The organism is Corynebacterium sp. UMB6689 (assembly GCF_030215295.1).
GTDB lineage: Bacteria > Actinomycetota > Actinomycetes > Mycobacteriales > Mycobacteriaceae > Corynebacterium > Corynebacterium aurimucosum.
In genome coordinates this window covers 1-55808 of the sequence record NZ_JASOLS010000015.1, presented here as the reverse complement: position 1 = coordinate 55808, position 55808 = coordinate 1, and the positions used below count along the sequence as shown (strand labels likewise).

Below are 55808 nucleotides of genomic sequence, written 5' to 3'. Positions count from 1 at the left end.
TAGACGATGTCGATGACACCCTCAAGGTCAAAGATATTCGCCAGCGAGGCCAGCGCGGTGTACTCGCCCAGGGAGTGGCCGGCGAAATAGGAGGTCGGGGCCAGGGCGTCCTCGGCGCGCAGGCGCTCGGTCTGGGCATAGGCCACCACAGCCAGGGCCACCTGGGTGAACTGGGTCAGGTGCAGCACGCCCTGCGGGTGGCGGAAGGTGGTGCCGCGAACGGTGAGCTCCGTCGGGTTCTCATCGATGACTTTCTGGATGCTAAAGCCGAGGTTTTCGCGGGTATGCGCATCGGCACGGCGCCAGGCCTCGCGCGCTGCCGGAGAGGCCTGGCGGTCGCCCTTGCCCATGCCTTCGGCCTGGATGCCTTGGCCGGGGTAGACGTACGCCGTGGTCGGCGCGGCAAGCAGGGCCTGTCCGCGGGAGACGACTTCGCCCTCGATGCGGCAGGTGACTTCGAGGGCCTGGTGGATGCCCTTGCGGCCGACGCGCTCGACGGTGACCTCGATGTCATCACCCAGCTGCACCATGCCGTACATGGAATAGGTCCAGCCCACCACGCGGCCGTGGCGGCCGGCCACCTGCTGTGCCGCGGCCGAGAGCCACATGCCGTGCACCAACGGTGCCTGCAGGTTAACCAGCTGGGCCGCATTATAGGACGTGTGAATCGGGTTGTAGTCACCGGAAACCAGCGCAAACGGCGTCATGTCCTGCGGGGCGGTGACGGTGGCGCGGTCGACGAAGGAGCGCGGCGTTGGTACCACCTTGGTGGCGGACTTGCCGCCGCCCCACTCCGGTGCCTGGCTCGGTGCGGCGGTGCCGGTGGCGCGGCCGCGGATGGCAAAGCGGTGCATCTGCGTGGCTACGATGTCACCGGAAGCGTGATCCTTGAGCTCGAGCTCCACCGTGACGATGCGTCCGGAGACGGATTCCTCGATGGCGGTGCAGGAGGAGGTGACGTCGATCTGGCGGCCGTCGGCAAGCTGCTCCAGCGGCACGCGCAGGTCGATGACGTGGTCCAAGTGCACCGCGTTAAGCAGGCCTTCGATGACCGGGTAGCCATCCTCTAGGCGGCCGGAGCCGAGCGCGGCATAGATGGCCGGCCAGCACGGGCCGACCAGGACATCCGGGGTGCCGGCTTTCTCTGTGGAGGACTCACCGCAGGTCACCGCGCTGTGTGCGGAGAGCAGCGAAGCAGGGAAGTGGAAGGAGTAGCCGGACTCGACGGTGGGCATCTTAGTGATCTCATCGCCCTGCTCTGCCGTGGAGCCGACACCAGCCAAGCCCTCCAGGAGGGTGAAGACGGAGTTAGGCAGGCGCTCCTCGGAGACCACCGGGGAGCCACCCGTGGCTACATCCTCCGGCAGGTCCACAGGGACGGTGACCTCGCGAACGTAGAAGGGGCGCTGCTCCTCCGGCAGGTCATCCCAATAGGAGTCCGCCGTGATAACAATCTCCCAGTTGCCTTCAGCATCCTGGCGCAGGTCGAAGGCGTTCTCATCCATCTCATAAGCCGGGTTGGCCATGAGGTGGCCGTGCCACAGCAGGGTAGGAGAAGTGCGCAGGAATGCGGCCTCATCGGCGGCGGAGTTCAGGCGGGAGAAAGCCTTCTGCGGGGTCGAGCCCTGCTCCAGCAGCGCATCCGTGGTGGCCTGCTCGAAGCGGGCAAGCAGGTCCGCCACGGGCTCGTTCTTCTTGGTAATGCCCGCCACGGCCACGGGGCCGGGGATGATGCGCACCTGGTCAGCGGTGTAGCGCTCATCCTGTGCCTGCCAGAGGGTGTCCTTGCCAAACCAGGACTTCAGGTCACCGTCCAGGGCCGGTACCCACGGCATGGGCTTGACGTGCTTGTAGTGCAGGGAAATCCACCAGGCGGCATCGCGCGCGGAGACCTCGGTGGTGCGTGCGGCAGGGTAAGCATCCAGCAGCTTGGCCACGGCCTGCGGGGCATCGTGCACAGCTTCCACAGCGGGGAAGAGAGTTTCAATCTGGCCATGGTCCGCCGGGTTCAGGCGGGCTTCGACGCGGTGCAGGAGATCGAAGAAGCGGTCATCCCAGCTGGGATCCACGGACGGATGGGCCAGCTCCACGAAGCGCTCGAGCCACTCCGCGTAGGTCATGGACTCCACATCGCCGAAGTAAGGCTTGCAGGTCTTGGCCAAGGCGTCGATGATCTCCTGGCGGTGGGCCGGGTATTCCTCGATGCTCAGGGAAGTAATCAGGCGCGAGGCCGCGGCGAAGGAATTATCCAGGTCGTGGATGTCCGCCAAAAGGTGCGACTGCGAGGATGCCACGCCGTTCGCACCGGTGCCGCGGCCGACCCATCCGCCGTTCTTGGAAGGCGAAATGCCTTCCGTGTTGACCAGCAGGTCCTTCACCGAATCGGTGGCCTTGGCTTCCTTGGTGGCCATGGCGACGGTGCCGAGGAAGACGGCGTCGACAGGCATGGCCGGCATAGCGTGCTTCTTCGCCCACTCACCGGTGAGGTAGGAGGTGGCGCGATCCGGGGAGGCGATGCCGCCGCCGACCGCCAGGTAGACGTTGGGGTGCTGGCGGATTTCGGCGTAGGTATCCAGCAGCATGTCATCCAGGTTGACCCAGGAGTGGTGGCCGCCGGCGTGGCCGTCCTCGACCTGCATGATGATGCGGTCCTCCGGGTAGGCCGTGGCGATGGCCAGCACATCCCGGATCTGCTTCGCGGTGCCGGGCTTGAAGGAGATGAAGGGGAAACCATCGGCGTGAAGGCGGTCCAGCAGCTCGCCAGCTTCCTCTACTTCCGGGATACCGGCGGAGATGCACACGCCGTTGAAAGCCGCACCGGCCGCGCGTGCCTTGGGCACGATGCGCGCCTGGCCGAAGTGCAGGTTCCACAGGAAGCGGTCAAAGAACATGGTGTTGAACTGCGCCGTGCGGCCAGGGCGCAGGTGCTGCTCCATTGTGGCCAGGTGGGCGCGGAAGACCTCATCGGAGTACATGCCGCCGCCGGCCATCTCCGTCCAGTGGCCAGCGTTGGCTGCCGCGGCCACGATCTCACCATCAGCGGAGGTCGGCGTCATGCCGCCCAGCATGATCGGGGACAGGCCCGTGAGATCGGAGAAGCGGGTCTGGGTATAGGTGCGACCGTTGGGAAGCTCGATGGTGCGCGGGGCGAAGTCAGCGTAGTTCAGGGCCTTGGGCAGTTCAGCGCCCGGCGTCGCCAGCGCATCAAGCTCCTGCGGGGTGGCGGCCGAGACCACCGTGATTCCCGTGCCTTCCACCACGCGGCGGGTGATGTTCGCCAAGGCGCGGTCGAGAACAATGAGGTGCTCGGAGTCGAGCGCGGCGAGCGTGGCCGGCCAGTCGTGTTCGGTGACCAGGATGGCTTCGGCCTGCGCGCGGGCCTCATCCGCGTCGAGGCCGCACTTCTGAGCCAGGTCTATGGTGCGCTCGGCGGCTGGGGCGAGCACCGGGTTGTGGAAAGGAAGGGCCACGGGCAGCTCATCAAAGCGGGGGCTGAGCTCATCGCCGCCGACGGTACGCTTCTCCAGCTCGGCGTTGAAGCTCTTCACGGCCTCGTCGATGGCGGTGCGGGTGGCAGCCAGGTCCTCCGGGCTGCCGGACAGCGCAAAGTGGCGGCGGCCGTTGACCACGGCGATGGCGGCGGTGCCGTGCAGGTACTCGGTGACGAAGCTGCGCTCTAGGCCGCGAATGGACAGCATCTGGGAGCGCGGATCGGAGCCGTTGACCGCGCTGGCGGCGGTGCCCATCAGGATGGCCAGGGCCAGGGCTTGCGCTGGCTTGTCGACGGCCAACGCGCCCAAGCTGCCCTGCGAATGCCCAGCGCGCTCGTCGATGTCGACGCCCAGGTCACGCAGCTGCTCGATAGCGGCAATCTGGCCGAGGACGATGCCGGGGATGGAGACCGCCGGCAGGGCATCGAGGGACGTGGACTCGGTGGAACCCGCAATGAGCTGCTCGAGGCGCTCGAGCGCGCCGGGGCACGTGGAGGCGATGGTGCGTGCGGCGGGGCCGGTGAGGCTGCGTGCCTGGGCGAGGGTCTCGCGCAGGGTGTCAGCAGTGGCGGCAGACTGCGCGGCGGTGGTGATGAAACCCTGCCAATCGGAGCCTTGTCCGGCGAAAAGTACGGCCGGGCGGGGCATGGAATGCAGCATAGTAACAGGCATCTTTCCTCTTTTGAGCTGATGGGGAACGGTTTTATGAAGAGCTGTGGGCAAGATTAGTTAGCCCTACAGAACAATCATGATGTGCCACCGTAGTCGAAGCCTTCGCGCAAAGCGGCCTCCCGCGCGGAAAATGTGAGGTTTTTCTCACGTTTGGGTTGTGGGGGTACTCGCCGCGTCGCCGCTGCGCGAAGTTGCGCAACCTTTTGTATTCTTGGCCTCACTGCAGCGGCTCGGGGAGGAGCAGGGGTGGCTCAGCATCGGTTCGCGCAGCATGAAAGAAAAGAAAAACAAGGGGGGACTATGTCTCAATCAGCAACCGAGAAAACAAACAAGACACCAGCTCGGCTCAGCAAAAGCCGAGTCATCAAAACCATGACCAAGCTGGCCGGAAAGCTGGAGGAAGATTTCTCCACCGGCTTGCCTACCATCAAAATTGCGGGCGGATTCTTAAGTGTCGACGTCAATGAAGAGATGGGCGGCCTCTGTGTCCTTGGGTATTGGGGCGGTGCAGTGCGCTTCAACCCGGACCGGCAGCCTTTGCGCATGGAGGTCAATGATCTCAACGGCGGTGGAATCTCTGGCAACCTCGTTGCCGAGCCCTGTGGAAGCTCTACTATGCATACCCACCTGCTGGTCCTTGCGCCGCCTTATCTGCCGTCGACGGCCACGAATGCTCAGCTCAAGAGCATTATCGCGGGCTATGCGGCCGAAATGTCGGCGGTCTTCGCGCGCCTAGATGAGCAGTTTCCGGAAGAGCCCTCCAAGCCACGGAAGGGGTCTGGGCTTAAGCCGGTATCGCCCCACTATTTCAGCGAGGCCTATGGGGTTTCAGCGGTGGGGATGTGGCGGGTGCACGAGCGCGCCACGCGCCTGGCGATGATCGGCACGTCCGTTCACGTGGTGGACCACCGGAACGGGGCCGTGAGCATCCTCATCAATGAACACGCGATCACTATTGAATCCGCTCGTGATGGCTCCGGGGATATTGAACTCCGCCTCGTCACGCCCTCCGGCCGCTGTGCGTGCGACCTTGACGCGCTCGTGCGCTGGGCCGAGTTTATGAACGATGATCAGTATGTCTACTCCGCGCGCATCGAGGTGGTGAACCTCGATGGCGGCGATGGGCAGGACCTGGTCTTGGTGGCCACGGCCCGCATTCCCACGAAGTGGGGCTACACCGATGAGCAGCTGGATTGGCAGCTCAGCACGTTGGTGAGCCAGCTTGTCGGTGCTGGTGAAGCGTTCTACCGAACCTTCAACCCCACGCGCGTGATGCGCTATATCGACCGCGCGGCTTAGGCGGAAGCTTCTTTGCCGAGCAGTTTGAGGAGGTCCTGCTGCACTTCGCGGCGGCGGACCTTGCCAAGCTGGTCGGAGGCCAGGTGCTCGAAGTGGTAGAAGGTGCGCGGTACCTTGTAGCGGGTCAGGCGCTCGCGGCAGTAGTCCTTGAGGCCCTCTGGATCGAGCACCGCGCCATCCTCCAGGATGATGCAGGCCACGACATCCTCGGAGCCGTCCGCGCGCGGACGGCCGACGATGGCCACGTTGGTAACGTCCGGGTGCTGGCGGATAACGTCTTCCACTTCGGCCGGGTACACATTGAAGCCGCCGGTAATGATCATTTCCTTGATGCGGGAGACGATCTTGATGAAGCCATCGGATTCCATGATTGCCATGTCACCCGTGCGGTACCACCCTTCGTGGAAGGACTGCTCGGTGGCCTCCGGCATGTTGAAGTAGCCTTTGAACACCTGCGGCCCGCGCACGAGGAGTTCGCCCGCGGTGCCATCCGGCTGGGTCTCGCTGAGGTTGTCTGGGTTGCCGATGCGCACCTCGGTATCCGGGAAGGGGATGCCGATATAGCCGGGGCGGCGGTTCTTGTTGAGCGGGTTTGCGGCCACGATCGGCGAGGTTTCCGTGAGCCCATAGCCCTCCACGAGCAGGCCGCCGGTCAGCATCTCCCATTCCTCAACGATCTCCTCTGGTAGCGCTGCTGCGCCCGAGAGGCTGTTCCCGATGCCGTGGAGATCGATGTTCTGTTCCTTGGCTGCCTCCATAACCTTGGAGTAGATCGTGGGCACGCCCGGCATCCAGGTGGGGAGGCGCTTCTTCATGATGTCGAGGAGCAGAGGAACCTTCGGTGCAGGGGTGAGGACCAGCTCGCCGCCAATGTGTACGCCAAGGGCGGCGATGAGGGTGAGTCCATAGACGTGGAAGAGGGGGAGGGCGGCGAGCATGCGCTCGGGCTTCTTGCCCAATTCGGGCACCCACGCTTCCGCCATCTTCATGTTGCAGTACAGGTTGGAGTGGGTCAGCTCCGCTCCCTTGGGTCTGCCGGTGGTTCCGGAGGTGTAAAGGATTAGTGCGGTATCGTCGCGGTTGACCTTGGCGTCTTCGAGCTTCTGGCCCTGCCCGCCGATGGCGCGGCCTGTGAGCGTGCTCCACGGAACGGTGTTGGGGGCGGGAACTGAAAGCTCGGCCCGCTTGTCCTTAATGAAAGGAAGGGGCAAGCGCAGTAGCAGCTGCTTGGGGCGCGGCATGGCCTCAATCATGTTGACCGTAACGATCGTCTCCAGCGGCGTGGAATCACGCAGCTCCTCAAAGACCGGGCTCGCCTTATCCCAGACCACGGCCACGCGGGCGGCGTGGTCCTGGAACAGGGGCTCGAGCTCAGCAGCGGTGTAGAGCGGGTTATGCTCCACGACGGTCGCCCCGAGCTTCAAGATGGCATAGAAGACCGCCACGTGCTGGGGGCAGTTGGGGAGCGCTACGGCGACGCGGTCGCCGGGGCGAATGCCGAAGGCCTTAAGCCCCGCTGCGGCGGCGCGCACGTGGGTGTCGAGTTCGCGGTAGGTCATCTGGTGACCAAAGAACCACGTGGCGGGCCTTTCGCCGAATTTCTCCACGGTTTCTCGGTAGGAGTCCAAGAGCGTTTCGGTGCCGTAATCCAGATTGGGTTTAGTCCACTCAGGGTAATACTGGAGCCAGGCTTTCGTCTCAAAGGCGGAGGGGGCCTGGGCAGGGGATTCGGTCATGTTCGCGAACTCCTTAGGTGGTCAAACTTATTATGTGTGGAACAGTATAACCAACTTGTGACAGAAGTCTCGCAAAAATTAGCAAAGTTGCTTAGAGGAGTGAAAATATTATAACCCCGGTGATATGCGTCTATCGCGCAGGGATCGCTCCGGGGTTATGCAGCGCTATTATTCAGCCTTGAGGCGCTCCAGTAGATCCGCCTGAACCTCGCGGCGGCGAATCTTGCCCAGCTGGTCCGTGGCCAGCTTCTCAAAATGGTAGAAGGTGCGCGGCACCTTGTAGCGGGTCAGGCGCTCGCGGCAGTAGTCCTTGAGGCCTTCGGGGTCGAGCGCGGCGCCGTCGTTCAGCACGATGCAGGCCACGACGTCCTCCGAGCCGTCCGAACGCGGGCGGCCCACCACGGCGGCCTCCGCCACGTCTGGGTGGTCCAGCAGCGTTTCCTCAACCTCGCCGGGGTAGACATTGAAGCCGCCGGTGATGATGATTTCCTTAATGCGGCTGACCAAGCGGATGAAGCCATCTTCCTCCATCACGCCCATATCACCGGTGCGGAACCAGCCATTGTGGAAGGCCTTCTCGGTGGCTTCCTCATCGCCGAAGTAGCCCTTGAAAATCTGCGGGCCGCGGGCCAGGACCTCACCTTCTTGGCCGTCCGGCATGGTCTCATCCAGGTTCTCCGGGTTGGCGATGCGAATTTCGGTATCCGGGAAGGGGATGCCCACGTAGCCGGGGCGGCGGTCGTTGCTCATGGGGTTGCCCACGATGATGGGCGAACACTCCGTCAAGCCATAGCCCTCCACGAGCAGGCCACCGGTGTACTTTTCCCACTTCTCCACGGTATTGACCGGCAGGGTCGAGGCACCGGAGAAGGCCGCGCGCACGCCATCGAGGGAGACGTCGTTTTCTTCCGCCTTCGCCACAATGCGCTCGTACAAGGTCGGCACACCCGGCACCCAGGTTGGGGTGTGCTTCTTCATGAGATCCATGATGAGCGGCATCTGCGGGCTCGGAAGCAGCACCAGCTCGCTGGCGATGAGCGGCGCCAAGGTGGCGTTCATGGTCAGGCCATAGGCATGGAAGAAGGGGAGGGCGGCGAGCATGCGCTCAGGGGAATCGCCCAGGCCCGGTACCCAGTGCTTGCCCATCAAGATATTGGAGAAGAGGTTGCCGTGGGTCAGCTCCGCACCCTTGGGGCTACCAGTGGTGCCGGAGGTGTAGAGGATCAGCGCGGTGGTGTCCTTGGTGACTTCCTCCGGGGTGATGACATCGGAACCATCGCCGCCGATCGCGTTGCCCACGAGGGATTCCCACGGCACCGTATTCGGGGCCGGGGCGGTGAGCTGATCGCGCTTGGACTTCAGCGGCGGAATAGGCAGGCGCAGGGCTAGGCGCTGCGGAGTCGGCATCGCGTTGATCATGTTGATGGAGACGACGGTCTCCAGGGAGGTCGTCGGACGCAGCTTCTCCAACGTGGAGGCCGTCTTATCCCATGCAATGGCGATGCGTGCGCCGTGGTTCTTAAACAGGCCCTCCAGCTCGTGGGCGGTGTAAAGCGGGTTGTGTAGCACCGCGATGGCGCCCAGCTTGAGTACGGCCCAAAAGGCGGAGATGAACTGCGGGCAGTTGGGGGCGACGATGGCAACGCGGTCTCCCGGGCGCACGCCGAAGGCGCGGAGGCCGGCGGCTGCGCGGCGGACCTGCTTGTCCAGCTCGGCATAGGTCTGCGTGCGGCCGAAGAAGTAGGTTGCCGGCTTGTCGGGGTGGAGCGCGAGGTTGTTGTCGTAAACGTCGAGAAGCGTGGTGTCCCCGTACTCCAAGCTGTGCGGGGTCCACTCCGGGTAGTACTGGAGCCACGCCTTGGACTCGTATGCCGACATCGATTCACCTTTCGGTCGCGTAGGTTGAGGTACGGGCCAGTATAACGCGGCTCGTTTCGGGATACACTGGAAAATTATGCGCATCGCGATGATTTCCATGCACACCTCGCCCCTTGAACAGCCCGGTTCCGGGGACGCGGGCGGCATGAATGTCTATGTTCTTAACACTGCCCGCCAGCTCGCGCGCCTCGGCGTAGAGGTCGATATTTTCACTCGCGCCACGCGCCCCAGTCAGGGGGAAGTGGTGGACGTCGAGGAGCGCCTGCGCGTCATCAATATTGTGGCGGGACCCTATGAAGGCCTCAGCAAGGAGGAACTGTCCACGCAGCTGGCCGCGTTCACGGGCGGCGTCTTCAACTTCGCGCGCTGTTTTGAGGTGGAGTATGACGTTATCCACTCCCACTACTGGCTCTCCGGCCAGGTGGGCTGGCTGCTGCGTGACCTTTGGGACGTCCCTCTTGTCCACACCGCACACACGCTGGCTGCGGTGAAGAACGTGCACCGTACGCTCGATGACACCCCGGAAACCGAAGCCCGCCGCATTTGCGAGCAGCAACTGGTGGATAACGCCGACATCCTGGTGGTCAACACCGCCCAGGAAACCCGCGATCTGATCGAGCATTACGACGCCTCGCCGGAGAATATCGTCGTGGTCTCCCCGGGTGCAGATACCGAGCTGTATACCCCGGGTACAGACCGCATGACGGAGCGCGCCCGCCGCCAGCTGGGCATCCCGCTGCACACCAAAGTCGTGGCCTTTGTGGGCCGCCTGCAAAAGTTTAAGGGCCCCGACGTGCTCATCCGCGCCGCCGCGGAGCTGATGGAGCGCGATCCGGATCGCCGCCTGCGCGTGATCATCTGTGGCGGTGCCTCCGGGGCGAATTCCTCGCCGGATGCCTACCATAACCTCGCTCGCGAGCTGGGGGTGGAGCGCGTCGTGCGCTTCCTGAGCCCGCGCCCGCCGCAGGAGCTCGTGGCCATCTATCAAGCTGCGGATATCGTCGCGGTGCCCAGCTATAACGAGTCTTTCGGGCTGGTAGCCATGGAAGCGCAGGCCTCCGGAACGCCCGTGGTGGCAGCGGCCGTCGGCGGCTTGCCTATTGCCGTCGCGGATGGTGACACGGGCTTGCTCGTCCACTCCCATTCAGCGCAGGATTGGGCTGACGCGCTAGAGCAGTTGCTTGACGACGACCCCCGCCGCATCGCCATGGGCGAAGCCGCCGTCGATCACGCCCAGCAGTTCAGTTGGGCAGCGGCCGCCACCCAGCTGGAGAATATTTATGCCGATGCGATGAGTATCGAGATTCCGGACTGTCATGCGCGCCGGGCAATCGGATACTAATCCCACATAAATGGGCATAAACCCACACTTAGGGGTGATGTGCTCGGGTTCACAGGCGAGCCGCCGAAAAACGTGGCATGCTGGTGTTTATGAGTAACGGAAAGCTGATTCTACTTCGACACGGACAGTCCGAATGGAACGAGTCTAACCAGTTCACCGGTTGGGTTGATGTCAACCTCACCGCTAAGGGTGAGGGCGAGGCCAAGCGTGGCGGCGAGCTGCTCAAGGAACAGGGTATCTTGCCGAATATCGTCTACACCTCCCTGCTGCGCCGTGCCATCCGCACCGCCAATATTGCGCTCAACGCTGCGGACCGCCACTGGATCCCGGTTGTGCGCGACTGGCGCCTCAACGAGCGTCACTACGGCGCCCTGCAGGGCCTTAACAAGGCAGAGACCAAGGATAAGTACGGCGAGGAGCAGTTCATGGCATGGCGCCGTTCTTACGGCACCCCGCCGCCGGAGCTGGAGGATGGTGCCGAGTACTCCCAGGCCGGTGACCCGCGCTACGCCAACCTGGATCAGGTTCCGCGCACCGAGTGCCTGAAGGATGTCGTCGAGCGCTTCGTTCCTTATTTCGAGGAGGAGATCCTCCCGCGCGCCAAGAAGGGTGAGACCGTTCTCATCGCCGCACACGGCAACTCCCTGCGCGCGCTGGTCAAGCACCTGGATCAGATCTCCGATGAGGAGATTGCCGGCCTTAATATTCCAACTGGTATCCCGCTGGTCTACGAGATCACCGAGGACGGCTCCGTGGTGAACCCGGGCGGCACCTACCTGGATCCGGAAGCTGCTGCTGCCGGCGCTGCCGCCGTGGCCGCGCAGGGTGGAAAGAACTAAACACCGAGCAAGCTGCGTGCTGCGCACAATCCCCAGGGAGCATATACTCCTTGGGGATTCTTTGTAGGGGCGTGAATGATTGTGGAACTGGTTTTAGCTTTTCTTGCCGGCGTGGTGGCCTGTGGCCTGGCCATTCCGGTAGTTACTCGGTTCCGTGAACGCATGGAGCGCCGCCGCGTCCGCGATGCGGATGCCAACCAGGTCACCAGCGTGAGCCAGGTCCTGCATCTCGCCGTGGCGGGCTCGCCGGCCGGTATGACGGTGCTCTCGCGCGACAAAGAGGTCATCTTTTCCAACCCTGCGTCCCATCAAATGTCGATGGTGCACGACCGTGCCGTGAACCCCGATATTTGGAAGGTCGCGGAGGAGGTCTTCGACGATAAGGAGACCCGAACGCTGGATCTTGCCATTCCCAAGCGGCGCACCGGTAACCGCGTAATCCAGGTACGCGCGGTGGTTCAGCCGCTGACGCTGAACGACGATCGCTTCGTCATCGTCTACGGCACCGACGAGTCCGAATCGGTGCGCATGGAATCTGCCCGCCGTGACTTCGTGGCTAACGTGTCGCACGAACTGAAGACCCCAGTCGGCGGCATCGCCCTGTTAGCCGAGGCCCTCCTCGAAGACACGGGGGATCCCGAGCACGTCGAGTACTTCGGCAGCAGGGTGCAAAAGGAAGCCGCTCGCATGGCTGAGATGGTCAGCGAGCTCATTTCCCTCTCCAAGCTGCAAGGTGCGGAGGCGCTGCCAGAAATGGAGCCGCTTGTCCTCGATGACGTCATCGATGAGGCCATTACCCGCAACCAGCTTGCCGCCGATTCCCACCACAACCAGCTCACCCGCGGCGAATCCGCAGGAGTCCACGTGATGGGAGATAAATCCCTCCTGGTTACGGCGATCTCAAACTTGATCTCCAACGCCATCCACTATTCGCCGGATGAGCTTCCGGTATCGGTGACGCAGAAGGTCGTCGGCGGGAAGGTCGTGCACATCCGAGTCACGGACCGCGGTATCGGCATTGCTCCGGAAGACCAGAAGCGGGTATTTGAGCGCTTCTTCCGCGTGGATAAGGCACGCTCCCGGCAGACCGGCGGGACTGGCCTTGGATTGGCCATTGTGAAGCACGTCGTGGCTAATCACGGCGGCAATATCAAGCTGTGGTCACGCCCCGGAACTGGCTCGACGTTTACTATCGAGCTCCCTATATACGCCGAAGAGAAGCCAGCGGATAATCTTATTAACCGGGATAATATAGAAGACGGAGCCGTCAGCTCTGCCGCCCCTGGTTTGCAGCGCGCTGTGGCGCGTGTAGCAGCTCGTCGAAAGGATAAAGCGCAATGACCACCATCCTCATCGTTGAAGATGAAGAGTCGCTGGCCGATCCCCTCGCCTTCCTCCTCCGAAAGGAGGGATTCGACGTTCTCCTCGCCCCCGACGGGCCCAGCGCGCTCGAACAGTTTGCGGCACATAACGTAGACATCGTCCTGCTGGACCTCATGCTGCCGGGAATGTCTGGAACGGACGTCTGCAAGCAATTGCGCACGACGTCTTCTGTGCCGGTGATTATGGTGACCGCGCGCGACTCGGAGATTGACAAGGTTGTGGGCCTGGAGCTCGGCGCGGATGACTATGTGACTAAGCCTTATTCCTCCCGCGAGCTCATCGCCCGCATCCGCGCTGTGCTGCGCCGTGGCCAAGATGTCTCTTCCGAGCACGCCGAGGAGGAGCCCGACGAGCAAATCCTGGAAGGCGGCCGCGTGCGCATGGATGTGGAGCGCCACACCGTTCTCGTGGCCGGCGAGCCGGTATCCATGCCGCTCAAGGAGTTTGACCTCCTCGAATACCTACTGCGCAACGCCGGACGTGTACTGACTCGCGGCCAACTCATTGACCGCATCTGGGGAGCGGATTATGTGGGCGATACCAAGACCCTCGACGTTCACGTCAAGCGCCTCCGCTCCAAGATTGAGGCCGAACCTTCCCGCCCACAGCAACTCGTGACGGTGCGCGGCCTGGGCTATAAGTTCGAGGCTTAAACGCGGGGGTCAGCCGGGTGCCGCGGGAACTCGACTCCGGACCGTGCCCGGGCCTCGCAGTGTGTGGCCAGGATGTCGTAGCACTCCTCTCCGAGTAGCGCGATCAGCTCGGTTTTCTGCGACTTCCACAGCGGTTCTTCCGCGATGTGGCAGGAGGGATCTGCCGAGCAATACCAATCAAAGTCCTCGCCGCCGTTACCCCACCCGCGGCGGTCATATTCGCCGATAGTGGTGCGCAGGATTTCCTCCCCGTCGGGGCGCTCCTCATAGTCCTCGTGCCGGCGAATCGGCAGCTGCCAGCACACCTCGGGCTTGACCACGGTGAGTTCCTCACCCGCCTCGAGCGCCCATTGGTGGATAGCGCAGCCCGCGCCCGTGGGCCAGCCGGCGCGGTTGGCGAAGATGCAGGCGCCGTCGACAAGCGGCGTCTTCAGGGCCGGTTCCGGCTCGCCATCATCGCCGTCGAGCTCATCCCACTCCAGCCAGGGCTCCAACTCCTCAGGTTCTCCGTGTTCCAGGAACTCATCTACCCCCGCAGGGCGGTGCTGCCAGAAGCGGGCGGGCATGCGCGCGACGGCGTCGCGAAGCTGCTCCCGATCCGTCTCATCAGCCATGTAGGCGCCGTGCACGCAGCAGCCGACATCGGGCTGCTGCTTATCGATGCCGTGGCACCTCTCCGTCCCAAACTGGCAGGCATAGTGCGATTCGAGCCAGGTCAGGTCGATGGAAAAGACGTGGAGTGGATCGTTTGGATCCGTAAATTCAAACCACTCTCTAGGAAAATCGGGGGCCTTTTCGCGGCCGGCCAAGATGGACGCCGCCGCCGGGGAGGAGGCGGGAAAACCCAGGTAAACTTCATTCGATTTCGGGCGATTCACACCTACCCACGGTAGACCTACTACTCTAGAGGCGTGCGATTAGGTGTATTAGACGTCGGAAGTAATACCGTCCACCTCGTTGCGGTCGACGCCGCAACCGGTGGGCGGCCTTCGCCGATGAGCGATTGGAAGACCCCGCTGCGTCTGGTGGAACAGCTAGACAAGGACGGCAACATCCACGAGAAGGGCATGAAGAAGCTCATCTCCGCCGTGGGTGAGGCCGCTGAGCTGGGCCAGAAGCTGGGTTGTGATGAATTCATCGCTTTTGCTACCTCCGCCGTGCGCTCGGCCACGAACTCGGCCAAGGTTCTCGATGAAGTTGAGAAGCAAACCGGCGTCCGCCTAGAAATCTTGTCGGGCGAGGAGGAAGCGCGTTTGACCTTCCTCGCCGCCCGCCGGTGGTATGGCTGGTCCGCTGGCCGCATCACCAACCTCGATATCGGTGGCGGTTCGCTGGAGCTGTCCACCGGTACCGATGAGCATCCGGAAATGGCTTTCTCCCTCGACTTGGGAGCTGGCCGCCTGACTCATAATTGGTTTGATACCGATCCTCCGCAGAAGTCCAAGGTAAATTTGCTGCGGGATTACATTGACGCGGAATTGGTCGGCGTGGCCGATAAGATGCGCGCCCTGGGCCCTGCGGGATTGGCCGTGGGAACCTCGAAAACATTCCGTACGCTGGCCCGTTTGACCGGTGCTGCGCCCTCGTCTGCGGGTCCCTACGTCAAACGCACCCTTACGGCGCCGGGTTTGCGTCAGCTGATTTCCTTCATCTCCCGTATGACTGCAGCTGACAGGGCGGACCTTGAGGGTGTAAGTTCTACCCGATCGCATCAGATCGTCGCCGGTGCTTTAGTGGCGGAGGCGAGCATGCGTGCCCTGGGAATCGAAAAGCTGGAGATCTGCCCCTGGGCTCTCCGAGAAGGTGTCATTTTGCGCCGTACCGATAAGGGACTGGAATAGGAAAGAAACGTGGCTGACAAGAAACAGTTGACAGTTGCGGAGCTGCTGGCCCGTAACGCGAAGGACCGACCCGGCGAGGAGAAGACCCCGCGCCGCCGTCGCCGGAGCCTCGATGAAGGCGGCATCTCAGTTGCGGAGCTGACCGGCAATCTCGAAAAGGTGAAGGCAACCCCGGCTGAGGCAAAGCACTCGAACGTCTCCATCGATGAGACGGCCCCGGTGATTCCTGCTCCGAAGAAGGAAGCCCCCAAGCAGGAAGCTCCACAGAAGGAGACTGCCAAGCAGAAAGCAGCCCAGAAGGTGGACAAGCCCCAGGCCGCTGCCGTTCCTGTGGAGAAGCCCGCGGAGTCCGAGTCCAAGCCTTCCCAGCCTTCTGATGATGACACCCGCGTCATCCAAAAGGTCAAGGACGAGCCAGAGAAGCCTGAGGTAAAGACCGCCGCACCGGTCGATGAGAAGCCGCAGGACGCCGCCGAGGACACCTTCACCACGGGTGAGCTCGAGGCAGTCGATGAGGACGTTGACGAGTATGACGAGGACTACGACGAGGAAGACGAAGACAAGCTCAACCCCTTCGCCGTCGTCCTGCTCGCCCTCGTGGGCATCGTGCTCGGCGCCATCGTGTTCAAGGGCTTCGAGATCCTCTGGGATCGCTTCGACCGCCTCGTTGTTCTGGTGCTTGGTGTGGTTGTCACCGGTGTCATCGTTGGCATCGTCCACGCACTGCGTACCAGCCGCGATGGGCTATCCATGTTCCTCGCAGCCGTGGCCGGCCTGGTGCTGACCTTCGGCCCGCTCCTCGTGGTGATGTAAGAGCCAGCTCCATAGGACACCTTCTCATAAGGCATCTGTCACAAGGCATCTGTTAAAAGGTATCTTTGCCCTGAAAACGCCTTCTGGCAGATGCCTTTTGCATGCGCGGTGTCAGCCTGTGTGCACAGCCTTGACCTGGTGGCCGCATCCTAGCCTTTCTGGCACCCTGGATAGCATGACAAAAATTGCAGTACTTGGTGGAGGACAAATCGGCGAAGCCCTAGTTTCCGGGCTGGTGAATGCGGGCTATGACGCCGCGGACATCGTGGTGACCAACCGTCGTTCCGAGCGCAGCGAGGAGCTAAAGAGCGCCTATGGCGTGTCGGTTACGAGCGATAATGCTGCGGCTATCGACGGCGCGGAATACATCTTCGCGTGCGTGAAGCCCTATGCCATCGAGGAGCTCCTTGAAGGCCTCGACATCCCCAAGACGGCCGTGGTTGTGTCCATGGCTGCCGGCCTTACCCTCGATACGTTGGAGAAGGCCGCCGGCGAGGGCGTGTCAGTCGTCCGCGTCATGCCGAACACCCCCATGTTGGTGGGCAAGGGCATGTGCACCTGCGCGGGTGGTTCCCACGTCACCGAAGAGCAACAGGCTGGCGTGGTCAAGCTTCTGGAAGCCGTCGGCGAGGTTGCTGTCATTGAGGAGAAGCACATCGACGCCGCCACCGCACTGGCAGGCTCTGCCCCCGCGTATTACTTCCTTGTCACCGAAGCGCTGATCGACGCCGGTGTGCAGCTCGGCCTCACCCGTGACGTCGCCGAAAAGTTAGCCACCCGCACCGCCCAAGGCGCGGGCACCATGCTGGCTGAATCCGGCAAGGATCCGGTGGCTTTGCGCGCAGGGGTAACCTCCCCGGGGGGAACCACTGCTGCCGCGCTTCGTGAACTTGAGGAGTCTGGCCTGCGGGGCGCGTTCTTCCGTGCCGCCGAAGCATGCACCCAGCGTGCGCAGGAACTTGCTTAAAATTTCCCGCCGTTCTGGTAGCCCTGTGGCATATGTTGTCACACGGGCTTGATGGGGAACAGCGGTGCGAAAGAGGAAAAAATTAGCTCTTGGGTCGCATTAGTCACACGTTTCACGCTAAGCTGGCAGGAGCGCGTGCGTGATAGTCCTGTGGGAGGGGAAGCCTACAGCGCGTCACGTGCTGAAGGGTTAAATAAACTATGACGAATGAAGATAAGGGAACTTTCCTGACCATTGCCGAAGTCGCGGAGATCATGCGTGTCTCCAAGATGACGGTGTACAGGTTGGTTCATGCAGGTGACATGCCGGCCGTGCGCGTGGGACGCTCCTTCCGCGTCCACGAATCTGCCGTCAAGGAATACCTTGAGGCTTCCGTATACGGAGCCTAGCGTTCACCTCTTTCTGGCAGCGCCCACCACTGCGGACCACTCGCGGTCCGCGGCGGTGGGCGCTGCCCTTAGTTTTGGTGCTGGGCAGGCCGCTAGGTAAGATAGTGAACATTCGTTTCGGCACTGGTATGCCTGTGTCTCCCTGTTTCGCAGGGGCCGCCACGAGTGCACCGTGTGTGGTTTCATTCCAGGCGTTGCCGGCCGGTTTACGTACGTACTGATACCGAAAGTGAGGAAACCTACTATGGGTTCTGTCATCAAGAAGCGCCGCAAGCGCATGTCCAAGAAGAAGCACCGCAAGATGCTGCGTCGCACCCGCGTTCAGCGTCGCAAGCTGGGCAAGTAAAGCTTCGCCTGTAACTCCCCGCATGGTCCTTTCAGGATCGTGGCGGGGAGTTTCTGTTATCTTTTCTCCTTCCCGCCGTTTCGGATGACTGCGCCGTCGTTTCAGACGACGGGAGCCGCTTAGAACGGAATGTCCTCCTGCGGGGAGGTCGGGGTACGGGGTTCTTCGGCAGCGGCCTGTGCTTCCTTAGCTTCTTGCTGGGCGCGCTCGCGGGTGGCCGAAATCTTTTGGGCCACTGTTTGTGCCCAACGCTTCGTCTTCTGTGCCAGCGGGCCAGTCGGCTCCGTCATAGCCCAGGTCCCGTCTTCGTAGAGCCACACGATGTCCCCGGTGTGCGGGTCCATGATGTAGTGCGCGCGCCCATCAGTCTTCATATTGTGGTGGTGCTGGCACAAACTGGCCAGGTTGCGTGGGTGCGTGGCGCCGCCGTCGGCGTAGTTGACGCGGTGGTCCATCTGGCACAGGTAGGCCGGCCGGTTGCACCCCGGAGCGCGGCAGGTGCCATCCCGGCCTTCCACGTATGTGCGGATGAGCTCCGAGGCGATGTAGCTGCGCGATTCCGGTGGCTGCGAGGAGAGGTCGCGCGTGCGCGTGACAGGCATGTCCTGTGACGTCCACCCATGGCCTTGGACGAAGGTGGGGGCGTTGTCGATATCGCTGGCTTGGTAGGTGTGCAGAATGACAGTCGCCGGCGGCGAGATACTACCGGCGATGAGCTTTTTCAGGGCATCAGCCTGTGAGAGTCCGTTCTCCTTTGCCGCTTGTTTGATGTAGCTATCCAGAATCATGCCCGTGGCGCTATCGGTATTGAGCTCAAGGATGCCGCGCTGGCCAGTATCGGTGAAGGTATACGTATCTTTCTGCGGGGAATTGCGAAAGCTAAAAGTCTTGTCAATACTCTTGCAAATATCGCGCAGTTTGCGCCCAATCTGCGCCGGGGTGGGAAAGACCTGATTCGGGGAGGTGGGGGTGAAGAAGGTGATCAGGGCATCGTCGATAAGCGCGAGCGTTTCTGGCGGCAACGCGCCCAGCTTTGTCAGGGTGCGGTCAATGGTGATGAGGGCCTTCATATCCAGCAGGAACTGGCTGTCCTGTAACGCCTTGACCTGCGGGAGCTCCGTGAGCCGGTGCACGGCCAGGCAGCATTCGCTCACGGTATAGTCGCCGACACCAAGCTTGGCGACGAGCCTCTGGCACGCGACATCAAAATCCTCATCGAGGTCTGGCATGGCAGCTACCCACGAGCGGTAGTCTGCGCGGCGGGCGGCGCTGCGCTCCACAGCGAGGGCGCAGTCAGGATTCATATGGGAAAAGTAGGCGGTTTGGGTAGCGGTATTCACGGTGTCCCCCGGGGTTAGAATCTCGGTTATATGTTCTAAAAGTACTATAAAACATGCCCCGGACATCTATCCTGACCAGCAAATATGGTGGTATCTGGATGAAGGTTATAGAGCGTGTATTTGCTGTCAATACCACGTGGGGAGTGTCATCCTTCTCACCCCACAGAGTTCATCGCGTACGTAAAATGGCGAACTATGTTGCCTCGACTCCTCACTCTTGACAGCCTGGTTATCTCACAGACCAAGTCCTTCATGCAGGATGAATTCCTGATCGCCGATGAACAAGGCGTGCCCGTCGGGACGATTCTGCAGTCGACGAGCCTGAAGGACATGTTCTTCAACTCCTCCCGCAGCCTCGAGGTTGCTTTTACCGATGAGCAAGGTAATCCGCAGCAGCCGCTCATGGTGATTAAGGATCCGCCGAACTTCGTGCGGGATACCTATGAGGTGTACCTGCCGGGCGTCGAGAAGCCCATGGCGGTCGTAACTAAAAAATTCTCCCTCCTGAAGACGCGCCTGAGCTTGGAAATGGAGGGCTTCCCGGAGATCGAGATTGAAGGCGATGTCTGGGATTGGAATATCACGATTACTAGCCAAGGCCAGCCTCTAGCGGAAGTTCGCAATGAGTGGGCGGGCGTGGGCCGGTTCCTCGCTGGGAAGAATACGTACCGCCTCAGCATTGCGCCGGGGCTTGACCCGCAACAGCATGCCGGGCTGATTGGTGCGGTCATGTGCATGGACATGCTGCGCACCAAGGCGCAGAGCAGCAGTTAGCGGCGCACGAAGCGCCAGCTGCCATAGGAGAAGAGCGCGGTGGCTAGCGCGGGGAGGCCATAAGTGCGCACGGCCTTGCGCACGGAGCGGTAGTCGCGGATGAGCCAGCCTTTTTCCTCTGCAATATCGCGCAGCTTGGAATCCGGATTAATGGCCACGGGGGTTCCCACCATGGAAAGCATCGGGACATCGTTGGCGCTGTCGGAGTAGGCGGTACAGCGCTCAAGATCGAGGTTCTCCAGTGTGGCGAGCGCCGCCACGGCGTGCTTCTTACCCGGCCCGTGGAGGATATCGCCCACGAGGCGGCCGGTGAAGCGGCCATCTTTGACCTCCGCCACGGTGCCGAGCGCGCCCGTGAAACCGAAACGCTGCGCCAGAATCTGCGCCAGCTGCACGGGGGTGGCCGTGACCAGCCATACCTGCTGGCCAGCGTCGAGGTGCATTTGCGCCAGCTGCTTCGTGCCCGGGTAGGCCTTGCGGGCCATGGATTGGTCCACGATGCTCTCGCACAAAGCCACCATTTCCTCCACTGAGCGGCCCTTGACAAACTCGAGCGCTTGCACGCGCCCTGCGGCCACGTCGGCGGCGTTCTCCGAACCGGAAATCCGGAATTTTAGCTGCTTCCATGCGATGGGAAGGATTTCAGAAAGTTTGAAATAGCGGCGGCGTGCCAGCCCCAGAGCGAAGGACACGAGCGAAGAGCCCTGGACCAAGGTGTTATCCACGTCGAAGAAGGCGGCAGCGCCGGTGTCCTGGGGGATGTCTGGGTCGGGCTCAGTGATGGAGCGCGCGCCGGCGGATTCGAAGGAACCCCGAACGGAATCCACACCAGAAGAAAAAGCATCCAGGTCGATGCCGAAGAGGTGCTCTACCGCCGCGGCTGCCGACGCCTCACCGGCCGCCCTCTGGTGCTCTTCACCCAGCGGGGCGAAAGCCTGCTGCTCCAGGAAATTACGCAAGTTTCCCCTGCTTGCGGTCCAATTGGCAAGGAACTCACGGGGAGAATCGGGCATACCAGGAGGGAGCGGGAGAGGCACGCGTTCAGCTTTCATAAGGCGGGAAGACTAACGTGTCCATAGTAAACCGCGAACCGTTCTACGTCCTATCGAGGAGTTCTTAATGTCTCACGTCGTCGAGCTGATGGTGCGTACCACGTGCGGCTCCTGCGCGCGCGTTCTGGAGCAGATTACCCCGGTGGTCCGGCAGGCTGGGGCAGAGCTTAAAGTGCGCAACGTCGATGAGGATGCGGAGCTGGCCATGGAATATGGTGATCGGGTCCCCGTTGTGGTGATTGATGGCGAGGAGTTCTCTTGCTGGGAAGTGGACAATGAGGAGCTAGCGCAGGCGTTGGCGGAGTAGCTTTCTTCCGGCGCGTCCGCGAGTTTCGGAAACGAGCTGAAGACTAGTAGTCTTTTGGATGACCTATGTCATCCAAAGGGATGATACAAAACTGGAGGGTAGTGCATGAGTGTGCTCGTCGTGGGCATGTCGCATCAGTCGGCGCCGGTGGCGCTGCTGGAAAAGCTGAGCATGGACGAGACCGTGCAGAACCACACCTGCCGGGCCATGGTGTCGGCGGGCTCGCTGAGCGAGGCAATGATTATCTCCACCTGCAACCGCCTCGAGGTCTATACCGTCACCAACTCTTTCCACACCGGCGTGCAGGATGTCGTGCGCAACCTCGCTGACGTCTCCGGGGTGGAGGAGGAGAAGCTGCGCTCCTATCTTTATGTGCGCTATGCCGACGCCGCCGCCGAGCACCTCATGATGGTGGCCTCCGGCTTGGACTCGATGGTGGTGGGTGAGCAGCAAATCATCGGCCAGGTGCGCACCGCCTACCAGTTTGCTTCGGAGCAAGGAACCGTCGGCCCGCGCATCCACGCGCTGGCACAGTCCGCGCTGCGTACCGGCAAGCGGGTGCATTCCGAAACTGAGATCGATGAGGCGGGCTCCTCCATGGTCTCCTTTGCTTTTGATCAGGCGCTGAGCCGCATGGGCAGGGAAGATCTCGCGGGCAAGCGCGTGCTCATCTTGGGTGCAGGTGCAATGGCCTCGCTGGCGGCAACGCACGCGGGGCGTCTGGGGGCGCACCTGATTATTGCGAACCGCACCATTGCCCGCGCTGAGCGCGTGGCGCAGCACGCCCATGAGGCGGGCGTGTACGCAGACGTTATTGAATACTCGGAACGCGCCCAAGCCCTGCGCGATGTGGACGTGGCGATCTCCGCCACCGGAGCCCAGGACTTCACTATTACGGCGGCCGACGTCGAGCGCTATCACGTGGCCGACCGCGAACTCATGCTCGTGGACCTGTCCCTGCCACGCGATATTGATGACGCCGTGGCAGAAGCCGAGGGAGTCGACCTGGTCAATATCGAACGTCTCAACAACTCGCTGCAGGCGGCCGATACCGATCTGGCAGCGGGTAGCAGCCCACACGCGCAGGCGCGGCGCATCGTCAGTGAAGAACTGGAAGCCTATGCTTCCGAGCAGCGCGTCCGCGACGTCGTCCCGGCCGTATCGGCACTGCGCAAGCGGGCGGCAAACCTGGTCCAGTGCGAGGTAGCGCGGATGGAGCAGAAGCACCCCGAGTTGGACGAGCGCCAGATGGGAGATATCAATCGCGCGCTCAAGCGCGTTGCGGATAAGCTGCTCCACGAGCCCACGGTTCGTGCGAAGCAGCTCGCAGCTAACTCTGGCACCGTAAGCCATGAGACCGCGTTGCAGGAACTCTTTGGACTCCACCTGGAGGGCAGCGGCGTAGCAGTAGACATGGCAGATCTGCCGGATGCCGCGCAGATGGAAGCCGCGGAACGTACTAAGGAAGAAAAGGACGCATAGATGTTGAAGATCGGTACCCGAGGATCCCTCCTAGCCACTACTCAGTCGGGCCACGTGCAGGAGTGGTTGCAGCAGGAAGGCTATGAGGCCGAGTTGCACATCGTTACCACGCAGGGTGACGTCAACATGGCTCCTGTGGAGCGCATCGGCGTGGGTGTGTTTACGCAGGCCCTGCGTGAGGCCGTCGACCGCGGCGAGTGTGAGATCGCAGTGCACTCCTTCAAGGACCTGCCCACGGCTGCCGACGAGCGTTTCGACCTCGTGGTGCCGCAGCGCCAGGACGTCCGTGAGGCGCTCATCGCCCGCGATGGTCTGACCCTTAAGGAGCTGCCGGAAGGCGCACGTGTGGGTACCTCCGCGCCGCGGCGCATCAGTCAGCTGCGCGCTATGCGCCCGGACCTGGACATCCGTCCGCTGCGCGGCAATATCGATACCCGCATGGGCAAGGTCACCAGCGGCGAGCTCGACGCCGTCCTCCTGGCCTACGCTGGCCTCGTGCGCGCGGGCTATGCTGATCGCGCCACCGAGGTTTTCGATCCGGAGGTCTTCATGCCCGCACCCGCGCAGGGCGCGTTGGCCATCGAGGCCGTCAAGGGAACTGAGGCAGCGAAGGCCATTGCTCTGCTTGCCGACGCCCCCGCCACCGCTGCCACCCGCGCCGAGCGCACCGTGCTCTCCCAGCTGGAGGCCGGTTGCACCGCGCCGGTCGCTGCCACTTCCCACTGGGAAGGCGAGCAGCTGGTCGTTCGCGGCGGTGTCTTCGCCCTCGACGGCTCCCGTCAGCTCATCGCTCAGGCCCAGGGCTCGGCAAGCGAGGCAGAAGAATTGGGACGTGCAATCTCCAAGGAGCTCTTCGCTCAGGGCGCTGCGGACGTGCTGGCAGCGGAATAACCGCACGTAATTTTTGCTTTGGGGCCTTTTCCTTTAGTGTGTATCTAGCACACGATCATTGAGAGCAATGATTTAGGCCCCCTTAACTCGCGAGTGAGGGGCTTTCTTGTCTCCACTCCCGCGCCTGCCACAGCGGTGGCACCGGGGCACTCGGAATCCACAAACTAGAAAAGAACCTTATGAGCAATGCCGTTCCGGATACCCAGCCTGAGCTGGGTAAGTCTGATCTGGGCAAAGTCGTCTTCGTCGGTGCCGGACCAGGTAATCCCGACCTGCTGACCGTTCGCGCCCGCGAGGTTCTGGAGACGACCGCCAACGTCGTTACCGACCCGGGGGTCTCGCAGGGCGTGCGTGACATGGTGGCGCAGCAGGTGCCGGTTCCGCAGGAGCTTCTCGACGCCGCCGAGGAAGAGTACGAGCGCATCTGCGCCGCCGCCAAGGAAGCGGGCGCGCGCCGTAAGCCGCCGCGCCCGGCACCGCCGACGGCGGCGGTCTTTGAGGAGGTCGAGGGGGACGTCGTCAAGCAACTGCGTAACGCGCTCGAGCGCGCCGAGGGACACGACGTGATCCGTCTGGTTACCGGTAACCCGCTCAACCGTGAGTCCATCAAGGCGGAGATCACCGCCGTGGCCAATGCGGGCATGGAATTCCAGGTAGTCCCGGGTATGTCTCTGCCTTCGACGGTTCCCTCCTTCGCAGGCATTGCTCTCGGTGCGACCTATACCGAGGCCGACATCACGGAAGGCGCGGACTGGGATGCGCTGGCCACCGCGACGCAGCCGCTGGTTTTGCAAGCTACGGCAGATGACCTGCCGGTTATTTCCGCCGAGCTGGTGGAGCGCGGGATGCCCGCGGAGACGGAAGCATACGTCACCGTCCACGGCACCACGCGCCTGCAGCGCACGCACGAGACCACGCTGGGAACACTCGGCAAGCTTGACGCTGAGCTGCCGGGCGAGCTCGTGGTCACGCTGGGGCGCAGCTTTGATGATCGCTCGAAGTATTCCTGGTGGGAGAACCGTTCGCTCTATGGTTGGCGCGTGCTGGTGCCGCGCACGAAGGAGCAGGCCGCAGCGATGAGCGCCCGACTGGCTGGCCACGGCGCCATCCCGCAGTCGGTGCCCACCATCTCCGTGGAGCCGCCGCGCAACCCGGCGCAGATGGATCGCGCCATCAAGGGCATTGTCGAGGGCCGCTACAAGTGGGTCGTGTTCACCTCCGTCAATGCGGTGAGCGCGGTGTGGAAGAAGATCGCGGAGCTCGGCCTCGATGCTCGCGACTTCGCCGGCGTGCACCTCGCTGCGGTGGGGCAGAAGACCGCCGATGCTATTCGCGCCAAAGGCATGGTCCCGGAGCTTTTGCCGCCGGCGACGAAGCAGAACGCCGAGGGCCTCGTGGAGGTCTTCCCCAACTACGTTGAGGATATCGACGCCGTGGGGCGTGTACTGCTGCCGCGCGCCGATATCGCCGGCGAGGCGCTGGTGACGGGCCTGCTGGACTTGGGCTGGGAAGTCGATGATGTCGTGGCCTACCGCACGGTGCGCGCGGCCCCGCCGGCGGCGGAGATCCGCGACATGATCAAGACCGGCGGCTTCGACGCCGTTGCCTTTACCTCGCCGTCGACGGTGCGCAACCTCGTCGGCATTGCGGGCAAGCCGCATGCCCGCACCATCATCGCCTGTATTGGCCCCTCCACCAAGGCGGCGGCTGAGGAGGTGGGCCTGCGCGTGGACGTGGTCCCGGAGGTCGCGGATGTGCCGATGCTTGTCGACGCCCTCGCTGACCACGTCGCAGCCCTGCGTGCTGCCGGCAACCTGCCAGCTCCGCGCAAGAAGCGCCGCTCGCGCAAGAAGACGGCGTAGACCGCTTCTGGGCGGGTAGGTAAGGGGCGACTAGAGTCGGGAAGGTAGTTCAATTTTCTCGTAGCTCAAAGGAGAGTTTTTACTCATGAGCATTGCTCGCCGCCCCCGCCGCCTACGTCAGAACCCGGCTTTTCGGGATTTGGTTGCGGAAACGTCGCTGCGCCCCTCCGACCTCATCCTCCCGATGTTCGTGGTCGACGGTCTGAATGAACCCCGTGACATCCCCTCCATGCCGGGCGTGCAGCAGCACAGCCTGGATTCCCTCAAGCGTGCCGCGCACGAGGCTCTCGATGCGGGCGTGACCTGCGTTGACCTCTTCGGCGTGCCGCGTGAAGAGGATAAAGACGCGACCGGCTCCGTGGCCTGGGACCCACAGGGCATCCTCAACGTGGCGATTGCGGAGCTGCGCCAGGAATTCGGCGATGACCTCATCGTCATGGCGGATACCTGCCTCGATGAGTTCACCTCCCACGGCCACTGCGGCGTGGTCGATGACCAAGGCCGCGTGCTCAACGATGAAACCGTGGAGCTTTACCAGGATATGGCCCGCTCCCAGGCCCGCGCTGGTGCACACATGGTCAGCCCCTCCGGCATGATGGATGGACAGATTGCCGCCATCCGTGAGGCTCTCGATGAAGCCGGCCACGAGGATGTTGCGATCATGGCCTACTCGGCCAAGTACGCCTCGGCCTTCTTCGGCCCCTTCCGCGATGCCGTGGGTTCCTCCCTGGAGGGCGACCGCCGTACCTACCAGCAGGACCCGCGCAATTTCCGCGAGTCCATGCTGGAGGTAGACCTGGACATCGAGGAAGGCGCGGACATCGTCATGGTTAAGCCTGGCCTGCCGTACCTCGATGTGCTGGCCGGTGCTGTCGAGCGCTCCTCCGTGCCGGTAGCTGTCTACCAGGTCTCCGGCGAGTACGCGATGATTCAGGCCGCTTCCCAGAACGGGTGGATCGATGGTGAGGCCGTTATGCTGGAGTCCTTGACCGCGTTCAAGCGTGCGGGCGCGGATCAGATCCTGACCTACTTCGCCACGGACGCCGCCCGCTTGCTCAAGTAAAAGGAGAATCGTGACGTTCAGCCCGAACACTACGCCGTCGGCCCACAGGCCGGCGAAGCAGGATACGGAGCCGGATAAGGAGCAGACCAAGCGCACCGAAGCCGTCTCCCTCATGCTCAAGGTGTGGACCGTTGCCTTGGTACTCGAGGTGGTGCACCTGGTCTTGAGTATCGTGCTGACCCTGCTGAATAGGGAAGAGCTCTTTGCCCAGGCCCGCACTACGGCGGAGTCCGCAGCGGAGAAGTCCGGGCAGGACGTCAGCGATGCCCTCGTACAGCTCGTGGGCTATGGCTCGGTGGCCTTCAGCTCGCTGATTTCACTCGCCATCGTGGTGCTGTTGGGCATCATGCTGGGCTTTATACACAAGAACTCCAAGGCAGCCGGTACTGGCCGGCGCCTGTGGTTTGCCTTCTCCCTCTACTTTGGCCTCCGCGTGCTCATCGTCTTCATCAGCAGCCCCGCCGGGGCGAGCGCGCCGGATTGGCTCTTCCTGCTTGATGGTGCCGTGCAGATCCTCGTCGGCGTGGCGGCCGTGATGGGCTTGATGTTCTCCACCAAGGAAGAGGTACTTGAATACACCGGCGAAATGGAGCAGCTGCGCCAGATGCGCAAGGAGATGGAGGAGCAGCGCCGCCAGGAAAACCTGGAGGAGCGCGAGAAGAAGGACAAGGACAATAAAGAAAAGGACAGGGAGAAAGAAGACCGCAAGGACGGCAAGCGATGAGCGAGCGCCCCGGCCCCGCGGACTATAACCGTCGCCCACGCCGCCCTAAGAAGCAGGGCGAGCAGGACTTTTCCACTTGGCCTTCCCAGCTGCGCATTGCCTACTGGGTCTGTGTCATCGCCGCAATCGTCATGCTCACCGCCGGGATGGTGGGCCTCTTCGGCTCCTATACATCGGTGACGAACACCCAGCTCAGCCCAGAGCAGGTGGACTATATCCGCTTCAACACACGTTTCACGGCCATCTCCAACGTGGTGGGTGCCGTCGTCATTGCGGCGTGCTCCGCGCAGCTGGCGAGTGGCTCGATATGGGCGCGTCGCATCATTACCGCGGTGTCTGCTTACATCATGTTCGTCAGCATTGCGGCGCTGATCGCGGGCGTGGGCGGGCTGCTCTTGTTGCTTATCCCGATGGCGCTCATGGTGGCCATCTTCTTCCTCTTTCACCCGGATTCAACGGCTTTCATCAAGGCCCGTCGTGCCCAAAACTCCTAATTGGCACCTACTCCAACTTTTGATTCATAATGGACGGTATGTCTCGACTGTCTGATGCGCCGTTGATTGCTGCCGCTACTGGCCACACGCCCTCCCGCCCACCTGTCTGGTTCATGCGCCAGGCGGGGCGCTCTTTGCCGGAGTACCGCAAGGTGCGCGAGGGAATCAGCATGCTGGATTCCTGTTTCATGCCGGAGCTCCTCGCGGAGATTACCCTGCAGCCGGTGCGTCGCCACGATGTTGATGGCGCCATCCTGTTCAGCGATATCGTTGTCCCGCTCAAGGCCGCGGGCGTCGGTGTGGAGATCGTCCCCGGCCGCGGCCCCGTCATGGATGCACCCGTGCGCACCAAGGAGGACGTGGCCAACCTGCCTATCCTCGACGTTGATGTGCCCGAGGTACGCCAGGGCATTGAGATCATCCTGAGCGAGCTCACCGACAAGCAGGCCCTCATCGGCTTCGTCGGCGCGCCCTTCACCTTGGCCAGCTACCTCATTGAGGGCGGCCCCTCGAAGAATCACGAGCGCACTAAGGCTCTGATGCATTCCGATCCGGATACCTGGCACCGCCTCATGCAACGCCTCACCCCGACGATCATCTCCTTCCTTCAGCTCCAGCTGGATGCCGGCATTGACGCCATGCAGCTCTTCGATTCCTGGGCGGGCTACCTCAACGAGCGCGATTACCGCGAGTTCGTGCTGCCTTATTCGGAGCAGATCCTCAAGGTTGCAGAAGGCCGCGTGCCGCGCATCCACTTTGGTGTGGGGACCGGCGAGCTGCTCGGCGCGATGTCGGAGGCCGGCTCTGAGGTCATGGGCGTGGACTACCGCGTGAGCATGGATGCCGCCGCGGCCCGCGTCAACGCGGACATTCTCCAGGGCAACCTCGACCCGGCTCTGCTGTTCGCCGGCGAGGATGCGGTGCGCAAGGAAGTACACGCCATCAAGGCAGAAGTAGATGCCGCCCGCGCGGCAGGGAACCTGCGTGGACACATCTGGAACCTTGGCCACGGCGTGCTGCCGACCACGGAGGCGGAGGCCATTACCCGCGCCGTCGCCATCATTCACGAGGAGGGCTAAATGAAGATCGCGATCATCGGTGCGGGCCTCGCGGGCCTCACCGCGGCATGGGAACTCAAGCAGAACACGAAGGGCACCCACGACATCTTTGTCTTCGAAGCAGCCGACCGCATCGGCGGCAAGCTGCACACCGTGGCCTTCAACGGCGGCCCCACGGACATGGGCGCGGAGGCCTTTATCCGCCGCCGCCAAGACGCCGTGGACTTCTTCACGGAGCTGGGCCTGCAGGATTCCTTCGTGGAGCCCAATCCGGAGCTGCGCCCGCGCGTGTATACCGGTGGCGCGCTGCACTTCCTGCCGCAGGGCGGGGTCATGGGTATTCCTTCTGAGCCGCAGGACTTCTTCTCCGCGGCGACCAACAAGCGCATCACCAACGAGCAGCCCTTCGAGTGGGAAATTGGCGGGGATGTCTCCGTGGGTCAGCTCGTGCGCCAGCAATATGGCGATGACGTGGTAGACCACGTGGTTTCCGCGCTGCTCGGTGGCGTTTACTCCTGCTCGGCCGATGACCTGGGCCTGCGCGCCACGGTTCCGCACCTGGCGGCCACGCTGGACTCACTGGCCAAGGAAGGACCCGTCACGCTGTCGGCAGCTATCAAGCAGATCGAGTCTGGCCGCAGCCCGGCCGAAGGTTCCGTCTTCGGCACCTTCAAGGGCGGCTACGCCGAGCTTTACGAGGCCCTGGCTGAGAAGTCCGGCGCGCAGATTCATCTGGATACCTTCGTCTCTGGTGTCACGCGCAAGGGCGATGCCTTCGAGGTCAAGGGCGCGCCGGGGGACATCGGTCCCTTCGACCGCGTGCTCTTTGCCACCCCGGCCCCCACGACCGCGCGCCTGCTCAAGGCCGTGGCCCCGGAGGCCGCCCAGGAACTAGCCACCGTCCAACTGGCTTCTTCCGTGGTTGTCGGCTTCAACTTCGCCTCCGCCACGGACCCGGAAGGCAATTCCCTTCCGGAGGCCACCGGCATCCTCGTCGCCTCCGACGAGCCTGACCTGCGCGCCAAGGCCTTCACGCTCTCCTCTAACAAGTGGCCGCACCTGGCAGAGCGCGAGGGCTTCCTCGTGCGCGCATCCTTCGGCCGCTTCGGCGATGACGCCATCGTGCGTGCGGAGGAGGATGACCTGGTGGACTATGCCCTCGATGACCTGCAGAAGATCACCGGCTTCGACGGCCGCGCTACTGGCGTGGAGGAGATCTACACGCAGCGCTGGTTCGGCGGCATTCCCCGCTATGACGAGCAGCACCTGGCCACCGTTGCTGCTGTGCGTGCCGCGCTTGCCGACGTCCCCGGTATCGCCACCGCCGGCGCCTGGGCCGATGGAGTTGGCGTGCCCGCCGTCATCGCTGGCGCCCGCGCTGCCGCGCAGGCACTCGTCAGCTAGCTAGTAGTGGTATCTGCACCCAGCAATCTCGATGGTCGCATCTTTCATGCGATAGATCAGTCGGTGCTCTTCGGTAATTCGCCGAGACCAGAACCCGGACAACTCGAATTTGAGAGGTTCGGGTTTTCCTATTCCTTCGTTGCCGTTTCGCGCAATGTCCTTAATGAGGTTATTGATTCTCTTGAGGATCTTCTTGTCGTGAGACTGCCACCAGAGGTAGTCCTCCCATGCTTCCTCTGTCCACGAAAGAATCATGGAGCTTAATCTTCCTCAATGAGCTCGTGTTCCGTTGCTTTCCCCGTATTGAGGCTCTCAATGGAGTCAAGTAGGCGCTGGGCATTGCGAGGGGAACGCAGAAGGTAAGCAGTTTCGCGAAGAGAGTTGTAGTCATCGAAGGAAACGATGACTGCAGACTCATGACCATTGCGAGTGATGATGACTTCCTCGCGGTCATCAACAACCGACTGCAATACTTCGGCGTACCGTGCTCTCGATTCCGAGTAAGACATGGTCTTCATAAGCGATCTCCCTTCTTGTACAAGAAACTGTACAACGAAAAGAGGATGGGCGCTAGAGAAGTTTCAGTTTATGGGGCCACGTGAACAGCGCGCGTCAGGTTGAGCCGCTCGCACACGTGCTCATCGTGGCTGACCAGGATGAATGCTCCGCGGTAGCTCGTGAGCACCTCAACCAGCCAGTCGGTGGTGGGGATGTCGAGGTTGTTCGTCGGCTCGTCGAGAAGCAGAAAGCGCGGGGCTGGATCGCTGAGCAGGACGCGGGCGATTTCGACGCGGAAGCGCTCGCCACCAGAGAGTTGTCCCACGGGCTGGTGGATCTTGTCGTTGATAAAGAGCATCTGGGCCAGCTGGTCGCGCAGGAACTGCGGGTCCTCGCTGGGGTTGGCCTCTCGCACGATGTCGAACACCGATTTCTCTTCAGGCAAGACGATGCGCTGGCGGATGTATCCACAGGGCAGCGCGTATTCGACGTCGCCGCGGACAATGCGGTTGAGGAAGGTGGTCTTGCCGCTGCCGTTGGGCCCGGCGAGGCGAACGCGCTCGGGGCCAGTGATGCTGAGCAGATCGCTGACGAGCACTCGGGTGCCCGCGGGCAGCTCTGTGCCGGGGAGGTCGATGTGGACATGGGTGTCGTCGCGAAGCGCGCGCTGTGCCTTGTCGTGCGCCGACTGGGCGGCAGACACTGCATCGTTGGCCTGTTGAGAACGCCCAGCGGCGGAGCGCTCGGAACGGTTCTTGTCATTGCCCATGGCCATGCCGGGTTTGCGCTTCGAGTTGGAGAAGTTCTTGCCGCGGCGGGCATCGCGGGCAATGCGGGTCTGCATAGCGGCGCGCTCGCGGATCTGTTTGCGGTGGTTGGCCTTGGTTTCCCTGACCTTGGCCTGCGCGGAATCCTGCTCGGCATCAATCGCTGCGCGGTAAGAGGAGTAGTTTCCCTCGAACTCACGGAGTGTGCCGTGGTAGAGCTCCGCAATGCTGTCCGCGTGCTCGAGGAGTTCGCGGTCGTGTGAGACGACGAGAACCGGCATTGGTGCGGTGCGAATGAGTTCGAGTAAGCGCTGGCGTGATGAGGAGTCCAGGTTATTGGTGGGCTCGTCGAGGATCAGGAAATCCGGCTTGCGGAAGAAGGCTGCAGTCAGCGCCACGGTCACTGCTTCACCGCCAGATAAAGTACCAATGGTGCGCTCTAAGAGGAAGGGGATACCTGCGGCGTCGAGAGCCGCTTCGATGCGCTCTGCCACATCCCACTGCTCACCAACAGTGGTGGCGAGCTCTTCTGAGTATTCGCCAGCCTCAATGCGGGCAATGGCGCTGAGGATCTCTGTTGCGCCAAAGACATCGGCGATGGTGTCAGACGTGTGGAGGCCTAGGTCTTGGTCGACATAGATGACTGAGCCCGCGGATACGGTTCCCGAAGTCGGAGCAATGAGGCCAGCAAGTACCTTGGCTAGCGTTGATTTTCCGGAGCCATTCGCCCCGACCAAGCCCGTGAAGTGGGAGGAAAAGGAGCCGGTGAGGTCCGTGAAACAGGGGGTGCCGTCGGGCCAAACGACGGTGAGATGAGAAAAAGAAATAGGCATGAAGAAATCCACCTTCGAGTAAGTCGCGCAAAAAGAGTGACGTCGAATTAGGAAAAAATCTTCATGCCTGAAAGGCTAGCCCCGGCTAATACCCGAGCGCAAGGGCCGCCACGCCAAAACCGAGGGCGCCGCGGGCAATGTAGTGCAGCACCTCGGGGGAGAAGGAGACGCCGAAACCGCCGCTATCCAGCATGGACATGCTGTCTACCCGTGCCGGGCGGGAACGCTTAAACGAAGCCCAGCTAAGACCGGCGATGATGAGCGCCACTGCGATGGCGGAAAGATTCCACACCAAGAGGAGGATACCGGCACCAAGGAGCGCTGTGCCCACAGAAGCTATAAGGGGAAGGCCCCAGTCGGGCCATGCATCGTCGCTGACGCGGCCGAAGGAGGCGGCGCGCCCAACCGCCGCACCGACGATGCTCCACGCGGACATGAAGCCGACGATGGCCAGCGCCCCGAACTGTGGGGCGAACCCCAACGACAAGCCGAGGGCCGCGAGCGCACCGACGCCGATGTACCACCGTCGTCCCAAACGACGGAAGAAGAGACTCATTAACGTCGATGGCGCATGGGCGCGACGAGGAATCCACGCGGATTGGCTCGCAATGGCATCAGAGGTGACTTCCGAATCGAGAAGGCTTAGGCCAGAACCGCCGACCAGGCGCGTGCGCCCAGCGCTGAGTAGCGAAGCCAGCGTGAACGAGCGCCACCCCACGACGAAACGTAGGGCCGGGACTGCTAGCGCGAACCACGGGGATAGCCCGGTGGACACGCAGATGCCGAGTCCCAAGACTCCGAAGCCGACCAGCTGCGCCCACGTGATCCAGTCCGTGCCGCGGAGCCGGCCGCGCGGGCGATCAACGTACACCCAACGCTCCCGCGATAATGCGCGCAGGGGATAGAGAACCTCGGTGAGCACCATGAGCGCGAGCAGTCCCACGACGGCGGCAATCGGGGCGACGCTAGTTAGCGCGATGCGGGCCGGGATGATAGGCAGGACGGCGCCGACTGCTTGCCAGCCTGTATAACCGAAGCCGATGACAATGCCGGCGAGGATGAGATACCAGATACCATCGCCCAGCCGGGACAGTACGCGCATCATAGCTGTACCACCTCGTCGCAGGCCTGGGTGATGGTGTCGGAATGCGAGGCCACGACGATGCAGCGATTCTCCTCGTCGGCTAGGTGACGTAATTCGCTGGCGAGGAACTCGGTCCAGGCGGCGTCGAGGTGGCGCTCGGGCTCGTCGATAAGCACTGCACGTGCCGGCTGGTACAGCTGCGCGGCCAGAAAAACGCGCTGGCGCTGGCCCGAGGACAGGTGCGAGGCAGGGTGCGGAAGGAGAGGCTCAAGCGCCCAGAGTTCGCAGAGCTTGGCGACGTCCACCCCTGCCGTCTTCCCCATCAAGTCCAGGTGCTCGCCCACGGTGAGGTCGGGGAGGAAAACCGGCTCGGCCACCGTAATCACAGCACCCGGCTGTTCCTTCGTGCCGATAGGATGTCCGTCCCACTCCACTGATCCATCGAGAGGGGCAAGTTCTCCGCCGAGCGTGGCCAGCAACGTGGATTTACCGGAACCGTTGGGCCCAGCGAGGCCATAGATGCGGCCTGGGGCGAAGTTCTTTTCAAGGTGTCCAAGGGGCGTGGAATGCCCATAATCGGCGTCGATGGAAAGCATTGCTGGGCGGCGATCTCCTTACATTGGGCGGCTAGACAATAGTTAAAACTTATTGATGAAGTTTAGCAAAATGCACGCCCTGAACGTTGTCCTAGTGATGGGAAACGCCCTTGGGATTAGTGTTATGAGCTGCTAAAATGAGAGAAAATGTAGTTGAAAACTCGGGAGTGCAGCAATGTCGGAGCCTATTCAAATTGAAAGCAGCAGTAGTAGCGGCCGTGATCCGTTAGCGTTGAGTGATGCTGCGTTACGTTTAGCAGGCCACGATGTGACTGATGAGTACGTGCGCCAGCTAGGCCGCGAGATAGCCGCAGGGACACTATCTGCCGACGAAGCAATCGCTCGTGTACGGCGTGCTTCGCTGAAGTAGAGCGAGCGTTCGTCGGAAAGTGCAGCACCTAGGTGCGGGGCTAGCCCTTGTTGCGGAAGACGAAGATGGAGGAGAAGTCCTGGTCGCCGTGGCCCATGGCCTGCTGCTCCTCAAAGCGCTCGATGGCGGCGGCCACTGCCGGCAGCGGCTTGTTGGCGGTCATCTCCATGAGCTTGGCGTCCTTGCACAGGGCGTCCACGGTGAAGTCACCCGGAGTGGTGTTGCGCTCGCCGGTGATGAACGGGCCCTTCATGTTCTTCATGAAGGCCAAGCCGGTGATATCGAGCATCTCGAGGACGACTTCGGAATCGAGACCCTCAGACTCACCGAGGTGCAGTGCTTCCAGCACGCCCTCCGCAGTAACGGCAAGGGCCAGGTTGGCCAGGAGCTTGCCAATCGCTGCGGTGGCGGCGGATTCTACGCCGATGAGCTTGTTCTCGTCGGCCCAGGACTCGGCGATGGTCATGGCGAGCTCACGGCGGTCGTCGTCAGGCGTGCCCACATAGACGCCGAGCTTGCCTTCGCGCGCCGGGCCCAGCGAACCAACGACGGGCGCGTGGACATAAGAGTCGACCGCTGCGGCGAACTCGCGGGCGGCATCGGGGGAGACGGTCGTGGTATCGATCCAGGTCACGCCCTCGGGGATGAGGTTGGTATCAATGACTCGCTCACGGATGTCATCGGGGCCAAAGAGCGAGGTGATGATGACCTCTGCGCCCTCCACGGCGGCGGTGGGGGAATCGGCGAGGGCAGCGCCGGCGTCGACCAGCGGCTGCGCGCGCTCGGCGGTGCGGTTCCACACGGTGAGCTCATGGTTCTTGAGGAGGTGTCGGGCGAGCTCGGTGCCCATACGGCCAGTACCAAGGAATGCAATCTTCATGCCGCCCAGTGTGCCATCATTGTGGGCAGGCTCGCCGCGATTCATGCGAGCCCCGGACGAGGGAGGCTGGGAAAAGGCGTGGTTCGTGTTGATTTTCTCCGGTGCCTTTGAGGCCGTGTGGGCAGCGGCGCTGGATAAGTCGGAGGGCTTTAGCCGCCTGTGGCCCTCGGTGATCTTTTTCGTTGCCTGCGCCATTTCCATGGGTGGGTTGGGCTGGGCCATGAAGTCCATCCCCGTGGGCACGGCCTACGCGGTGTGGGCCGGCGTGGGCGCGGTGGTCACCGTCGTTTACTCCTTCGTCGCTGGGCACGAGGCGGCAACCGTCTGGAAGGTGCTGTTCCTCGCCATGATCATTGGTGGAATCGTGGGCCTGAAGGTGGTGCACTAGGAGGCGTCGTCGTTTGAAACGACGACGCGGGATTTATTCGTAGCGCAGTGCCTCAATCGGGTCCAGCTTTGCGGCCTTGCCCGCAGGGTAGTAGCCAAAGAAGAGGCCAATAGCCAGCGAGAAGAGCAGCGAGAGGATAACCGCCCAGAGCGGCGGTGCCACGAGTGAGCCGATGGCGGCCGCACCCGCCATGCCGGCGGCGGTGCCGATGGCGATGCCGATGAGTCCACCGATGAGGCAGACCACGATGGCCTCTGTGATGAACTGGATGCGGATATCGCGGCGGCGTGCGCCAAGCGCCTTGCGGATGCCAATCTCGCGGGTGCGCTCGGTGACGGTGATGAGCATAATGTTCATCACGCCAATGCCGCCGACGAGCAGCGAGATACCGCCGATGGCCGCGAGCACCAGGCTCATCGTGGTGAAGATCTGGTTCAAGGACGCGAGGTCATCGCTGAAGTCGGTCACTTTGACCATGTAGTCCGGGTTGTCCTTGTAGTAGCTATCGAAGACGCGCTGCAGGTTGCTGGCTACCGCGGCCTTGTCCAAGTCTGGGTTGCCGCGAACGGTGACCTCGCTGAAGGCGGTGCCGGCACCGGGGGAATCGGAAAGCTCGGCTTCCAGCGGGTAAGGAACGAAGGCGGATTGGCTGGGGCCACCGCCTACAAGAGGGCCGGTTTGCGGTTCTTCAAAAACACCGATGACGGCGAGTTCAATGGGGGAGGCCTCCTGGCTTTCAAAACTCACGTATTGGCCAATAGCGTCTTCAGGAGCGCCGAAGAGATTGGTGGCGGTTTCCTTATCCAGCATGGTTACTGCCCGGCTGGAGTCGATATCGTCTTCGCTGAGGAAGCGCCCGGCCACGATGGAATAGGAGGAGCCTGAGACATAGTCCGGGTTGGTCGGGCGGATGAGGAGGTTGGCGGTCTCCTCCCCGGATTCGCCCTCGACTACGAGGGTGCCGGAATAAGAGCTGTATTCGCCGATATTGATGCCGGCGATCTGACCCCCCATGACTTCCTTGGCGCGGTCCAGCATGTCCGGGGTGAGCATCGCGGATTCGTCTTCGACATAGCCGCCGCCCATGAAGGGATCGTCGGCTTCTTCCTCTTCGCCCTCCTCAGGGCGCTCCTTGACCTGAACGGTGAAGTTATTGGCGCCGACCTTGTCCAAGTCTTTTTGAACCGAGGCCTGCAAGGAGTGGCCGAGCGTGACGATGGCGATCACCGCGGCGATGCCGATGATGACGCCTAAGAGTGTTAGCGCCGAGCGCATCTTGTTGGTGCGCAGGCTCGTCAGCGCCATCTTGGTGGATTCAGCAAAATTCATGACAGCACACCGTCCTTCATCGTGACGGTGCGGCTGCATTCATCAGCCAATTCCGGGTTGTGGGTAATGAACAAAATGGTCTTTCCATGCGTGCGGTGCAGTTCGTGGAATAAGTCCATGACCATGCGGCCGGTCTGCGAATCCAGCGCACCGGTGGGCTCGTCCGCCAACAGAATCTCCGGCTGGTTGGCCAAGGCGCGGGCCACCGCCACGCGCTGCTTTTGACCACCGGAGAGCTCATTGGGCAGGTGATTCATGCGGTCGGACATGCCGACCATCTCCAAAAGCTCTTCCGCGCGCTGGGTGCGCTCGTGGGCCGAAACGCCCGCATAGACCATGGGCATCTCCACGTTCTTCAGCGCGGACATGCGGCCGATCAAGTTGAAATTCTGGAAGATGAAACCGATTTTCTGACCGCGGAAGGAGGCTAGTTTATCGTCGCCAAGCGCCAGCGCATCCACGCCAGCCAGCTGGTACTCGCCGGCGGTGGGGCGGTCGAGGAGGCCGATGATGTTCATGAGCGTGGATTTGCCGGAGCCGGACTGGCCCACGACGGCTACAAATTCGCCTTCGTCCACGCTGAAGTCGAGGCCCGGGATGACGGTCAGCTCGCTGTCGAGGCCCTCGTTGAAACGTTTGACGATTCCCCGCATTTCAATGAGGCGGCTCATGCGTTCTCTTCCGCATCATCGGAGCCATCGACGGAGGCGGACATGCCGACCATGTCCTTGTGCGTATCCGCCTGGCTGATGACGGTCTCGCCCTCCTTGAGGCCGGAGGAGATGGCGGCGGAGAAATCAGATTCGCTGGCGATCTTCACCTCGCGGGCCTGGATCGTGCCATTGTCGATGACGAGGACCTTCTTCTTGCCGCCTTCTTCATAGATGGCGGAGAGCGGCACGGTGATGGCGTCCTTATCCTTCTTCGTAATGATCTTCACCTTCGTGGTGGAACCGAGGCGCAGGCCTTCGCGGTTGCCATCGACGCGGATATGCACGGGGAATTCGGGCTTGGAGGAACCAGATGGTTTGCCGGAGCCGCCGCCTGCACCGGCCTCGACGTCGGGCTGTTCAGCGGTAGGAGAGATGAAGGTGACCTTGCCTTTGTACTCCTTGCCAGGGCTGGATGGCGAGGTGAAGGAGACTTCATCGCCGACCTTGATGCGGGCGATATCGCCCTCCTTGACCGTGGATTTCACCAGCAGGGAGGAATCATCCGCCACGGTGAGGATGGGGCCTTCGGCGGGCATGCCGGCTTGGCCATTAACGGCGGTGACAACGCCCGCCAGAGGGGAGCGCAGGTCGGCCTGGGAGAGTCGGTACTCCAGCGGCCCATTTTCCTTGGCGTTGTTCGCGTTCGCCGACGCCGCCGATTCCACCGCGTGGTTCACCGCCTGGGACTGGGAAGAAATCTGCTGCTCGATGGCCAGGTTGCTGGCTTGCAGCGCGCGTTCGGCATCGGCAACCGCTTGGTAGGAGGAAGCGGTGGCGCGCTGTTGTTCGCCCAGCTCGCGGTCGATACCGCGGAGGACGCGGCCATAGGATTCCTCGGACTGCTTGAGCTGACGCTCGGAGTCCTGCACTGCCTCATCGGAGTCCAGATAGCTCAAGAAAGCGCTGGCGGTGTTGAGGCCGGAGGGATCCTCGGTGGCAGTGCCGAGGGAGGCCAGTGCGGACTGGAAAGACTTGGACTCCGCATCGCGCACACCAGAACGTGCTTGCTCGACGGCGGCGCGGGCCTCTGCAATCTCGGGGCGGTCGCCCTTGGTGGCCAAGGCTTCATCGAGCTTGCGCTGTGCTTCGGCGTATTCGGTCTGCGCCGAGTTCACGGCGGATTGGGCGCTGTTGACCTCGGGGTTGAGGCCTTGGTCGAGGGAATCCTGAAGCTGGCGCAGCTGCAGCTGGGCGTCCTCAATCTGATGGACGGCCTCAAGCTTGCCTGCCTCCTGGGAGGTGCGCTGGGCCTCGAGCTCACGCTCGGTTTCGGTGGTGTCCATGCGGCCGAGCAACTGTTGGGCCTCGACGCGGTCACCCACTTTCGCGTCCAAGGACTGGATGGGGCCGGTCAGCGAGGTGGTCAGCGAGAGTTGGCGCTCGGCAGAAACCGTGCCGGTGGCGGAGACGGAACTGATGAGGTCTTCTTTGGCGGTTGTCGTGACATCGGTTGCGGTGAGCTGAATATCGGATGACCCACTGGTTAGTGCGTACATTCCACCGCCGCCTGCGAGGAGAACCGCAGCGATAGCGCCAGCAGTGATGCCGAGAGCTTTCTTATTCATGAATCCCTTACTGTCAGGTTAACGCCGTCATTGAAATCGGGTTCAGGTTAACTCTCGGACATGTTTCTTGTCATGCGCAGCGGGGGAATATAGGAGGTAGATCAGGGTCTACCCTTAGAGGTTTTAGAAGGGCACGTCGATGTAGATCTCCTCCGCTTTGGGCAGCGGGGGAAGCGTAGGTATGTGGTCGAGCCCTTCCTGGACTTCCGGCGGGATGGGAATGTGCGGGGGTTTGGGAAGCTCAAACTTGGGTTTGGGGCTCTGTGGCGGGGCCGGGTGCGGTGCTGGTGCGGGCGCTGGCGCTGGGGCACGGAGCGTAACGGTTTCTACCTGTGGTGCTGGTGCCTCAACCTTCGTGGGTGCGGGAGCTGGTGCCTGGGCTTCAGGTTCTGGTTCGGCTGGGGCTGGCGCGATGGAGGTGGTGTCGCCCAAGCGGTTGACCGGCTGAGGTAGGGCATTCGGCTCCCAGGACGTCGGTGGGGCCGAGGTAATGGGACCGGGCTCGCTTCGCGGAGCGGTTTCTGCCTGCGTGGTGGCACAGGCAGACAGCGGAAGGCAGGCAAGAATGATAAGAAATCGGCGTGAAGCCATGGGAATCCCCCCTTAAGTAGTGCCTCTCCGCAGCGCACCCCAGCGCCGAAATAAAGAAAGGCAGAATCAACAGTGTGCTGCCAGCATAGCGCCACAGTGACGGGTGCGCAGCGCGAGTGTGTCGAGGGCGCGCGCGAAGCTTTGGAGGAGCGACCGTGGGACACGAGAGGAGTCCAACTTTTGTATAGGGCTAAAACCGATACAATGTGGGCTATGCCTAACTCCAGCCAGCTAAACCAGCAGAATACGTCCCAGTCCGCCGAGTGGTTCGAGCGCGCCACCAAGGTCACCCCGGGCGGGGTGAATTCCCCGGTCCGCGCCTTCGGATCCGTGGGCGGCCAAGCCCGCGTTATCGCTCGCGGTGAGGGCTCCCGCCTGTGGGATATCGACGGCAACGAGTACGTCGACCTGGTCAGCTCCTATGGCCCGATGATCCACGGCAATGCCCACCCGGCCATCGTGGAGGCGGTGCAGAAGGCGGCTGCCGACGGCCTCTCCTTCGGTACCCCGACCGAGGGCGAGACGCTGTTGGCGGAGCACATCGTCAAGCGCACCGCCGTGGAGCAGGTGCGCCTGGTCAACTCCGGTACCGAGGCCACCATGTCCGCCGTGCGTCTGGCCCGCGGTTTCACCGGTCGTGCCAAGGTCCTGAAGTTTGAAGGCTGCTACCACGGCCACGTGGACGCGCTGTTGGCATCGGCTGGCTCCGGCGTGGCCACCTTCGCGCTCCCGGATTCCCCGGGCGTGACCGGCGCTTCGGCCGCAGATACCATCGTCGTCCCGTACAACGATCTAGATGCTGTCCGCGAGGCCTTTGCCGCGCACCCGGGAGAGATCGCCTGCATCATCGCGGAAGCAGCTGCCGGCAACATGGGCACCGTGGCCCCGGAGGAGGGCTTCAATGCCGCGCTCAAGGAGATCGCGCATGCCGACGGCGCCCTGCTCATCCTCGATGAAGTCATGACCGGCTTCCGTACCTCCTACAAGGGCTGGTTCGGCGTCGATGGGGTAGCGGGTGACCTGGTGACCTTCGGCAAGGTGGTCTCCGGTGGCCTGCCGGCTGCTGCCTTCGGTGGACGCGCCGACGTGATGGCTTCGCTGGCACCGTCGGGCCCCGTCTACCAGGCGGGCACGCTGTCCGGTAACCCGGTAGCGATGGCCTCCGGCCTAGCATCACTGGAGCTCGCAAACGAAGAGCTGTACCCGCGCCTGCAGGCCAACGCGGACCGCCTGACCGGCCTGATAACGGCGGCGCTTGATGCCGCCGGCGTGGCACACCACATCCAGCGCGCAGAGACGATGTTCTCCATCCGCTTCGCCGAGGGCCAGGGCCGCAACTTCGCCGATATGCAGGCCGCCGATACCTGGCGTTTCGCCCCCTTCTTCCACGCACTGCTGGAGGGCGGCGTGTACGTCCCGCCGTCAGCCTTCGAGACCTGGTTTGTGTCTGATGCGCTCACGGACAAAGATTTTGAGGTAATCGAGGCAGCTCTCACGCCTGCCGCCCAGGCCGCTGCCAGCGCGCAGCGCCCGCACTAAACCAACCATGTTGAGGGGATAGACACAGGCATATGTCCACCACCATCGTCCACTTCGTCCGCCACGGCGAGGTTTATAACCCGGATAAGATCCTCTACGGGCGCATCCCGGGCTATCACTTGTCCTCCCGTGGGCATTCCATGGCCGCACGCACGGCGAAAGCCTTTGAGGGCCATGACGTGACCTACCTGGCGGCCTCGCCGCTGCAGCGCGCGCAGGAAACCGCGCTGCCGATTGCGCAGGTGACGGGCTTGGAGGTGGACGTCGACAAGGGCGTCATCGAGTCCGGCAACCGCTTCGAGGGCCTGCGCACCAAGGGTTGGAACTCGCAGCTGTGGAACCCGCAGCGCTGGCCGCTCATGGTCAACCCGCTTGAGCCCTCGTGGGGCGAGCCTTTCGAGGAGATCGCCGCGCGCATGATGGACGCCGCTGAGCGCGCTCGTTCCAAGGCTGAGGGGCACGAGGCCATCGTGGTGTCCCACCAGCTGCCCATCGTCATGGTGCAGCGCACCGTGTTGGGCAAGCGCCTGGCCCACGCGCCGTGGGACCGCCAATGTGCTCTCGCCTCGGTGACCTCGTTGGTCTACCGCGACCGCGAGATCATCGATATCTTCTACTCCGAACCGGCACAGGACATCTAATGGCGCACAGAACTATCCGCGCCGCCGTGGCCGGTGTCGTTGCCGTGCTGAGCCTGGCTGGCTGTACACAGAGCGAAGAAAACGCACAGAACGCCGTTGCTTCCGGCGGCACCTTCGAGTTCATTTCACCCGGCGGGCAGACCACCATTCGTTACGAGGAAGCAGACCGCAAACCACTCAGGGATTTCTCCGGCGAGGACCTGCGGGATGAGTCCACGACGATCAAGCTCTCGGATTTTCAGGACCAGATCGTCGTCCTCAACTCCTGGGGCCAGTGGTGCGCGCCGTGCCGCTCCGAATCAGATGACCTCCAGGCCATCCACTCGGAGCTGCAAAAGCGCAAGGTCGGCACCGTGCTAGGCATCAATGTCAAGGACTTCAACCCGGAGATCTCCCGGGACTTTATGGCCGATAACGGCCTGGAGTACCCCTCCATCTACGATCCGCCCTTCAAGACGGCTGCGGCCCTTGGCGGCGTTCCTACCTCCGTGGTGCCCACCACCATCGTGTTGGATAAGCAGCACCGCCCCGCCGCAGTCTTCCTGACGGAGATCACGGAGAAGGATGTCCTCGAGGTCGTCGACGAGCTGGAGAAAGAACAGTGATCCTTGCCGCTGACGGCGTGGGACAAAGCTTTGCTGATGCCGCCGTGTCCGGCCCGCTCCTTATCGGAGTGCTCGCCGCCGCTGTGGCCGGGTTGGTCTCCTTCGCCTCGCCATGTGTGGTTCCACTGGTTCCGGGTTATATCTCCTACCTCGCCTCCGTGGTGGGCGGAGAGGTTAGTTATGACGAGGAGCTGGGGGTGGGCGTCGGCAAGCGCCGGCGTTGGGCCGTGGTCGGTGCCGCAGCACTCTTCGTGCTGGGCTTTACCATCGTGTTTGTCCTCGCTACGGTGTCGGTTTTCGGTGCCATTTCGGCGCTGACCCTCAACGCGGACACCCTCATGCGCGCCGGTGGCATCATCACCATTCTTATGGGCGTGGTGTTCATGGGCGTGGTGCCGGTGCTGCAGAAGGACACGCGCATGGCACCGCGGCGCTGGACCACATGGCTGGGCGCGCCCCTGCTCGGCGGGGTTTTCGCCCTGGGCTGGACCCCGTGCCTGGGCCCCACCTTGGCAGCGATCTTGTCCGTCTCCGTCGGCACCGAAGGAACCACCGCGCTGCGCGGCACGATCCTGATCATCGGCTACTGCCTGGGCCTCGGCCTGCCCTTCCTACTTGTGGCACTAGGCTCCGCCAAGGCGATGCGCACCGTGTCCTGGATGCGCACGCACTCCCGGACCATCCAGATCGTTGGCGGCATCGCCATGATCCTCGTCGGTCTGGCGCTGCTGACCGGGCTCTGGGCAGATTTCATCAACGCCATCCGCCAGTGGACCGTGTCCTATGGCGCGACGCTGATTTAAAGGAGAATTTTTCGTGAGATACATCCGCAAGGCCTGGCACTGGCTGACCAGTATGCGCACCGCGCTGGCGCTGCTCTTCCTGCTGGCCATTGCTGCCATTCCGGGCTCGCTCCTGCCGCAGCGCTCGCTCAATGAGTCCAATGTCAATGACTTCATTGAGACCAACGGCAAGGTGGCGGAGATCTACGATAAGCTGCAGCTTTTCGACGTCTTCTCCTCCGTCTGGTTCCAGGCCATCTACGTCCTGCTCATGATTTCTCTGGTGGGCTGTATCATCCCGCGCTCCTGGGATCACTACAAGGCCTACCGCACCCCACCGACGCGCGCGCCGAAGTTCTTGAATAAGATGCCGCTGAACGCCACCGGGCATTCGGAGAAATCCCCGGAGGAGATCGCGGCTGCCACCAAAACCATGTTGAAGAAGTGGCGCGTCAATGAGGTCTCCCCAGGCAAGGACCGTGCGGGTGCGCAGTCCTTCTCCGCGGAGCGCGGTTATGCCCGCGAGCTGTGCAACCTCATCTTCCACATCGCGCTGGTGGCTATCCTGCTGACCATGGCAGCCGGGCGCCTGGTGCACTATGAAGGCCAGGTCATCGTGGTGACGGAGAAGAACTCCCAGGGCCAGACCCAGGAACAGCCACAGTCCACGGAATTCTGTAATACATCAACCTCTGTCTATGACTCCTTCCGCGCCGGCCCGCTGTTCGACGGCACCGGCCTGCACCCCTTCTGCTTTAAGGCCCACGACTTCACCGCGGACTACCTGCCCAATGGCCAGGCGGAGATGTTCACCTCGAACGTGTCCTATGCCGCAGGCGACGATATCTTCACGGATCCGGAGACCTGGGAAGACTACCAGCTGCAGGTCAATCACCCGCTGCGCATTGAGAATAACCGCGTTTATCTGCAGGGCCACGGTTTTGCGCCGACGATGACGGTGGAGTGGCCCAACGGCGAGAAGCGCACGCAGACCATCCAATTTCAGCCCAATGACACCACGTTCTTCCTGTCCTCGGGTGTCATGCGTTTCGACCCGCCGGCGGGCATGTACCCGGACCTGTTTGAGCGCCGCCAGAACCAGATCGCCATCCAGGGCCTGTTTGCCCCGACCGCCGAGTGGTCCGGCGAGAGCGGCAAGCTGTTGCAGTCTTCCTACCCGGCGATGCTGGACCCAGCCGTGGCTATCGATATCTACCGCGGCGATGCCGGCCTGGACACGGGTACCCCGCAGTCCCTCTTTTCCCTTGACACCAGCCTGGTCCATTCGGGGCAGCTGCAAAAGATCGACCGCGTCAACCTGAACCAAGGTGAATCGGTCACGCTGGACGACGGCACGAAGATCACCTTCGATGGCGCCTCCGAGTTCGCGAACTACCAGGTTTCCTATGACCCCTTCCAAAGCTGGGTTCTGGTGTCCGCTCTGGTCATGCTGGTATCGCTGGTTGGCTCGCTGGTGATTAAGCGCCGCCGCGTGTGGGTGCGCATCCGACCTGGCGCCAACGGCGGCACCGACATCGAGATGGGCGGTCTTGCCCGCACCGACCGCGCGGGTTGGTCTGAGGAATTCCATAAGCTTCACCGCGAGCTCTTGGAGTTGCCGGATCCCGATGAGGTGGAGGAAGACGAGCTCTACTCCGCCGACTAAAGGCGCGGAGTGTATCCGTCAAAAGTTGGATACTGCTGGGAAGGGGGGGTACTCTTATGAGCACCATAAATCTCTCCGCTCATGCAGCCTCGTGCGTGAAGCACGGTGTAGGCACGATTGTGAAGGCAAGGTTTCCCACTCATGCAGGTTGATCAAAATCTGTCCAACTTTTCCGACATCGCGGTGCAAACCGCGTTCGTCGTTTATGCTCTCGCCTTGGTGTTGTCCCTGGTCTACTACGGCCGGATGCACAGCATCATCGAGGCTATGCGCTCCCGCACGAGTGCTGTGGCGCAGCAGCGCGAACTCGCCAGCGTGGGGGCCTCGGCAGACAGTGCCGTGCTTGGCGACGTCCCCCCGACAGCCAGCGCTGGTCCCGATGCTGACCTAGATGCGGATCTGGCGAAGAAGCGGGAGAACGCCGACAAGCTCGGCGGCATGACGCAGATGCTCCTGTGGTTGGGTATCGCCTTACACTTGGCGGCCATTGTGCTGCGCGGTCTGGCAACGGGGCGCTTCCCGTTTGGCAACCTTTACGAGTACGTGCTCATGGTGACCGCCGGCGCCATGGTGGTGGCGACCATTGCCATGCAGCGCAAGGAGTGGCGCACCCTGTGGCCGTGGCTGCTCACGCCGATTCTGGCGCTGATGTTCTATGGCTCCACCAAGCTTTATGCGGAATCCGCTCCGGTGGTTCCGGCACTGCAGTCCCACTGGCTGCCGATTCACGTCACCGTGGTCTCGTTGGGCGCGTCCATCGGCGTGGTCTCCGGTATTGCCTCTCTGCTCAGCGTGCTGCGTGAATTCCAGTCGAAGGGTAATGAGTCTGGTTTCTTCGGTGCGCTTGCCCGCCCGCTTCCTTCGGCGAAGAAGCTGGACCGCTTGGCTTATCGCTTGGGCGTGGTGGCGCTGCCGACCCTGGGCCTGGGTATTGTGCTGGGCGCCATTTGGGCGGAGTCTGCATGGGGCCGCTACTGGGGCTGGGACCCGAAGGAGACCGTCTCCTTTGCCACCTGGATCCTCTACGCCGCCTACCTGCACGCCCGTGCGACGCCGGCCTTCCGCAAGGCCGCACCGTATATCAACATCGCGGCGATGCTGCTCATGATCTTCAACCTGTTCTTCATCAACATGGTTGTCTCCGGCCTGCACTCCTATGCGGGGCTGAACTAAATGGCGGAGACCCCTAAGCCGCGGCACAAGCAGGGCAAGCCGGCGGGCGATAACCCGCAGCTCATCGCTCTCGGTGAGGGCTTTGCGCAGCGCCGCCGAGAACTCGGTATCTTGCAGCAGGCGCTGGCTGAGAAGGCCGGGATTTCGCGCTCCACGCTGCACACCATCGAGCACGGCGGCTCTGGCGTGCGCTGGGAAAAGGTGATTGCGGTGGCTGAGGCCCTCGGCCTTGAGATGACCTTCGAGCCGAAGGCTTAGGCTTCGTCGGCTTCTTCGCCTCTACCGTCTTTGTCCTCGGGGGCCTTGGGTTTCTGGGAACCTTGTGAACCCTGTGAGCGACGGCGGCGCTCTTCTTCTTGGCGCTCTGCCTCCCGCTCCCTGGCGCGGCGCTCTTTGAAGCGCTGCTTCTCTAGGTTCCACAGGAACTCTTCGTCATCGTCTGGGCCCTTGATTGCGGGGCGCTGCGGCTGCTGTGCCTGCTGCACCTTCTTATTCCAACTCGACGGACCAAAGGCCTTCCATACGAGGACCGCCGCGAGGACAAACAAGAGTAGTAGTATCAATCGACCCATGCGTTGTATTCTACGGAATGCCCGCAAAGCAAAAGTGAGAATTATGAGTCAGACAGAAAACACCACCAACACTTCCCAGAACCCCGAACCGCCCCAGCCGGACCCGGCGCTCAAGCGCCGCTCCCGCGTCGCTTTGTGGAAGTACGGGGCTGCCCGCGTGGTGCTGTTCATTGTGCTCACCGCGGTAATTCAGCTGCTGGCCATGGCGGTACTCGGGGCCTTTCCGCTGTTGGTCTCCGCCCTGTTGGCGTTGTTTGTGGCGCTGCCGCTGTCCATGCTGATCTTCTCCACGTGGCGCATGGAAGCCACTCAGACGCTGGCGGAGTACTCCGCGCAGCGCAAGGCCCACAAGAAGTGGGTCCAAGAGGAGCTGGCCGGCCGCTAAATCGGTGGTTAAACCAGAGCCAGCGCTACAGCGTTGATAACCGCCCACACCAGCATTGCGCGGCCGGCCATGCCAAGTACTGGGATGAGTTTCGGGCCGCGTGCGCCGCGGTTGACGGTGCGGATAGCACCCAGCGCGAGGGGGAAGTAGAGCAGCGAAGCGAGCGCGGCCCAGGAATCGAAGGCTAGGCCGATGGTGAGTAGTACCGGCAGCAGCAAGAGTGTCATGAATAGCGTGCGGGACTTTTTATCACCTAGGCGCACCGCCAAAGTGATCTTGCCGGTGGCCTTATCGGAGGGGATGTCCCGGATGTTATTGGCCAGGTTTACCGCCGCACTCATACCGCCGATACCCACGGCTAAGGCAAGGCCCGTCCACGTGATGCGGCCGGCCTGCGTGTACTCGGTGCCCAGGACGGCGACGAGCCCGAAGAATACGAAAACGGCGATTTCTCCGAACCCGCGGTAGCCGTAGGGGTTCTTGCCACCGGTATAGAACCAGGCGCCGGCGATACACACGGCGCCGACGAGGATGAACCAAGCTGCGTTGGCAGCCAGGGAGAGCGAAATTCCCGCGATGGCGGCCACGCCGAAGCAAGCGAAGGCGGCGAACTTGACGTGCTGTGGTTTGGCCAGCCCGCCGCCGGTGAGGCGCTGGGGGCCGGTGCGGTCATCATCGGTGCCGCGGATGCCATCGGAGTAGTCGTTGGCGTAGTTCACACCGATGATGAGTGCCCAGGCCACGATGAGTGCCAGCAACGCCCGGCCCCAGTGCAAACCATGCGCCGCGGCGGCAGCGCCGGTACCAGCGATAACGGGAGCAAAGGCATTGGCCCAGGTATGCGGGCGAGCACCCTGGAGCCAATCGGCAGGAGTGGCGGAAAAGGCAGACATGCTCACTATTGTGCCACTGGTGTGGTTCGCTGCGGCAATGAGCTGGTGCGTTGGCGAAGGCGGTAGATAATGAGCACCGCGACGAAAACGACGGCATTGGTGACTGTCATTGCGGCAGAGGTAGCTGCGTCGAGGACATAGGCAACCCAAAATCCAACGACTGCGCTGATCGCGGCAACGCCACAGGCAGTCAACACCAGCGTGGGCACGCGCTGAGTAAGCAGTCGCGCAGTCATCGACGGGAATACCATGAGCGCGATGACCAGCATGGCACCGGCAGCGTGAAAAGCGGCGGTGGCAGTGCAGGCAACCACGGTCATAAAAATGACGTGAAGAACGCGCGTGGGCACCCCGCCTGCGGCACAAAAATCGGCGTCAAAAGTCGTGGCGGATAAACGCGGCAGTGTAAGGGCGAGGAAGAGAGCATTGATACCCAGCACTGCGGCCATGATGTAGCAATAGTTAGGGTTGGAGAAGGCCGCGAGGTTGAGATCACCGACGAGAACCGCGTGGACATCAAGGTGCACGTGGCTCATGTGCGTGGAGATCAAGATGACTCCGGCGGCAAACAGGGCGGGAAAGACCAACCCGAGGGCGGAATCAGCAGTCACCAGTGGGCTTCGCTGGAGCGCATCGGTCCCCAACGCTACTACCAAGGCGCCGGCAGCCGCGGTAGCGAGCAGCACGGGCGAATCCAGATCGGAGGTAAAGAGGTAACCGATGGCAATCCCGGGAAGGACGGCATGGCCGATGCCGTCGATAAGCATGGCCTGGCCTTTGAGGACAACAAAGGTGCCGGGGATAGCACAGGCCAAGGCGGTCAGGACGGCAAGGAGACAAGCGGTGGCGGCGAGGGTCATGAGGCGAGCTTTCTGCTGAGGAGGCTGATGGTGACGAGCGCTGCCTGAGCCAGGACGATGACCGGACCGGTGGGCAGCGGGCCGTGCGCAATGGAGACATAGCAGCCGAGAGCAGCGGTGGCCGCGCCGAGGAACCCGGAGAGCGCGATGAAAGGTAGCAAGCGCGTGGTCCAGGGGCGGGCAGCGGCGGCAGGGCTGATGACTACGGCGACCATGAGTACCACGCCGACGACTTTGACACCGAGCACCGTGATGGCGGTGAGGGCGAAGAAACTAGCCGCGTTGAGGAACGAGGCGCGAATGCCGGCTACCTGGGCAAAACTTGAGTCAAAGGTGACCGCGGCCTGCCGGGTGTGAATGAGGAAAAGAAAAAGCAGCACGCAGCCACCGATGATGAGTGTGGAGCGCACATCCGCGCGAGTGAGCGTGGAGGCATTTCCCAGCAAATAATCCTGGATTCCGGCCTTGCCAGGCAATGGTCGGCGGGAAATATACTGCATGAGCAGCATGCCTACCGAGAAAAACGTGGTCAGCGTGGCCGCCATCGCAGTGGTTTGCCCCAGGGGAGTCAACCGCGGGATGAGGTGAATACAGACCACCGCAAGCGTTCCGGTGAGCAGGGCTCCACAAGCAAGGAGCCAGACGTTTCGCCCGTCCCAGCCAATGGCGGTGGCCACGAGGAAGGCGGTGAGCAGGCCGGGCAGGGAAGAATGCGAGATGGCATCGGCCAGCAGGCTGGTGCGGCGAACATATACCAATGGGCCGAGCGCGCCGGCGCAGCCACCGATCAGCACGGTACCCAGGAGTGCCTGGGTATAGGTGTAGTTCTGAAGAAGCTCGAGTGGGTTCATGATGGCAGGGAAAACATATCGGCAATGGCGGACTCTGTGAGAACCTGTTCGGTGGGGCCAGCAGCAATGAGCCGGCCGTGGCCGACCATGAGGACCTCATCGCAAAAGTCGGCGACTTCCGCCAGGTTGTGGTGCACCAGCAGGATGGTCACGCCGTTGTCGCGCAGTTCCTTGAGTACATCCATGATGGCGCGCTGACTTGCGGCATCAACACCAGCGAAGGGCTCGTCCAGGATGATGAATTCCGGATCGCTAACGAGCGTGCGCGCCAACAACACGCGCTGGCGCTGCCCACCAGATAGCGCGGAAATTGGCAGTTGCGCGTGTGCCTGCATTCCGGTGCGAGCAAGTGCTGCGTGGGCGGCGTCTTTGTCAGCGCGGCTGGGCCACTGCCACCAGCGCAGCCCGGCGGTGCGGCCCATCAGGGCAACGTCGAAGGCGGTGGCAGGGTAACTCCAGTCGATATTCGCATGTTGTGGCATGTACCCGAGCCGCTGCCGAAAATGCGCAAGATCGACGCCATCGAAGGTCATCGACCCGCAGGCTAGTGGCGGAAGGAGCCCGACCAGCGTGCGGACCAGAGTGGACTTTCCCGACCCATTCGCGCCTACCAGTCCGGTGATGGTCGCGGGGGTGAGGGTGAAGGTGGCGTCGTGAAGCACCGGCGTGCGGGGATAGCCGGCGGTGAGGTTTTCAACGTGGAGCATTAGCTCAGTGCTTTCGCCACGGCGCTAGCATTGTGCTCAAAGGCTCCGAGGTAGGTATCGGTGGGGGCTTCCGGGCCGAGGGTATCGGCAAAGAGCTCCTCATCCGAGATGGTGACTGTCCAGTTGCGGGATTCTACGGCTTCCTTGAGAGAAGTGATGGCCTGTGGGTTCGCCTGGTTATCTTGGAAGATAACGGGGACCTTTTTCTCCGCGATGGTATCCGCGAGCTCGGAGATCTCAGTGGCGGACTTGGTGGCTTCGGTGGTGACGAAGTCGGTGGCTTGGACTTCAAAGTCGAAGGTCTTGCCGAAGTAGTTGAAAGCGTCATGGCCGGTGATGAGAACGCGCGGGGAGGCGTTTTCGAGTTCCTTAGCGGCCTTGTCGTGCGCGGCTGCAATCTTGTCTTCATATGCATCGGCGGCCGCGGCATAGTCTTCGGCATTGTCAGAGTCGATTTCACCGAGTTTGGTGCCGATGTGATCGACGACCTGGCTCCACAGCTCGGGGCTATTCCAGATGTGCGGGTCGTAGAGTTTTTCGCCCTTGTCGCCTTGCTCGGGCCACGGCAGGAGGTCAGCAGTATCGAGCTGTTCGCCGACAGCTAGCTGCTTCTCACCGAGGGAGGAGAGCTGGTCCACCATTTGCGCCTCGAGGTGAAGGCCATTCCAGAGGACGAGGTCGGCGTCCTGCATCTTTTCAATATCGCGCGTGGTGGGCTGGTAGGTGTGTGGATCGCCGCCGGGGCCGACCATGGTGGTGATGTCGGCGTCCGGGGCGATGTTGGCGGCCGCATCAGCCAAGTAACCGGTCGTGGCGAAGATCGTCAGATTGTCGTCCTGGGCTTCGGCGGAGTCGCTGCTGGTGCAGGCAGTCAGCGCGGTGGCAGCCACGAGGGAAGCGAGGAGAAGCGCAATAAGTTTCTTCACGGGAAACCTCTCTTATTAAAAGTGAATGTCGATGTTCAATAGATTGAACTTGAAAGAGCATAAGTCCTGAAACCTTTGGAAGCGATAGGCTGAACTACGATGGGGGGTATGCACATCAGTGAGCTGCCCGAACGCACCCAGGACTACCTCAAGATCCTCTGGACCTATGAGGAGAAAGAGGGCGCTAATACCGCGATGCCGCTGGGGGACCTAGCTAAAGCGGCGGGGCAGAAGCTGCCCACCACGTCGGAGGCGGTCAAACGCCTGGCCGCGAAGGGGCTGGTGGAACATGAGCGCTACTTTGGAGTCCGGCTTGTTGAGGAAGGCCGGCGGCTGGCTGTGACAATGGTGCGCCGGCATCGACTCCTGGAAACCTTCCTCGTGCGCACTCTGGGCTATACCTGGGATGAGGTGCACGATGAGGCAGAAATGCTAGAGCACGCGACGTCCGACAGGCTCGTTGAACGTCTCGATTCTTTCCTGGGCAACCCCGCCCGCGATCCGCATGGTGATCCCATACCTGCCCCGGACGGCACTGCCGAGCCGGTCTCGCGCATTACGCTTATCGACGTCCCCGCGCAGACCCCCGTCACCGTGGAGCAGGTCACTGACGCTGACGGCGAATTTTTGCGCTACCTGGATAAATATGGAGTGCGGCCGGGAGTGGAATTGACCGTCGTTGCCCCCTCGGTTGCGGGTGTGCTCGAGGTTGCCGTCGACGGTGGTGCGCACTTCCCCCTCGGGGAATCCGCTGCGCGCGGCATTGCCGTACGCAGCTTTGGCGAAGCGGAGGCTTAGCTGTCCCACATGCGGGCGACGGCGAGGCGGTCTACCTTGCCGGGGCCGGTGGTGGGGAGCTGGGCCAGGCGCTTGAAGTCCTTGGGGATTTGCCACCGGGGAAGGCCACTATCGTCGAGAGCCACAAGGATATCGCCGACATCCGTCCATCCGGTATAGGCAGCGACGATCATCTGTCCCAAGCGTGGGTGGGGGATGCCGACCACGCACACGCCGTCCACTCCCGGCACGCGAAGGATGTGCTGTTCGAGCTGTTCTGGATGGAGCTTTAAACCGCCGGTGTTCAGGATGTTGTCGAGGCGCCCGGTGACGGTGAGGTGGCCGTCGTGAAGCGCGCCGGCGTCGGAGGTAGCAAACCACGAGGTGCCGGACTCATCGACCACGAAGGCATCTGAGTCCACGTTTCGGTAGCCCTGCGCAATCATGGGCCCGCCGAGGTAGATGCGGTTCTCCTCGCCGAGGCGAACACGAGCGCTATCCAGTGGCTGTCCGTTGTAGACGCAGCCACCGGAAGTCTCCGAGGAACCGTAGGTGGTGACGATGGTGATGCGCAGCTTCTTCGCTGACTCCAACAGTTGCGGGTGGGTGGCAGCACCCCCGACGAGGATGGCGTCAAAGGTGCGCAGGGCCTCGATTCCCTCTAGCGAATCCATGGCCTTAGCCAGCTGCATGGGGGTCAGTCCCGTGTATGAGCGATCCCCGGTGGCGGCCAGCTCGTGCGCGGCGCAGGCGAAGTCGGGGATAGAAAAACCTTCCGACAGGTCAAGACAGAGCGGCTCTACACCCGCGACGAGCGAGCGGATTAATACCTGGATTCCCGCGATATGGGCGGCAGGCATGGCTAGCAGCCACTGGCCGGTGCCGCCGAGAGCCCGGTGCGTGGCATCGGCGCTGGAGACCAAGTTGGCGGCCGTGAGTTGCGCGCCCTTCGGTGTGCCCGTGGACCCGGAGGTGGCCACGACCAGCGCGATGGAGGAGTCAATGGGTTCTCCTGCGCGCATGTGGTTGCGCAGGAGCTGCGCGCGGGTGCGGTCCTCCGCCGGGACGGGCAGGAAGGTGGCTTGTCCTGCGATGGCCGCTTCCAGATCAGGGAGGATGGCGGCGGGGTCATGTGGATTGACAGGCAGAGGAGAGAGGATGGTCACGGTTAGCTAGGTTACCGCCCGCGGTGCTCATAGGGGTTGATGAGCTCATCCTCCTGATCGAAGGGGCGCTCACCGTCCCTCTGAGCCTGCTGGATGCGGCGTAACATCCACACTCGCGATGCGATGACGGCAATGAGCGCGATGGCCGCGAGGGCAATGGCGAAATACAGCACTGTGGATTCTCCTCGAGGAATGACGATTAGTAGTAGTACGGGAAGTCATCCCAGTTGGGCTCGCGCTTCTGAAGGAAGGACTCCTTGCCCTCGACGGCCTCGTCTGTCATGTAGGCCAAGCGGGTGGCTTCGCCGGCGAAGACCTGCTGGCCCATGAGGCCGTCATCGGTGAGGTTGAAGGCGAACTTGAGCATGCGCTGGGCGGTGGGGGACTTCATGTTGATTTCGCGCCCCATCTGGATGGCGGCGTCCTCCAGATTGGCGTGGTCAACTACCTCGTTGACCGCACCCATCTCATACATGCGCTGTGCGTCATAGGTGCGGCCTAAGAAGAAGATCTCGCGGGCGTACTTTTGGCCCACCATCTTGGCCAGGTAGGCCGAGCCATAGCCGGCATCGAAGGAGCCGACGTCGGCGTCAGTCTGTTTGAAGCGGGCCTCCTGGCGGGAGGCAATGGTCATATCGCACACCACGTGCAGGGAGTGCCCGCCGCCGGCGGCCCAACCGTTGACCACGGCGATGACCACCTTGGGCATGGTGCGGATGAGGCGCTGGACCTCCAAGATATGCAGGCGGCCGCCCTCAACCTTCTCGCGGGCGGTGTCCACGGTGGATTCATCGGCAGTCGCGTCATCATGCGCGTGCTCCGTGGCGTAGCGGTAGCCGGAGCGGCCGCGGATGCGCTGGTCACCACCGGAACAAAACGCCCAGCCGCCGTCCTTCTGGGAGGGCCCGTTGCCGGTCAGCAATACCGTGCCGACATCCGGGGCGCGACGCGCGTGGTCCAGCGCGCGATAAAGCTCATCCACCGTGTGCGGACGAAACGCATTGCGCACCTCGGGGCGGTCGAAGGCGATGCGGACGATGCCGTCCTTGCGCTGGGGCTTCGGACCGTCACTGATGAGCCGGTGATAGGTGATATCCGTCAGGTCTTCAAAGCCCTCAACGGGGCGCCAGAGTTCCGGCTTGAAAGGATTATCGGTGCTGTAGTTTTTCTGCTCGCTCATGGCACACCAGCTTAATTGGAAAGCGGTGCGCCGGAAGTATAGTCCCCATTCCCAAACCCTCACCCACACTCTCCGCCCAGCGCGGCGGTGATAAACAATAAACAATACTGCGGGATTATCCCCGTCAATGTGCACGTGTACTCCGTACCAGCGCGGTACACCATACAGTGGGACGGAATCGAACCTCCCTGCCTTCTTGCGCTACGAAGGCGCCTGAGAAGCACTGGGCTCTTCCCTGCCCAGTAAGGGTTGCGCTCGCTGCGAAGGGTGTGGGCTACCGTCGCGCGCTTGACGCGCGACATGACTACGTGTCGAACGACATGACGTGCCGCAAGAATGCGGCACAACTAGCGGCAGACCTTATTTAGTTATCAGTTCCGTATTCCAGTTCAGCTGCTGGATGCGGGTATCTAGCTCGCGGTACTGGCGGGCCAGATCATCGGCGCGCTCGCGCAACTTCGGCACGGGCACCGTGGCCACGAACTTGATCTCCGAGCGGGAGTAACGGTCGTGGCGCGCACCCGCACGCTCTGCCAATCCCTGGTAGATGCGGCGCTTGCGCAGCAGACCATCACGCAGCGCCAGCGCTTCCATGAGCGTGATCTCATCGTCGAACGCGGTGGCCGTGTTCGTGGCGTTGATGGCGATGACGAGCTCATCGATGCGCTTGGTCACGCCTTCCAGCTCACGGAGGAGATCCGTCGGGTTCTCATCCGGTTCATCGCCTTCCTGAATGCGGACCGTCGCCGCGAGCCGGTCACTCAGCGAGTTGAGGCGCTCCTGCGCCTGGGCGCGCTCGGCCAAGGCTTCAGCAAGTAGCATGATTCCTCCTTAAGAAGTTAGAAGAATTAAGCTAGGGCTACGGCGCTTCGCTGTCAATAGATGATGAGATCAATTTCAGAGTCTTTGCGACAATTCGACTTTCCGCGTCCCTGGAAATCCTTCACTAAGCTATTGATAGCAGGGTAGTGAGGCTGGGGTTCAGTTCTCAATACCCCTGATAGACTTCAACCCTTCTGTCTGCCGTACAATTGCCCGCTGGGGTTCAGTTCTCATTACCCCTGATAGACTTCTTCCGAGGGCCGGTGAGGTGTGTGCTCAGCTGGGGTTCAGTTCTCATTACCCCTGATAGACTTCTCGAGCGAATCGTACAAGACGTTGGTATGCTGGGGTTCAGTTCTCATTACCCCTGATAGACTTCACGATGTTGTGGGCTGGTCTATCAAGAAGCTGGGGTTCAGTTCTCATTACCCCTGATAGACTTCAAGAACCTTGGCGAGCAGCTGGATGATGTGCTGGGGTTCAGTTCTCATTACCCCTGATAGACTTCAAGAACCTTGGCGAGCAGCTGGATGATGTGCTGGGGTTCAG

General features: G+C 62.4%; 56 protein-coding genes and 1 CRISPR repeat array (1 of these 57 running past the window's edge). Of the genes, 30 read left to right on the top strand and 26 right to left on the bottom strand.

The window, feature by feature from the left end; all coding sequences use genetic code 11:
• Positions 1-4163, bottom strand: partial view of a type I polyketide synthase gene (locus tag QP363_RS09260; protein ID WP_284764224.1) — the 5' end (the start) only. 4810 nt of this gene lie to the left of the window's left edge; only the first 4163 of its 8973 coding nucleotides appear in the window; the start codon lies at positions 4161-4163; the stop codon falls past the left edge of the window.
• A 300-nt stretch (positions 4164-4463) separates the two neighbouring features.
• Here QP363_RS09260 and QP363_RS09255 point away from each other — a divergent pair, with 300 nt between their 5' ends.
• The gene (locus QP363_RS09255; protein ID WP_141754778.1) at positions 4464-5462 is read left to right on the top strand and encodes a hypothetical protein; all 999 of its coding nucleotides are present in this window, start codon (positions 4464-4466) and stop codon (positions 5460-5462) included.
• On the opposite strand, the gene QP363_RS09250 is transcribed toward QP363_RS09255, so the two are convergent.
• Positions 5459-7198: a long-chain-fatty-acid--CoA ligase gene (locus QP363_RS09250; RefSeq protein ID WP_070711018.1), complete on the bottom strand. Its 1740-nt coding sequence runs from the start codon at positions 7196-7198 to the stop codon at positions 5459-5461. The two genes, QP363_RS09255 and QP363_RS09250, sit on opposite strands and share 4 nt — an antisense overlap.
• 168 nt (positions 7199-7366) lie before the next feature.
• The gene (locus QP363_RS09245; RefSeq protein WP_070711019.1) at positions 7367-9076 is read right to left on the bottom strand and encodes a long-chain-fatty-acid--CoA ligase; all 1710 of its coding nucleotides are present in this window, start codon (positions 9074-9076) and stop codon (positions 7367-7369) included.
• A 76-nt stretch (positions 9077-9152) separates the two neighbouring features.
• On the opposite strand from QP363_RS09245, the gene mshA reads away from it, so the two are divergent.
• The 4 genes from mshA (at position 9153) to QP363_RS09225 (ending at position 13293) form a co-directional block, all read left to right on the top strand.
• Entirely contained in the window at positions 9153-10418 is a 1266-nt protein-coding gene (gene mshA, locus QP363_RS09240) for a D-inositol-3-phosphate glycosyltransferase (RefSeq protein ID WP_284764221.1), read from the top strand.
• Between the two features lie 89 nt (positions 10419-10507).
• Entirely contained in the window at positions 10508-11257 is a 750-nt protein-coding gene (locus QP363_RS09235; RefSeq protein ID WP_070645831.1) for a phosphoglyceromutase, read from the top strand.
• A gap of 75 nt (positions 11258-11332) precedes the next feature.
• Complete coding sequence (locus tag QP363_RS09230) at positions 11333-12598, top strand: cell wall metabolism sensor histidine kinase WalK (RefSeq protein ID WP_284764217.1); 1266 nt, start codon at positions 11333-11335, stop codon at positions 12596-12598.
• Entirely contained in the window at positions 12595-13293 is a 699-nt protein-coding gene (locus tag QP363_RS09225; RefSeq protein ID WP_070443947.1) for a response regulator transcription factor, read from the top strand. Before QP363_RS09230 ends, QP363_RS09225 begins: the two co-directional genes overlap by 4 nt.
• Here the strand turns inward: QP363_RS09225 and QP363_RS09220 are convergent.
• The gene (locus tag QP363_RS09220; RefSeq protein ID WP_070443944.1) at positions 13290-14171 is read right to left on the bottom strand and encodes a hypothetical protein; all 882 of its coding nucleotides are present in this window, start codon (positions 14169-14171) and stop codon (positions 13290-13292) included. The two genes, QP363_RS09225 and QP363_RS09220, sit on opposite strands and share 4 nt — an antisense overlap.
• Positions 14172-14204: 33 nt before the next feature.
• Between QP363_RS09220 and QP363_RS09215 the strand changes: the two genes are divergently transcribed.
• The 5 genes from QP363_RS09215 (at position 14205) to QP363_RS09195 (ending at position 17649) form a co-directional block, all read left to right on the top strand.
• Positions 14205-15134, top strand: a complete 930-nt coding sequence (locus tag QP363_RS09215; protein WP_012714802.1) for a Ppx/GppA phosphatase family protein — start codon at positions 14205-14207, stop codon at positions 15132-15134.
• Positions 15135-15143: 9 nt separating this feature from the next.
• Complete coding sequence (locus QP363_RS09210) at positions 15144-15947, top strand: hypothetical protein (RefSeq protein ID WP_284764213.1); 804 nt, start codon at positions 15144-15146, stop codon at positions 15945-15947.
• 175 nt (positions 15948-16122) lie between these two features.
• Positions 16123-16914, top strand: coding sequence for a pyrroline-5-carboxylate reductase (proC, locus tag QP363_RS09205; RefSeq protein ID WP_284764211.1), 792 nt, complete (start codon positions 16123-16125; stop codon positions 16912-16914).
• Between the two features lie 200 nt (positions 16915-17114).
• Complete coding sequence (locus QP363_RS09200; RefSeq protein ID WP_010189818.1) at positions 17115-17303, top strand: helix-turn-helix domain-containing protein; 189 nt, start codon at positions 17115-17117, stop codon at positions 17301-17303.
• 244 nt (positions 17304-17547) lie between these two features.
• Positions 17548-17649 (top strand): AURKAIP1/COX24 domain-containing protein, encoded by a 102-nt coding sequence (locus QP363_RS09195; protein ID WP_003855542.1) that lies wholly within the window; start codon positions 17548-17550, stop codon positions 17647-17649.
• A gap of 119 nt (positions 17650-17768) precedes the next feature.
• On the opposite strand, the gene QP363_RS09190 is transcribed toward QP363_RS09195, so the two are convergent.
• The gene (locus QP363_RS09190; RefSeq protein ID WP_284764139.1) at positions 17769-18953 is read right to left on the bottom strand and encodes an HNH endonuclease signature motif containing protein; all 1185 of its coding nucleotides are present in this window, start codon (positions 18951-18953) and stop codon (positions 17769-17771) included.
• A gap of 231 nt (positions 18954-19184) precedes the next feature.
• On the opposite strand from QP363_RS09190, the gene QP363_RS09185 reads away from it, so the two are divergent.
• A complete protein-coding gene (locus QP363_RS09185) occupies positions 19185-19763 on the top strand; it encodes an LURP-one-related/scramblase family protein (protein ID WP_070719002.1) in 579 nt (192 codons plus the stop codon).
• Here QP363_RS09185 and QP363_RS09180 read toward each other — a convergent pair.
• Positions 19760-20776: an HAD-IB family hydrolase gene (locus QP363_RS09180; protein ID WP_284764272.1), complete on the bottom strand. Its 1017-nt coding sequence runs from the start codon at positions 20774-20776 to the stop codon at positions 19760-19762. The two genes, QP363_RS09185 and QP363_RS09180, sit on opposite strands and share 4 nt — an antisense overlap.
• Before the next feature lie 106 nt (positions 20777-20882).
• On the opposite strand from QP363_RS09180, the gene QP363_RS09175 reads away from it, so the two are divergent.
• From QP363_RS09175 to QP363_RS09135, 9 genes are all read left to right on the top strand, one after another.
• Complete coding sequence (locus QP363_RS09175; protein WP_070744498.1) at positions 20883-21122, top strand: glutaredoxin family protein; 240 nt, start codon at positions 20883-20885, stop codon at positions 21120-21122.
• A 105-nt stretch (positions 21123-21227) separates the two neighbouring features.
• Positions 21228-22604 (top strand): glutamyl-tRNA reductase, encoded by a 1377-nt coding sequence (locus QP363_RS09170; RefSeq protein WP_284764132.1) that lies wholly within the window; start codon positions 21228-21230, stop codon positions 22602-22604.
• A complete protein-coding gene (hemC, locus tag QP363_RS09165) occupies positions 22605-23495 on the top strand; it encodes a hydroxymethylbilane synthase (protein WP_070447912.1) in 891 nt (296 codons plus the stop codon). It abuts the gene before it with no gap.
• Positions 23496-23674: 179 nt separating this feature from the next.
• Positions 23675-25357 carry a uroporphyrinogen-III synthase gene (locus tag QP363_RS09160; protein ID WP_070447915.1) on the top strand — a complete coding sequence of 561 codons (1683 nt, stop codon included), beginning with the start codon at positions 23675-23677 and terminating at the stop codon, positions 25355-25357.
• An 85-nt stretch (positions 25358-25442) separates the two neighbouring features.
• Complete coding sequence (gene hemB / locus QP363_RS09155; protein ID WP_049154862.1) at positions 25443-26420, top strand: porphobilinogen synthase; 978 nt, start codon at positions 25443-25445, stop codon at positions 26418-26420.
• Positions 26421-26430: 10 nt separating this feature from the next.
• Positions 26431-27144, top strand: coding sequence for a hypothetical protein (locus QP363_RS09150; RefSeq protein ID WP_201828736.1), 714 nt, complete (start codon positions 26431-26433; stop codon positions 27142-27144).
• Positions 27141-27638 carry a tellurium resistance protein TerC gene (locus tag QP363_RS09145; protein WP_284764129.1) on the top strand — a complete coding sequence of 166 codons (498 nt, stop codon included), beginning with the start codon at positions 27141-27143 and terminating at the stop codon, positions 27636-27638. Before QP363_RS09150 ends, QP363_RS09145 begins: the two co-directional genes overlap by 4 nt.
• A gap of 38 nt (positions 27639-27676) precedes the next feature.
• A complete protein-coding gene (hemE, locus tag QP363_RS09140) occupies positions 27677-28717 on the top strand; it encodes a uroporphyrinogen decarboxylase (RefSeq protein ID WP_070645787.1) in 1041 nt (346 codons plus the stop codon).
• Complete coding sequence (locus tag QP363_RS09135; protein WP_284764127.1) at positions 28718-30100, top strand: protoporphyrinogen oxidase; 1383 nt, start codon at positions 28718-28720, stop codon at positions 30098-30100. It begins immediately after the preceding gene.
• On the opposite strand, the gene QP363_RS09130 is transcribed toward QP363_RS09135, so the two are convergent.
• The 6 genes from QP363_RS09130 to QP363_RS09105 form a co-directional block, all read right to left on the bottom strand.
• Positions 30101-30355 (bottom strand): Txe/YoeB family addiction module toxin, encoded by a 255-nt coding sequence (locus QP363_RS09130; protein WP_070447926.1) that lies wholly within the window; start codon positions 30353-30355, stop codon positions 30101-30103.
• A gap of 5 nt (positions 30356-30360) precedes the next feature.
• Positions 30361-30618 (bottom strand): type II toxin-antitoxin system Phd/YefM family antitoxin, encoded by a 258-nt coding sequence (locus QP363_RS09125; protein ID WP_070645790.1) that lies wholly within the window; start codon positions 30616-30618, stop codon positions 30361-30363.
• A gap of 68 nt (positions 30619-30686) precedes the next feature.
• The gene (locus tag QP363_RS09120) at positions 30687-32198 is read right to left on the bottom strand and encodes an ATP-binding cassette domain-containing protein (RefSeq protein ID WP_284764124.1); all 1512 of its coding nucleotides are present in this window, start codon (positions 32196-32198) and stop codon (positions 30687-30689) included.
• Between the two features lie 85 nt (positions 32199-32283).
• Positions 32284-33303, bottom strand: a complete 1020-nt coding sequence (locus QP363_RS09115; RefSeq protein ID WP_246821842.1) for an ABC transporter permease — start codon at positions 33301-33303, stop codon at positions 32284-32286.
• Positions 33300-33878, bottom strand: a complete 579-nt coding sequence (locus tag QP363_RS09110; protein ID WP_284764121.1) for an ATP-binding cassette domain-containing protein — start codon at positions 33876-33878, stop codon at positions 33300-33302. Before QP363_RS09110 ends, QP363_RS09115 begins: the two co-directional genes overlap by 4 nt.
• A 410-nt stretch (positions 33879-34288) precedes the next feature.
• Positions 34289-35128 (bottom strand): NAD(P)-dependent oxidoreductase, encoded by an 840-nt coding sequence (locus QP363_RS09105; protein ID WP_070719075.1) that lies wholly within the window; start codon positions 35126-35128, stop codon positions 34289-34291.
• A gap of 43 nt (positions 35129-35171) precedes the next feature.
• Here QP363_RS09105 and QP363_RS09100 point away from each other — a divergent pair, with 43 nt between their 5' ends.
• Positions 35172-35516: a multidrug efflux SMR transporter gene (locus QP363_RS09100; protein WP_284764118.1), complete on the top strand. Its 345-nt coding sequence runs from the start codon at positions 35172-35174 to the stop codon at positions 35514-35516.
• 33 nt (positions 35517-35549) lie between these two features.
• On the opposite strand, the gene QP363_RS09095 is transcribed toward QP363_RS09100, so the two are convergent.
• From QP363_RS09095 to QP363_RS09080, 4 genes are all read right to left on the bottom strand, one after another.
• Positions 35550-36845 carry an ABC transporter permease gene (locus QP363_RS09095; RefSeq protein ID WP_284764116.1) on the bottom strand — a complete coding sequence of 432 codons (1296 nt, stop codon included), beginning with the start codon at positions 36843-36845 and terminating at the stop codon, positions 35550-35552.
• Entirely contained in the window at positions 36842-37516 is a 675-nt protein-coding gene (locus QP363_RS09090) for an ABC transporter ATP-binding protein (protein ID WP_144656870.1), read from the bottom strand. Before QP363_RS09090 ends, QP363_RS09095 begins: the two co-directional genes overlap by 4 nt.
• Positions 37513-39123, bottom strand: coding sequence for an HlyD family efflux transporter periplasmic adaptor subunit (locus tag QP363_RS09085; RefSeq protein WP_284764115.1), 1611 nt, complete (start codon positions 39121-39123; stop codon positions 37513-37515). Before QP363_RS09085 ends, QP363_RS09090 begins: the two co-directional genes overlap by 4 nt.
• Positions 39124-39246: 123 nt before the next feature.
• On the bottom strand, positions 39247-39714 hold the full coding sequence (locus QP363_RS09080; RefSeq protein ID WP_284764114.1) for a hypothetical protein: 468 nt from the start codon (positions 39712-39714) through the stop codon (positions 39247-39249).
• A gap of 204 nt (positions 39715-39918) precedes the next feature.
• Here QP363_RS09080 and hemL point away from each other — a divergent pair, with 204 nt between their 5' ends.
• The 7 genes from hemL to QP363_RS09045 all read left to right on the top strand — a co-directional run bounded on the left by hemL (position 39919) and on the right by QP363_RS09045 (position 46378).
• The gene (hemL, locus tag QP363_RS09075; protein WP_284764113.1) at positions 39919-41253 is read left to right on the top strand and encodes a glutamate-1-semialdehyde 2,1-aminomutase; all 1335 of its coding nucleotides are present in this window, start codon (positions 39919-39921) and stop codon (positions 41251-41253) included.
• A gap of 32 nt (positions 41254-41285) precedes the next feature.
• Positions 41286-41894 (top strand): histidine phosphatase family protein, encoded by a 609-nt coding sequence (locus tag QP363_RS09070; RefSeq protein ID WP_284764112.1) that lies wholly within the window; start codon positions 41286-41288, stop codon positions 41892-41894.
• Complete coding sequence (locus QP363_RS09065; RefSeq protein WP_284764111.1) at positions 41894-42499, top strand: TlpA disulfide reductase family protein; 606 nt, start codon at positions 41894-41896, stop codon at positions 42497-42499. Before QP363_RS09070 ends, QP363_RS09065 begins: the two co-directional genes overlap by 1 nt.
• Entirely contained in the window at positions 42496-43302 is an 807-nt protein-coding gene (locus QP363_RS09060) for a cytochrome c biogenesis CcdA family protein (protein WP_284764110.1), read from the top strand. Before QP363_RS09065 ends, QP363_RS09060 begins: the two co-directional genes overlap by 4 nt.
• Before the next feature lie 13 nt (positions 43303-43315).
• Positions 43316-44947 carry a cytochrome c biogenesis protein ResB gene (locus tag QP363_RS09055; protein ID WP_284764109.1) on the top strand — a complete coding sequence of 544 codons (1632 nt, stop codon included), beginning with the start codon at positions 43316-43318 and terminating at the stop codon, positions 44945-44947.
• Positions 44948-45088: 141 nt separating this feature from the next.
• Positions 45089-46120, top strand: a complete 1032-nt coding sequence (gene ccsB, locus QP363_RS09050; RefSeq protein ID WP_284764108.1) for a c-type cytochrome biogenesis protein CcsB — start codon at positions 45089-45091, stop codon at positions 46118-46120.
• The gene (locus QP363_RS09045; RefSeq protein WP_070447960.1) at positions 46121-46378 is read left to right on the top strand and encodes a helix-turn-helix domain-containing protein; all 258 of its coding nucleotides are present in this window, start codon (positions 46121-46123) and stop codon (positions 46376-46378) included. It begins immediately after the preceding gene.
• Here QP363_RS09045 and QP363_RS09040 read toward each other — a convergent pair.
• On the bottom strand, positions 46375-46692 hold the full coding sequence (locus QP363_RS09040; RefSeq protein WP_284764107.1) for a hypothetical protein: 318 nt from the start codon (positions 46690-46692) through the stop codon (positions 46375-46377). The two genes, QP363_RS09045 and QP363_RS09040, sit on opposite strands and share 4 nt — an antisense overlap.
• A gap of 43 nt (positions 46693-46735) precedes the next feature.
• Here QP363_RS09040 and QP363_RS09035 point away from each other — a divergent pair, with 43 nt between their 5' ends.
• A complete protein-coding gene (locus tag QP363_RS09035) occupies positions 46736-47077 on the top strand; it encodes a DUF4229 domain-containing protein (protein WP_070711039.1) in 342 nt (113 codons plus the stop codon).
• Between the two features lie 8 nt (positions 47078-47085).
• Here QP363_RS09035 and QP363_RS09030 read toward each other — a convergent pair whose 3' ends face one another.
• Genes QP363_RS09030 through QP363_RS09010 form a run of 5 tightly spaced genes read right to left on the bottom strand, consistent with a single transcriptional unit; the run spans position 47086 to position 51314 of the window.
• Entirely contained in the window at positions 47086-47970 is an 885-nt protein-coding gene (locus QP363_RS09030; RefSeq protein WP_070447966.1) for a 1,4-dihydroxy-2-naphthoate polyprenyltransferase, read from the bottom strand.
• Between the two features lie 5 nt (positions 47971-47975).
• Positions 47976-48830: a metal ABC transporter permease gene (locus QP363_RS09025; protein WP_284764106.1), complete on the bottom strand. Its 855-nt coding sequence runs from the start codon at positions 48828-48830 to the stop codon at positions 47976-47978.
• On the bottom strand, positions 48827-49681 hold the full coding sequence (locus QP363_RS09020; protein WP_070447970.1) for a metal ABC transporter permease: 855 nt from the start codon (positions 49679-49681) through the stop codon (positions 48827-48829). Before QP363_RS09020 ends, QP363_RS09025 begins: the two co-directional genes overlap by 4 nt.
• Complete coding sequence (locus QP363_RS09015; RefSeq protein WP_201828722.1) at positions 49678-50388, bottom strand: metal ABC transporter ATP-binding protein; 711 nt, start codon at positions 50386-50388, stop codon at positions 49678-49680. The genes QP363_RS09020 and QP363_RS09015 overlap by 4 nt, the downstream gene beginning before the upstream one ends.
• Positions 50388-51314, bottom strand: a complete 927-nt coding sequence (locus tag QP363_RS09010; RefSeq protein WP_284764104.1) for a metal ABC transporter solute-binding protein, Zn/Mn family — start codon at positions 51312-51314, stop codon at positions 50388-50390. Before QP363_RS09010 ends, QP363_RS09015 begins: the two co-directional genes overlap by 1 nt.
• A gap of 108 nt (positions 51315-51422) precedes the next feature.
• Here QP363_RS09010 and QP363_RS09005 point away from each other — a divergent pair, with 108 nt between their 5' ends.
• A complete protein-coding gene (locus tag QP363_RS09005; RefSeq protein ID WP_070645824.1) occupies positions 51423-52112 on the top strand; it encodes a metal-dependent transcriptional regulator in 690 nt (229 codons plus the stop codon).
• Here QP363_RS09005 and menE read toward each other — a convergent pair.
• The 4 genes from menE to QP363_RS08985 all read right to left on the bottom strand — a co-directional run bounded on the left by menE (position 52109) and on the right by QP363_RS08985 (position 55259).
• A complete protein-coding gene (menE, locus tag QP363_RS09000) occupies positions 52109-53257 on the bottom strand; it encodes an o-succinylbenzoate--CoA ligase (protein ID WP_070645825.1) in 1149 nt (382 codons plus the stop codon). The two genes, QP363_RS09005 and menE, sit on opposite strands and share 4 nt — an antisense overlap.
• Positions 53258-53268: 11 nt before the next feature.
• Positions 53269-53430 (bottom strand): hypothetical protein, encoded by a 162-nt coding sequence (locus QP363_RS08995; protein ID WP_010189743.1) that lies wholly within the window; start codon positions 53428-53430, stop codon positions 53269-53271.
• Positions 53431-53456: 26 nt separating this feature from the next.
• A complete protein-coding gene (locus QP363_RS08990) occupies positions 53457-54437 on the bottom strand; it encodes a 1,4-dihydroxy-2-naphthoyl-CoA synthase (protein WP_070645826.1) in 981 nt (326 codons plus the stop codon).
• A 360-nt stretch (positions 54438-54797) separates the two neighbouring features.
• A complete protein-coding gene (locus QP363_RS08985; RefSeq protein ID WP_010189741.1) occupies positions 54798-55259 on the bottom strand; it encodes a DIP1984 family protein in 462 nt (153 codons plus the stop codon).
• A gap of 151 nt (positions 55260-55410) precedes the next feature.
• A CRISPR array of direct repeats spans positions 55411-55767; the repeat unit is 36 nt; unit sequence GCTGGGGTTCAGTTCTCATTACCCCTGATAGACTTC.
• Positions 55768-55808 lie beyond the last annotated feature (41 nt).

Bases quoted from the DNA above. Each gene is read 5' to 3' on its own strand.
- QP363_RS09255 (WP_141754778.1), top strand. From the start codon at position 4,464: ATGTCTCAATCAGCAACCGAGAAAACAAACAAGACACCAGCTCGGCTC.
- QP363_RS09250 (WP_070711018.1), bottom strand. From the start codon at position 7,198: ATGACCGAATCCCCTGCCCAGGCCCCCTCCGCCTTTGAGACGAAAGCC.
- QP363_RS09245 (WP_070711019.1), bottom strand. From the start codon at position 9,076: ATGTCGGCATACGAGTCCAAGGCGTGGCTCCAGTACTACCCGGAGTGG.
- mshA (WP_284764221.1), top strand. From the start codon at position 9,153: ATGCGCATCGCGATGATTTCCATGCACACCTCGCCCCTTGAACAGCCC.
- QP363_RS09235 (WP_070645831.1), top strand. From the start codon at position 10,508: ATGAGTAACGGAAAGCTGATTCTACTTCGACACGGACAGTCCGAATGG.
- QP363_RS09230 (WP_284764217.1), top strand. From the start codon at position 11,333: ATGATTGTGGAACTGGTTTTAGCTTTTCTTGCCGGCGTGGTGGCCTGT.
- QP363_RS09225 (WP_070443947.1), top strand. From the start codon at position 12,595: ATGACCACCATCCTCATCGTTGAAGATGAAGAGTCGCTGGCCGATCCC.
- proC (WP_284764211.1), top strand. From the start codon at position 16,123: ATGACAAAAATTGCAGTACTTGGTGGAGGACAAATCGGCGAAGCCCTA.
- QP363_RS09200 (WP_010189818.1), top strand. From the start codon at position 17,115: ATGACGAATGAAGATAAGGGAACTTTCCTGACCATTGCCGAAGTCGCG.
- QP363_RS09195 (WP_003855542.1), top strand. From the start codon at position 17,548: ATGGGTTCTGTCATCAAGAAGCGCCGCAAGCGCATGTCCAAGAAGAAG.
- QP363_RS09190 (WP_284764139.1), bottom strand. From the start codon at position 18,953: ATGAATCCTGACTGCGCCCTCGCTGTGGAGCGCAGCGCCGCCCGCCGC.
- QP363_RS09185 (WP_070719002.1), top strand. From the start codon at position 19,185: ATGTTGCCTCGACTCCTCACTCTTGACAGCCTGGTTATCTCACAGACC.
- QP363_RS09180 (WP_284764272.1), bottom strand. From the start codon at position 20,776: ATGCCCGATTCTCCCCGTGAGTTCCTTGCCAATTGGACCGCAAGCAGG.
- QP363_RS09175 (WP_070744498.1), top strand. From the start codon at position 20,883: ATGTCTCACGTCGTCGAGCTGATGGTGCGTACCACGTGCGGCTCCTGC.
- QP363_RS09170 (WP_284764132.1), top strand. From the start codon at position 21,228: ATGAGTGTGCTCGTCGTGGGCATGTCGCATCAGTCGGCGCCGGTGGCG.
- hemC (WP_070447912.1), top strand. From the start codon at position 22,605: ATGTTGAAGATCGGTACCCGAGGATCCCTCCTAGCCACTACTCAGTCG.
- QP363_RS09160 (WP_070447915.1), top strand. From the start codon at position 23,675: ATGAGCAATGCCGTTCCGGATACCCAGCCTGAGCTGGGTAAGTCTGAT.
- hemB (WP_049154862.1), top strand. From the start codon at position 25,443: ATGAGCATTGCTCGCCGCCCCCGCCGCCTACGTCAGAACCCGGCTTTT.
- QP363_RS09145 (WP_284764129.1), top strand. From the start codon at position 27,141: ATGAGCGAGCGCCCCGGCCCCGCGGACTATAACCGTCGCCCACGCCGC.
- hemE (WP_070645787.1), top strand. From the start codon at position 27,677: ATGTCTCGACTGTCTGATGCGCCGTTGATTGCTGCCGCTACTGGCCAC.
- QP363_RS09135 (WP_284764127.1), top strand. From the start codon at position 28,718: ATGAAGATCGCGATCATCGGTGCGGGCCTCGCGGGCCTCACCGCGGCA.
- QP363_RS09130 (WP_070447926.1), bottom strand. From the start codon at position 30,355: ATGATTCTTTCGTGGACAGAGGAAGCATGGGAGGACTACCTCTGGTGG.
- QP363_RS09125 (WP_070645790.1), bottom strand. From the start codon at position 30,618: ATGAAGACCATGTCTTACTCGGAATCGAGAGCACGGTACGCCGAAGTA.
- QP363_RS09120 (WP_284764124.1), bottom strand. From the start codon at position 32,198: ATGCCTATTTCTTTTTCTCATCTCACCGTCGTTTGGCCCGACGGCACC.
- QP363_RS09115 (WP_246821842.1), bottom strand. From the start codon at position 33,303: ATGATGCGCGTACTGTCCCGGCTGGGCGATGGTATCTGGTATCTCATC.
- QP363_RS09110 (WP_284764121.1), bottom strand. From the start codon at position 33,878: ATGCTTTCCATCGACGCCGATTATGGGCATTCCACGCCCCTTGGACAC.
- QP363_RS09105 (WP_070719075.1), bottom strand. From the start codon at position 35,128: ATGAAGATTGCATTCCTTGGTACTGGCCGTATGGGCACCGAGCTCGCC.
- QP363_RS09100 (WP_284764118.1), top strand. From the start codon at position 35,172: ATGCGAGCCCCGGACGAGGGAGGCTGGGAAAAGGCGTGGTTCGTGTTG.
- QP363_RS09095 (WP_284764116.1), bottom strand. From the start codon at position 36,845: ATGAATTTTGCTGAATCCACCAAGATGGCGCTGACGAGCCTGCGCACC.
- QP363_RS09090 (WP_144656870.1), bottom strand. From the start codon at position 37,516: ATGAGCCGCCTCATTGAAATGCGGGGAATCGTCAAACGTTTCAACGAG.
- QP363_RS09085 (WP_284764115.1), bottom strand. From the start codon at position 39,123: ATGAATAAGAAAGCTCTCGGCATCACTGCTGGCGCTATCGCTGCGGTT.
- QP363_RS09080 (WP_284764114.1), bottom strand. From the start codon at position 39,714: ATGGCTTCACGCCGATTTCTTATCATTCTTGCCTGCCTTCCGCTGTCT.
- hemL (WP_284764113.1), top strand. From the start codon at position 39,919: ATGTGGGCTATGCCTAACTCCAGCCAGCTAAACCAGCAGAATACGTCC.
- QP363_RS09070 (WP_284764112.1), top strand. From the start codon at position 41,286: ATGTCCACCACCATCGTCCACTTCGTCCGCCACGGCGAGGTTTATAAC.
- QP363_RS09065 (WP_284764111.1), top strand. From the start codon at position 41,894: ATGGCGCACAGAACTATCCGCGCCGCCGTGGCCGGTGTCGTTGCCGTG.
- ccsB (WP_284764108.1), top strand. From the start codon at position 45,089: ATGCAGGTTGATCAAAATCTGTCCAACTTTTCCGACATCGCGGTGCAA.
- QP363_RS09045 (WP_070447960.1), top strand. From the start codon at position 46,121: ATGGCGGAGACCCCTAAGCCGCGGCACAAGCAGGGCAAGCCGGCGGGC.
- QP363_RS09040 (WP_284764107.1), bottom strand. From the start codon at position 46,692: ATGGGTCGATTGATACTACTACTCTTGTTTGTCCTCGCGGCGGTCCTC.
- QP363_RS09035 (WP_070711039.1), top strand. From the start codon at position 46,736: ATGAGTCAGACAGAAAACACCACCAACACTTCCCAGAACCCCGAACCG.
- QP363_RS09030 (WP_070447966.1), bottom strand. From the start codon at position 47,970: ATGTCTGCCTTTTCCGCCACTCCTGCCGATTGGCTCCAGGGTGCTCGC.
- QP363_RS09025 (WP_284764106.1), bottom strand. From the start codon at position 48,830: ATGACCCTCGCCGCCACCGCTTGTCTCCTTGCCGTCCTGACCGCCTTG.
- QP363_RS09020 (WP_070447970.1), bottom strand. From the start codon at position 49,681: ATGAACCCACTCGAGCTTCTTCAGAACTACACCTATACCCAGGCACTC.
- QP363_RS09015 (WP_201828722.1), bottom strand. From the start codon at position 50,388: ATGCTCCACGTTGAAAACCTCACCGCCGGCTATCCCCGCACGCCGGTG.
- QP363_RS09005 (WP_070645824.1), top strand. From the start codon at position 51,423: ATGCACATCAGTGAGCTGCCCGAACGCACCCAGGACTACCTCAAGATC.
- QP363_RS08990 (WP_070645826.1), bottom strand. From the start codon at position 54,437: ATGAGCGAGCAGAAAAACTACAGCACCGATAATCCTTTCAAGCCGGAA.
- QP363_RS08985 (WP_010189741.1), bottom strand. From the start codon at position 55,259: ATGCTACTTGCTGAAGCCTTGGCCGAGCGCGCCCAGGCGCAGGAGCGC.